General features: G+C 75.3%; 46 protein-coding genes and 3 riboswitches (1 of these 49 cut by a window edge). Of the genes, 11 read left to right on the top strand and 35 right to left on the bottom strand.

The genetic code is table 11. The annotated features are described in order from the left end of the window. Positions 1-88: 88 nt before the first annotated feature. The 4 genes from ACWFNE_RS07550 to ACWFNE_RS07535 all read right to left on the bottom strand — a co-directional run bounded on the left by ACWFNE_RS07550 (position 89) and on the right by ACWFNE_RS07535 (position 5,634). The gene (locus tag ACWFNE_RS07550) at positions 89-1,726 is read right to left on the bottom strand and encodes an ABC transporter substrate-binding protein (protein ID WP_452121812.1); all 1,638 of its coding nucleotides are present in this window, start codon (positions 1,724-1,726) and stop codon (positions 89-91) included. Between the two features lie 85 nt (positions 1,727-1,811). Next, positions 1,812-3,575, bottom strand: coding sequence for a dipeptide ABC transporter ATP-binding protein (locus ACWFNE_RS07545; RefSeq protein ID WP_452121811.1), 1,764 nt, complete (start codon positions 3,573-3,575; stop codon positions 1,812-1,814). Beyond that, positions 3,572-4,627, bottom strand: a complete 1,056-nt coding sequence (locus ACWFNE_RS07540) for an ABC transporter permease (RefSeq protein WP_452121810.1) — start codon at positions 4,625-4,627, stop codon at positions 3,572-3,574. Before ACWFNE_RS07540 ends, ACWFNE_RS07545 begins: the two co-directional genes overlap by 4 nt. A gap of 5 nt (positions 4,628-4,632) precedes the next feature. Beyond that, complete coding sequence (locus ACWFNE_RS07535; RefSeq protein ID WP_452121809.1) at positions 4,633-5,634, bottom strand: ABC transporter permease; 1,002 nt, start codon at positions 5,632-5,634, stop codon at positions 4,633-4,635. Positions 5,635-5,885: 251 nt separating this feature from the next. Then, positions 5,886-5,995: riboswitch (SAM riboswitch) on the bottom strand. A gap of 183 nt (positions 5,996-6,178) precedes the next feature. Then, positions 6,179-6,291: riboswitch (SAM riboswitch) on the top strand. A 75-nt stretch (positions 6,292-6,366) separates the two neighbouring features. On the opposite strand from ACWFNE_RS07535, the gene ACWFNE_RS07530 reads away from it, so the two are divergent. Further along, a complete protein-coding gene (locus ACWFNE_RS07530; protein ID WP_452121808.1) occupies positions 6,367-6,909 on the top strand; it encodes a flavin reductase family protein in 543 nt (180 codons plus the stop codon). Between the two features lie 153 nt (positions 6,910-7,062). On the opposite strand, the gene ACWFNE_RS07525 is transcribed toward ACWFNE_RS07530, so the two are convergent. The 17 genes from ACWFNE_RS07525 to ACWFNE_RS07445 form a co-directional block, all read right to left on the bottom strand. Beyond that, positions 7,063-8,184, bottom strand: coding sequence for an LLM class flavin-dependent oxidoreductase (locus ACWFNE_RS07525; protein WP_452121807.1), 1,122 nt, complete (start codon positions 8,182-8,184; stop codon positions 7,063-7,065). A gap of 24 nt (positions 8,185-8,208) precedes the next feature. After that, positions 8,209-9,396: an LLM class flavin-dependent oxidoreductase gene (locus ACWFNE_RS07520; protein ID WP_452121806.1), complete on the bottom strand. Its 1,188-nt coding sequence runs from the start codon at positions 9,394-9,396 to the stop codon at positions 8,209-8,211. Between the two features lie 60 nt (positions 9,397-9,456). Then, entirely contained in the window at positions 9,457-10,707 is a 1,251-nt protein-coding gene (locus tag ACWFNE_RS07515) for an LLM class flavin-dependent oxidoreductase (protein ID WP_452121805.1), read from the bottom strand. A 106-nt stretch (positions 10,708-10,813) separates the two neighbouring features. Further along, positions 10,814-12,004, bottom strand: coding sequence for an FAD-dependent oxidoreductase (locus tag ACWFNE_RS07510; RefSeq protein WP_452121804.1), 1,191 nt, complete (start codon positions 12,002-12,004; stop codon positions 10,814-10,816). Between the two features lie 88 nt (positions 12,005-12,092). After that, positions 12,093-13,097, bottom strand: coding sequence for an ABC transporter substrate-binding protein (locus ACWFNE_RS07505; protein ID WP_452121803.1), 1,005 nt, complete (start codon positions 13,095-13,097; stop codon positions 12,093-12,095). Positions 13,098-13,179: 82 nt separating this feature from the next. Beyond that, a complete protein-coding gene (locus ACWFNE_RS07500; protein ID WP_452121802.1) occupies positions 13,180-14,019 on the bottom strand; it encodes an amino acid ABC transporter ATP-binding protein in 840 nt (279 codons plus the stop codon). After that, positions 14,016-15,173, bottom strand: a complete 1,158-nt coding sequence (locus ACWFNE_RS07495) for an amino acid ABC transporter permease (protein ID WP_452121801.1) — start codon at positions 15,171-15,173, stop codon at positions 14,016-14,018. Before ACWFNE_RS07495 ends, ACWFNE_RS07500 begins: the two co-directional genes overlap by 4 nt. Continuing rightward, entirely contained in the window at positions 15,170-15,820 is a 651-nt protein-coding gene (locus tag ACWFNE_RS07490; protein WP_452121800.1) for a GNAT family N-acetyltransferase, read from the bottom strand. The genes ACWFNE_RS07495 and ACWFNE_RS07490 overlap by 4 nt, the downstream gene beginning before the upstream one ends. Beyond that, a complete protein-coding gene (locus ACWFNE_RS07485; RefSeq protein WP_452121799.1) occupies positions 15,817-16,752 on the bottom strand; it encodes a DUF1684 domain-containing protein in 936 nt (311 codons plus the stop codon). Before ACWFNE_RS07485 ends, ACWFNE_RS07490 begins: the two co-directional genes overlap by 4 nt. A 28-nt stretch (positions 16,753-16,780) precedes the next feature. Beyond that, positions 16,781-18,163, bottom strand: a complete 1,383-nt coding sequence (locus tag ACWFNE_RS07480) for an NtaA/DmoA family FMN-dependent monooxygenase (protein WP_452121798.1) — start codon at positions 18,161-18,163, stop codon at positions 16,781-16,783. A 5-nt stretch (positions 18,164-18,168) separates the two neighbouring features. Continuing rightward, positions 18,169-19,332, bottom strand: coding sequence for an LLM class flavin-dependent oxidoreductase (locus tag ACWFNE_RS07475; protein WP_452121797.1), 1,164 nt, complete (start codon positions 19,330-19,332; stop codon positions 18,169-18,171). Between the two features lie 346 nt (positions 19,333-19,678). Continuing rightward, a riboswitch (SAM riboswitch) is annotated at positions 19,679-19,792 on the bottom strand. Between the two features lie 200 nt (positions 19,793-19,992). Then, a complete protein-coding gene (locus tag ACWFNE_RS07470) occupies positions 19,993-20,901 on the bottom strand; it encodes a hypothetical protein (protein WP_452121796.1) in 909 nt (302 codons plus the stop codon). A gap of 186 nt (positions 20,902-21,087) precedes the next feature. Beyond that, a complete protein-coding gene (locus ACWFNE_RS07465) occupies positions 21,088-21,873 on the bottom strand; it encodes a hypothetical protein (RefSeq protein ID WP_452121795.1) in 786 nt (261 codons plus the stop codon). Then, complete coding sequence (locus ACWFNE_RS07460; RefSeq protein ID WP_452121794.1) at positions 21,870-22,508, bottom strand: RNA polymerase sigma factor; 639 nt, start codon at positions 22,506-22,508, stop codon at positions 21,870-21,872. Before ACWFNE_RS07460 ends, ACWFNE_RS07465 begins: the two co-directional genes overlap by 4 nt. After that, a complete protein-coding gene (locus tag ACWFNE_RS07455) occupies positions 22,505-23,644 on the bottom strand; it encodes an amidoligase family protein (RefSeq protein ID WP_452121793.1) in 1,140 nt (379 codons plus the stop codon). The genes ACWFNE_RS07460 and ACWFNE_RS07455 overlap by 4 nt, the downstream gene beginning before the upstream one ends. A gap of 2 nt (positions 23,645-23,646) precedes the next feature. After that, positions 23,647-24,267, bottom strand: coding sequence for a hypothetical protein (locus tag ACWFNE_RS07450; RefSeq protein WP_452121792.1), 621 nt, complete (start codon positions 24,265-24,267; stop codon positions 23,647-23,649). A 148-nt stretch (positions 24,268-24,415) separates the two neighbouring features. Further along, positions 24,416-25,426, bottom strand: a complete 1,011-nt coding sequence (locus ACWFNE_RS07445) for an LLM class flavin-dependent oxidoreductase (protein ID WP_452121791.1) — start codon at positions 25,424-25,426, stop codon at positions 24,416-24,418. Positions 25,427-25,575: 149 nt separating this feature from the next. On the opposite strand from ACWFNE_RS07445, the gene ACWFNE_RS07440 reads away from it, so the two are divergent. Continuing rightward, positions 25,576-26,373, top strand: coding sequence for a transglutaminase-like domain-containing protein (locus ACWFNE_RS07440; RefSeq protein WP_452121790.1), 798 nt, complete (start codon positions 25,576-25,578; stop codon positions 26,371-26,373). 31 nt (positions 26,374-26,404) lie between these two features. Here ACWFNE_RS07440 and dnaG read toward each other — a convergent pair whose 3' ends face one another. The 6 genes from dnaG to ACWFNE_RS07410 form a co-directional block, all read right to left on the bottom strand. Next, a complete protein-coding gene (dnaG, locus tag ACWFNE_RS07435) occupies positions 26,405-28,723 on the bottom strand; it encodes a DNA primase (RefSeq protein ID WP_452121789.1) in 2,319 nt (772 codons plus the stop codon). Between the two features lie 142 nt (positions 28,724-28,865). Further along, positions 28,866-30,140, bottom strand: coding sequence for a deoxyguanosinetriphosphate triphosphohydrolase (locus tag ACWFNE_RS07430; RefSeq protein ID WP_452121788.1), 1,275 nt, complete (start codon positions 30,138-30,140; stop codon positions 28,866-28,868). Between the two features lie 32 nt (positions 30,141-30,172). Continuing rightward, positions 30,173-30,322: a hypothetical protein gene (locus ACWFNE_RS07425; protein ID WP_452121787.1), complete on the bottom strand. Its 150-nt coding sequence runs from the start codon at positions 30,320-30,322 to the stop codon at positions 30,173-30,175. Positions 30,323-30,324: 2 nt separating this feature from the next. Beyond that, positions 30,325-31,206 (bottom strand): sugar ABC transporter permease, encoded by an 882-nt coding sequence (locus ACWFNE_RS07420; RefSeq protein WP_452121786.1) that lies wholly within the window; start codon positions 31,204-31,206, stop codon positions 30,325-30,327. Further along, positions 31,206-32,825, bottom strand: a complete 1,620-nt coding sequence (locus tag ACWFNE_RS07415; protein ID WP_452121785.1) for an ABC transporter permease subunit — start codon at positions 32,823-32,825, stop codon at positions 31,206-31,208. Before ACWFNE_RS07415 ends, ACWFNE_RS07420 begins: the two co-directional genes overlap by 1 nt. A 142-nt stretch (positions 32,826-32,967) precedes the next feature. Continuing rightward, complete coding sequence (locus ACWFNE_RS07410; RefSeq protein WP_452121784.1) at positions 32,968-34,200, bottom strand: sugar ABC transporter substrate-binding protein; 1,233 nt, start codon at positions 34,198-34,200, stop codon at positions 32,968-32,970. A gap of 224 nt (positions 34,201-34,424) precedes the next feature. On the opposite strand from ACWFNE_RS07410, the gene ACWFNE_RS07405 reads away from it, so the two are divergent. Both ACWFNE_RS07405 and ACWFNE_RS07400 read left to right on the top strand, forming a co-directional pair. Further along, entirely contained in the window at positions 34,425-35,441 is a 1,017-nt protein-coding gene (locus ACWFNE_RS07405) for a LacI family DNA-binding transcriptional regulator (RefSeq protein WP_452121783.1), read from the top strand. Positions 35,442-35,567: 126 nt separating this feature from the next. Beyond that, positions 35,568-37,310, top strand: coding sequence for a glycoside hydrolase family 13 protein (locus ACWFNE_RS07400; protein ID WP_452121782.1), 1,743 nt, complete (start codon positions 35,568-35,570; stop codon positions 37,308-37,310). 70 nt (positions 37,311-37,380) lie between these two features. Here the strand turns inward: ACWFNE_RS07400 and ACWFNE_RS07395 are convergent, their stop codons facing one another. Together ACWFNE_RS07395 and dusB are read right to left on the bottom strand one after the other, a co-directional pair. Then, positions 37,381-38,895, bottom strand: coding sequence for an alpha-amylase (locus ACWFNE_RS07395; RefSeq protein ID WP_452121781.1), 1,515 nt, complete (start codon positions 38,893-38,895; stop codon positions 37,381-37,383). Between the two features lie 154 nt (positions 38,896-39,049). Continuing rightward, complete coding sequence (gene dusB, locus ACWFNE_RS07390; protein ID WP_452121780.1) at positions 39,050-40,279, bottom strand: tRNA dihydrouridine synthase DusB; 1,230 nt, start codon at positions 40,277-40,279, stop codon at positions 39,050-39,052. An 84-nt stretch (positions 40,280-40,363) separates the two neighbouring features. On the opposite strand from dusB, the gene ACWFNE_RS07385 reads away from it, so the two are divergent. The 3 genes from ACWFNE_RS07385 to ACWFNE_RS07375 all read left to right on the top strand — a co-directional run bounded on the left by ACWFNE_RS07385 (position 40,364) and on the right by ACWFNE_RS07375 (position 43,910). Beyond that, positions 40,364-41,038, top strand: a complete 675-nt coding sequence (locus ACWFNE_RS07385) for a SigE family RNA polymerase sigma factor (protein WP_452121779.1) — start codon at positions 40,364-40,366, stop codon at positions 41,036-41,038. Further along, on the top strand, positions 41,035-42,510 hold the full coding sequence (locus ACWFNE_RS07380) for a hypothetical protein (protein ID WP_452121778.1): 1,476 nt from the start codon (positions 41,035-41,037) through the stop codon (positions 42,508-42,510). The genes ACWFNE_RS07385 and ACWFNE_RS07380 overlap by 4 nt, the downstream gene beginning before the upstream one ends. A 77-nt stretch (positions 42,511-42,587) precedes the next feature. Next, positions 42,588-43,910: a YibE/F family protein gene (locus ACWFNE_RS07375; RefSeq protein ID WP_452121777.1), complete on the top strand. Its 1,323-nt coding sequence runs from the start codon at positions 42,588-42,590 to the stop codon at positions 43,908-43,910. Here the strand turns inward: ACWFNE_RS07375 and ACWFNE_RS07370 are convergent. Together ACWFNE_RS07370 and ACWFNE_RS07365 are read right to left on the bottom strand one after the other, a co-directional pair. After that, the gene (locus ACWFNE_RS07370) at positions 43,840-45,282 is read right to left on the bottom strand and encodes a YibE/F family protein (protein ID WP_452121776.1); all 1,443 of its coding nucleotides are present in this window, start codon (positions 45,280-45,282) and stop codon (positions 43,840-43,842) included. The two genes, ACWFNE_RS07375 and ACWFNE_RS07370, sit on opposite strands and share 71 nt — an antisense overlap. Positions 45,283-45,311: 29 nt before the next feature. Next, positions 45,312-46,697 carry a glycine--tRNA ligase gene (locus tag ACWFNE_RS07365; protein ID WP_452121775.1) on the bottom strand — a complete coding sequence of 462 codons (1,386 nt, stop codon included), beginning with the start codon at positions 46,695-46,697 and terminating at the stop codon, positions 45,312-45,314. Between the two features lie 148 nt (positions 46,698-46,845). Here ACWFNE_RS07365 and ACWFNE_RS07360 point away from each other — a divergent pair, with 148 nt between their 5' ends. The 4 genes from ACWFNE_RS07360 to ACWFNE_RS07345 are packed head-to-tail and all read left to right on the top strand — an operon-like array spanning position 46,846 to position 50,189. Beyond that, complete coding sequence (locus ACWFNE_RS07360; protein WP_452121774.1) at positions 46,846-47,847, top strand: metal ABC transporter substrate-binding protein; 1,002 nt, start codon at positions 46,846-46,848, stop codon at positions 47,845-47,847. Continuing rightward, a complete protein-coding gene (locus tag ACWFNE_RS07355; RefSeq protein ID WP_452121773.1) occupies positions 47,844-48,620 on the top strand; it encodes a metal ABC transporter ATP-binding protein in 777 nt (258 codons plus the stop codon). The genes ACWFNE_RS07360 and ACWFNE_RS07355 overlap by 4 nt, the downstream gene beginning before the upstream one ends. Continuing rightward, positions 48,617-49,561 (top strand): metal ABC transporter permease, encoded by a 945-nt coding sequence (locus ACWFNE_RS07350; RefSeq protein ID WP_452121772.1) that lies wholly within the window; start codon positions 48,617-48,619, stop codon positions 49,559-49,561. The genes ACWFNE_RS07355 and ACWFNE_RS07350 overlap by 4 nt, the downstream gene beginning before the upstream one ends. Before the next feature lie 46 nt (positions 49,562-49,607). After that, a complete protein-coding gene (locus tag ACWFNE_RS07345; protein WP_452121771.1) occupies positions 49,608-50,189 on the top strand; it encodes a DedA family protein in 582 nt (193 codons plus the stop codon). A gap of 157 nt (positions 50,190-50,346) precedes the next feature. Here ACWFNE_RS07345 and ACWFNE_RS07340 read toward each other — a convergent pair whose 3' ends face one another. The 4 genes from ACWFNE_RS07340 to leuA form a co-directional block, all read right to left on the bottom strand. Continuing rightward, positions 50,347-50,703: a VOC family protein gene (locus ACWFNE_RS07340; RefSeq protein WP_452121770.1), complete on the bottom strand. Its 357-nt coding sequence runs from the start codon at positions 50,701-50,703 to the stop codon at positions 50,347-50,349. Positions 50,704-50,771: 68 nt separating this feature from the next. Further along, positions 50,772-51,569: an isoprenyl transferase gene (locus ACWFNE_RS07335; RefSeq protein WP_452121769.1), complete on the bottom strand. Its 798-nt coding sequence runs from the start codon at positions 51,567-51,569 to the stop codon at positions 50,772-50,774. Then, entirely contained in the window at positions 51,569-52,300 is a 732-nt protein-coding gene (gene recO / locus ACWFNE_RS07330; protein WP_452121768.1) for a DNA repair protein RecO, read from the bottom strand. The genes ACWFNE_RS07335 and recO overlap by 1 nt, the downstream gene beginning before the upstream one ends. A gap of 175 nt (positions 52,301-52,475) precedes the next feature. Then, positions 52,476-53,799 carry the 3' portion of a 2-isopropylmalate synthase gene (gene leuA / locus ACWFNE_RS07325; RefSeq protein WP_452121767.1) on the bottom strand. The gene runs 419 nt beyond the window's last position, so 1,324 of the gene's 1,743 nt are visible here — the last part of the coding sequence; its start codon lies off the right edge, out of view; it ends in the stop codon at positions 52,476-52,478.

Genomic DNA, 53,799 nt, shown 5'->3' with positions numbered 1-53,799 from the left:
GGAGGTGCACCCACCCCCGGAACCGAACCGGCGCCTGTTTGTTCGTCCCCGGGGCGGCCCCGGGTGCGCGCACCCGGGCCCGGTCGCCTCAGCGGTCGAGCCAGGCCGACGTGAGCTGGTCGAGCCGGGAGTCCGCGCCGAGCTCCACGCCGTGCACGTCGGTGAGCGTCCCGACGATCGTCGTGAGCTCGTGGACCGGCACCTGCGCGCGGGTCTCGAGCAGCCGCTCCTGGACCTCGCGGACGACCTCCGTGCGGGCCTCGGGGTCGGGCACGGTGAGCTGCTCCTGCAGGAGCGCCTCGAGCTCCGGGTCCGCGACGCGGTAGTAGTTCGTCGCCGCCGACGAGTACTGCGTGCGCAGGACGTCGCCGTCGGCGCGGCTGAGGTTGCCCCAGGCGGCGTCGAACTGCCCTGCCTTGAGCCGCTCGGTGAACTCGGGGACCGTCCCGCTCCACAGGTTCACGCCGATGCCGACGTCCTTGAGCTGCTGCTGGATGAGCTCGAGCGACGTCTGGTTGGGCCCGAAGTTCGAGATCCAGACGACCTCCAGCTCGAGCGGCGCCCCGTCCTTGGCGAACAGCCCGTCGCCCTCGCGCACCCAGCCGGCGTCCTCGAGCACCTCGGCGGCCGCGTCCGCGTCCGTGGTGATGTCCGCGCTCAGGTCCGCCGCACCGGGCGTGGTGTGCGAGAGCGCGCTGCTCGCGACGGCGAAGTCCTCGGTGAGCGCGGTGTCGCGCACGACGTCGCGGTCGATCGCGAGCGAGACCGCCTCGCGCACCGCCGGGTCGGCGCCGAGCGCGCTCGCACCGTTGAACGACAGGCCGAAGACGATGCCCGGGTTGGCGCGGGTCACGAGCCCGAGCCCGGCGTCGCGCACGCCCGGGACGTCGGACGGGGCGATGCCGCCCGCGACGTCGACCTGCTCCGACGTCAGGCTGCCCGTGCGGACGCCGGCCTCGGGCAGGACCTGGAACGTCACGCCGTCGAGGTGCGCCGCCCCCGTGTTCTCCCGGCCGTCCGGACCCCACGCGTAGTCCGCGCGCGCGGTCAGCACGGTCTCGACGTCCTTGGTGTAGTGGTCGAGCACGAACGGCCCCGACGCGACGACCGCCTCGCCCGACGCGCGGTCGGCGAACGGCACCGCGAACGTCGACTCGCCCAGGATGCCGAGCGTGACGGACGACGCGGCCTGCGGGAACGCCGCGTTGGGGCGGCTGAACCTCACCTCGACGGTGTGCTCGTCGACGACGACCGACTCCTCGTAGCCGGCGAGCAGCGGAGCGGCCTGGCTCAGCGCCCCGGCGGCGACCGCGTCGTCGAACGTGCGCTTGACGCTCTGCGCGGTCAGCGGGGTGCCGTCGGAGAACGTCACGTCGTCGCGCAGCGTGAACGTGAACGAGGTCGCGTCGGCGTTCGCGGTCCACCCCGTCGCGAGCCACGGGCGCAGCGTGCCGTCCGCCGGGTCCTGCCAGAGCAGCGAGTCGACGAGCTGGCGCGTGACGTACCAGGTGTCGTTGCCCGAGCCGGTGCCGGACGGGTTGAGCGAAATCGGGTCGTTGCCGATCGCGAAGGTCAGCGACCCGCCCGCGACGGGCTCGCCGGACGTGCTCGGGGCCGCCGCCGGCTCGGCGGCCTGCGAGCCGCACGCCGCGAGCGCGAGGACGAGCGCCGGGACGGCCAGGGCGGCGAGCACCCGGGGGCGGGCGGGGAAGGACGGTGCGTGCATCAGGGGTCTCCAACGGTGCGAGGGGTGGGGGTTCGGGGGTGGGGTCGGCGGCCCGGCGCGCTCGGCGCCGCGCCGCACGGACACGTCACGAGGCGGTCCCGCGTGCGGCGGAGGCGGCGAGCGCGCGCCGGCCGGGGATCGCGCCGAGCAGCTCGGCGGTGTACGGGTGCTCGGGCGAGGCCAGGACCCGCTCGACCGGCCCCTGCTCGACGGCGACCCCGCGGCGCATGACGACGACGTCGTGGGCGACCTGCCGCACCACCGCGAGATCGTGCGAGATGAACAGGTAGCTCACCCCGAGCCGCGCCTGGAGGTCGGCCAGCAGGTCGAGCACCTGCGCCTGCACCGAGACGTCGAGCGCCGAGACGGGCTCGTCGAGCACCACCGCGGCGGGCTCGAGCGCGAGCGCCCGGGCGATCGCGACGCGCTGGCGCTGCCCGCCCGAAAGCTCGGCGGCACGGCGCCCGAGGGCCGACCCCGGCAGCGCGACGAGGTCGAGCAGCTCGGCCGCACGCTCCCGCCGGGTGCGCCGTGTGCCGACAGCCGCCACGCGCAGCGGGTCGGCGACGATCTGCTCGACCGACCAGCTCGGGTTCAGCGACGCGTACGGGTTCTGGTACACGACCTGGACCCGGCGCCGGGCCTCGCGCAGCGCGCGCCCCCGGGCGTGCGTCACGTCGACCCCGTCCACGAGCACCTGCCCGGACGTCGGCTCCGCGAGCCGGACCGCGAGGCGCGCGGTCGTCGACTTGCCCGACCCCGACTCGCCGACGAGCGCGACGGTCCGGCCCGGGAGCACCCGGAAACCCAGGCCGTCGACCGCGCGCAGCGTGCCGCCGCCCGCGGCCCGCGAGAGCGCGAAGTCCTTGACGAGGTCGCGGACCTCGAGGACCGGGACGGCGGGGGACGCGGCGGTGTGCGGCAGCAGCACGTCCGCAGGCAGCGCCTCGGCAGGTGCGCCGTCCGCTGCGGTGCGGGGCAGGGTGCGCGCGCGTGACGTCCGCAGGCTCGGCGCCGCAGCGAGCAGCGCCTGCGTGTACGCGTGTCGTGGCCGGCCCAGCACCTCGTCCGGCGTCCCGGCCTCGACGACGACGCCCTGCGACATCACGACGATCTGCTGCGCGCGGTCGGCCGCGACGCCGAGGTCGTGCGTGACGAGCAGCGCGCCCGTCCCGGTCCCCGTCGTGACCCGTTCGAGGTGGTCGAGGATCTGGCGCTGCACCGTGACGTCGAGCGCGCTCGTGGGCTCGTCGGCGACCAGCAGACCCGGCCCCGCGACCATGGCGACCGCGATGAGCACGCGCTGCCGCATCCCGCCCGAGAGCTCGTGCGGGTACTGCTGCGCGCGCACCTCGGGGTCGGGCAGGCCCGCCCGGCGCAGTGCCTCGACGGCCTCGACGCGCGCGGTGCGGCGGTCCGCGAGCCCGTGCACGCGCAGCACCTCGGCGACCTGCTCGCCGACGCGCACCACGGGGTTGAGCGAGACGGTCGGGTCCTGCGGGACGAAGCCGACCCGCAGCCCTCGCAGCGCGCGCAGCTCACGGCGCGGGGCCGCGAGCAGGTCCCGGCCGTCGAGCTCGACGCGGCCCGCGGTGACGTGCGCGGCGGGCGCGAGCAGCCCGACGACCGCGTGCGCGGTCGTCGACTTCCCCGAACCGGACTCCCCGACGAGCGCGACTGTCTGGCCCGCCTGCACCGTGAGCGAGACGCCGCGCACGGCGTGCACGGGCCCGCGGCGTGTCCGGTACTCGACCGCGAGGTCGACGACCCGCAGCAGCGGCGCGCTCTCCGGGGCGCCCGGTGCGCCGCCGGCGGGCGGGCCCGGGCGTGCGCTCGCCTGCGCGCTCACCGGTGCGCCCCGAACCGGGCGTCGAGCGCGCGCGAGAGCGTGTTCGCGGACAGGACGGTGCACGCGATCGTCAGCCCGGGCAGGGTCGTGAGCCACCACGCGGTCCGCAGGTAGTCGCGCCCGCCGGCGACGAGCGCACCCCACTCCGGCGCGGGCGGCGGCTCGCCGAAGCCGAGGAAGCTCAGCGCGGAGATCGCGAGCACCGCTCCCCCGAGCTCGAGCGCCGCGAGCGCCGCCACCGGCCCCGACGCGTTCGGCAGCACGTGCCGCAGCAGCACCCCGGCGGGGCGGGCGCCGTAGGAGTACGCCGCCTCGACGTACGCCGAGCCGCGCACCCGCAGCACCTCGGAGCGCATGACCCGGGCGATCGACGCGACGCTCGCGAGCCCGACGGCGACCGCGACGTTGACCGTCCCGAACCCGAGCGCCGCGACCACCGAGAGCGACAGCAGCAGGCTCGGGATCGCGAGCAGGACGTCGACGCCGCGCATGAGCAGGTCGTCGACGACGCGCCCGGCGGTCCCCGCGACGAGCCCGAGCACCGAGCCCAGCACGAGCGCGAGCGCCACGGCGACGACCGCCCCGCGCAGCGTCAGCCCGGTACCGTGCACGACGCGCGTGAGCAGGTCGCGGCCGACCTGGTCGGTGCCGAACCAGTGCGCCGCGGACGGTCCGGTGAGCTTCTCGGCCGGGACGCCGTCGAGCGGGTCCCCGGGTGCGAGCACCGCGGGGGCGAACGCGGCGACCACGAGGACGACGAGCCAGAGCACCGCGAGCGCGAGGCCCGGACGGCGCACGGGTGCGAGCGCGGCGGCGCGGACGGACGCGACGAGGGTGCGCGATGGTCGGCGGGCCGGCGTGGCCTCGACGCCGTCGGCCCCGGTGGTCGCGGGCGCCGCCGGGCCGGGCGCCGTCGGGCCGGGCGCCGCCGGGTCGGGCGCCGTCGGGCCCTGCGCCGTCGAGTCGCGCGGGTCCGGGTCCGCCGCGCGCGCGGCGGCCGTCGGGTCCACGGCGGCGGTCGCCCCCGCCGGTCGAGTCTCGGTCCAGGTCATGTCGGTCACGCTCCTGCGGGTGCGGCGGAGAGGAGCTCGGCCGGTCGGTCGGGGGCCGGCACCCGGGCCCCGCGGCGGGCGGTCGTGCGCAGCCGGGGGTCGAGGACGGGGTGCACGAGGTCGACGGCGAGGTTGACGGCGACGAACACCACCGCGGCGAGCAGCACGACACCCTGCACGACGGGCAGGTCCTGCGCACCGACGGACGTCGCGGTGAGCCTGCCGAGCCCGGCGCGGGAGAACACGGTCTCGGTCACCACGGCGCCCGAGAGCAGCCCGCCGACGACGAGACCGGTCATGGTGAGCGCCGGCAGCGCGGCGTTGCGCAGCACGTGGCCGAGGTGCACGCGCGCCGGTCCGGCGCCCTTGGCCCACGCGGTGTCGACGAACGGCTCGCGCAGCGTCCGCCGCAGGCTCGCGGACAGGACCTGCGCGACGACGGCGCCGGTCGGGAGCGCGAGCGTCAGTGCCGGCAGCACGAGCGAGGCGGGGCCCTTCTGCCCCACGGCCGGGAAGAGCGGGAACGTGAACGAGAAGACCTGGACGAGCGCGAGCCCGAACCAGAACGACGGCACCGCGACGCCGAGCGGCGGGAGCGAGAGCAGCAGGCCGGAGAGCGCGCGGTGGCGGGTCGCGTGCGCGGCGAGCGCCAGCCCGCCGCCCAGGACGAGGGCGACGAGGAGCCCCGCGGCGGCGATCTGGACGGTCGGCCCGACGGCCTCGCCGAGCAGCTCGGTGACGGGGCGGCCGGTCGCGACCGAGCGCCCGAGGTCGCCGGTCAGCACCTGACCGAGACGCTGCACGTACTGCGCGGGCAGCGGGCGGTCGAACCCGTACTCGGCGCGCACCGCGTCGAGCTGCTCGGGCGTGACGTCGGAGCTGTCGCCGCCGACGAGTGCCGAGACGGGGTCGCCCGGCAGCGCGAAGAGCACGAGGAACGACACGGTGTAGGCGGCCCAGAGCACGCCCAGCGCCTGCGCGACGCGCGCGGCGAGGTACCGCGTCACCGTGTGACGCCGGGTGCGCGGGCACCCGAGGCGGGGCGCGGGTGGGCAGGACGCGAGGACATGGGGAGCTCCCTGGGGGTGCAGGAGGGGACGGCCGGGCCGGGGTGCGCACGGGCTGCGCGGGGCGCGCGGGTCGCGCGCCGACGTCAGGACGTCAGCGACAACAGGCGGTAGGGCGGACGGCGGGGCGACGCGTCGCGTCGTGCAGCACCTGCATGCCACGCCTCCCGCTCGTGCCCGGCCGAGGCCGAGGACCGTGCTTGCGCCGGAGGGACCGGCGCCGGGTCGTCACCTGGAGCACCCCGCCGCACGGAGGGTTGCTGTCCGGCAAGCCAGGGCTCGTGAACCGGATCTCATGACCGGGGAGAGGAGTACCAGGCCGTGCGCCTCAGGCCACCACTTCGACGGGATCTTCTCGCACTGTGAGATGAGTGACGGACCGGATCGCGCGTTGCGTCGGCGCGCCGTCCGGCTCGTCTCACGAAGTGAGAAGTTCGGCACGATGCGCTGGCCTTCGCAGCACGGGTTGCTATACCTCCGCCGAGGTCACGAGCACCAGCACGCAGGCCCGGCTCGCTGGTCGGCAACCCCCAGTCACGGCGGGGTGCCCCGGGACAGACCTGGCTCTCCCCCGCGGGAGGAGAGCAAGCGTGATCCACCGACCGAGGAGCTCCCGATGTGCCCGACTTCCCCGACCCCACCGGCCGACCGCGCACACGTGGCGGTCGCCCCGTGACCGCGCGGTCGCTCGACCAGCTCGAGCGCCTGCTCGTGCAGCAGGACGAGCCGCAGCTCTCGCCCGAGCAGTACAAGGCCGTGTTCCGCCGGCACCCCGCCGGCGTCGCGGTCATCGCCTTCCAGGGCCCCGCCGGCCCCGTGGGCTTCACTGCCACGTCGGTGATCTCGGTGTCCGCGGCACCGCCCCTGCTCGCGTTCTCCCTCGCGTCGACGTCGTCGTCGTGGCCCGCCCTGCGCGACGCGACGACCGTCGCCGTGAGCTTCCTCTCGGACGCGCAGGACCACGTGTCCGCGCGGTTCGCGACGAGCGGCGTCGACCGGTTCGCCGGCGACGGCTGGCGTGCGCTCGCGACCGGCGAGCCGGTGATCGACGGTGCGGTCTCCTGGGTCCGCGGCCGTGTGCTCCAGCGCACCCCGGTCGGCGACAGCTACCTCGTCGCGCTGCGGGCGCTCGAGCACGGGACGGACGCCGGCGCGTCGGCGCTCGTCTACCACGACCGCGCCTACCACCGGCTCGGGGACCACACCGCCATCTGACCCGCGCACCGCCCCGCCACCGTCCCGGTCCGGGACCGTGGTGGGGCCGATGCGCGGCCGCGCGGGACGAACCGGCCCTCGCGCAGAGGTCATGGCGACGCCGGGTGCGGCCTGCGCACGGCACCCGGCGTCGTCGACGTGCCGGTCGCCGGCTCAGGCGGCCCCGACAGGCGTGCGGGTCACGGCGGTGAACCCCGCCGCGCGCCGGTCGTCGCGCTCGGTCCACAGGTCGCTCGACACCTCGGCCTGCACGACCGGGACCACCTCCTCGGCGAACCGCCGCAGCACGTCCTCCTGGTGGTGCGGCTCCAGGAGGTGGTTGATCGACACCGACTGCAGGTCGTGCCGGAAGCTCGCGTGGTAGTCGAGGATCTTCTCGACGACGCGCTCGGGGGACCCGACGAGGGCCGGTCCCCGCTCGACGGCCTCCTCGATCGTGCGGAAGCTCGTGACCTTCCCGACGGCCCCCGGCTCGTGCCGGCGCAGGTCGGCGCGCGCGACCATGCCCTCGTAGATCGGGCGGAACTGCTCGATCGCCTGCTCGGTCGTGTCCGCGAGGAACAGCCCGCCCGAGCCCGACCCGACGTACGCGTGGGCCGGGTCGTGCCCGTGCGCCTCGTACTGCGCGCGGTACCGGTCGATGAGCACGCCGTAGTTCTCGCGTGGCTGGAGGGCGTTCGCGCTCACGACCGGGTCGCCCCACCGTGCCGCGAGGTCGACCGCGAACTGCGACGTCGCCGAGCCGTGCCAGATCCGGAACGGCCCCGCGAACGGCCGGGGCAGCGTCGTGGCGCGCTCGAGGTCAGGCCGGTGGCGCCCCGACCAGCTGACCTCCTCCTGGCTCAGCAGCAGGCGCAGGAGCTCGTAGTTCTCCTCGAGGTACTCGTACTGCTTCGTGATGTCGAGGCCGAGCAGCGGGTACTGGAGCGTCTCGTTGCCCTTGCCGATGACGATCTCGAGCCGCCCCCGGCTCAGCTGGTCGACCGTCGCGAGATCTTCCGCGACGCGAACGGGGTCGAGGAGCGAGAGCACGGTGACGCCGGTGCTCAGCAGGATCCGCGACGTCCGGGCGGCGATCGCGCCGAGGATCACGGTCGGCGCCGAGGAGAGCACGTCGCCGGCGTGCCGTTCGCCCACGGCGAACGAGTCGAGCCCGACCTCCTCGGCGAGCACCGCGGTCTCGACGACGCGCGCCAGGCGGTCCGCGGGCGGCACCGCCTCGCCGGTCACGGGGTGCGGAGGGTTGAAGACGATGTCGAGCAGCTGGAAGCGCACGGGGGTTCCTTCGCGGTGGCCGGGTCAGCGGGTCGCCGACGCGAGCACGCCGTCGTCGGACGCGTCGGTGCGGCCGGCGGGGTCGCCGTCCTCGGGCGCCCGCGCGTCCGGGGAGGTCGCGGCGGCGGCGTCCCGGGCGGCGACCCCCTCCCGCACGAGCGGGATGACGTGCCTGCCGAAGTCGGCGGCGTCGTCCAGCAGGTCGTAGCCGCGGGCCGAGATCACGCGCACGCCCAGGTCGTAGTAGGCGAGCAGCGCCTGCGCGACCGTCTCGGGTGTCCCGACGAGAGCGTTGGAGTTGCCCGCACCCCCGGTGACCCGCGCGGTCGCCGTCCACAGGGCGGTGTCGAACCGGTCGCCCTGCGCGGCGATCTCGAGGAGCCGCTGCGACCCGGCGTTCTCGGGCGCGGCGCCGGGGGTCCGCCGGCCGGGCAGACCGCCGCTGCCGAGGCGCGCCTCGATGCGGCCGAGGATCTGCTCGGCCTTCTCCCACGCCCGCTCCTCGGTCGGTGCGATGATCGGCCGGAAGGCCGCGTGGATGCGCGGCGGCGTCGCGCGGCCCGCGGCGGCGGCCTCGCGGTGGATGCGCTCGATCTGCTCGGCGGTGCGGTCGAGCGGCTCGCCCCAGACCGCGAAGATGTCCGCCTCCGCGGCACCGACCCGGTAGGCCGCGTCGGACGAGCCGCCGAACGAGACCGTGGGCGTGCGGCCCTCGAACGGGGTGACGTCGAGCGTGAAGTCGCGGAACGCGTAGAACTCGCCGTCGTGGTCGAACGGCTCGCGGCTCGCCCACGCCCGCTTCACGACCTGGATGTACTCGCGGGTGCGGGCGTACCGCTCGTCCTTCGTGAGCGTGTCGCCCTCGCGCTGCTGCTCGTGGTCCGAGCCGCCGGTGATGAAGTGCACCGAGAACCGGCCGCGCGAGAGCTGGTCGAGCGTCGCGAAGGACTTGGCGGCGTACGTCGGGTAGGAGACGTTCGGGCGGTGCGCGAGCAGCAGCTCGATCGACTCGGTGCGCGCCGCGACGTACGCGGCGAGCGCGGCAGGCTCCGGACCGCTCGACCCGTAGGCGAACAGCACCCGGGTCCAGCCGTTGTCCTCGTGCGCGCGCACGAGGCGCTCGAGGTAGCCGGTGTCGAACGGTGCGGTCGTGCGCGCGGCGGCCTCGGAGGCGTCGCTGGTCGTGGCGATGCCGAGGAACTCGACGGGCATGGGGGTCTCCTGAGGGGTCGGGACGGGTCGGGGTGAACGGGTGTGCGACGTGGTCCGGGGTCAGCGCGCGAGCGCGTCCGCGACCGCGGGCGCGCCGGCCGAGAGGCCCCACGCGCCGGCCAGTAGCTCGAACGAGCGCACGGTGTCGCGCTTGTCGTGCGTGACCGTCGTGACGAGCAGCTCGTCGGCGCCCGTGACCCGCTGGAGCGTCTCGAGGCGCTCGACGACGGTGTCGGGGTCGCCGACGACGCGCGTCTCGACCCGGTCCCGCACGAGCTCGCGCGTCGCGTCGTCGAGCTCGTGCCACGGCGTCGTCGAACCCGGTCGCGGGTAGGCGACCGCACCGGAGCCGCTCGTCCGGATCGAGCGCACCCACGCGGGGAACGGCGCGGCAAGGCGCTGCGCGTGCGCGTCGTCGGCCGCGACGAGCACGTCCGCCGAGACCAGGACGTACGGCGCGGCGAGCACGCCGGGCCGGAACGCGGCGCGGTACGCAGCGACCGTCTCGAGCGTCGCCGACGGGCTCACGTGGTAGTTCGCGGCGAGCGGCAGCCCCAGCTCGCCGGCGACGCGTGCGCTCTCGCCGGGGCTCGACGCGAGCACCCACAGGTCGAACGCGGCGCCCTCGGCGGGTGGGCTCACGTACGCCGCACCGTCCGCGTCGCGGTACGTGCCCGCACGCAGCCCCAGGACGAGCTCGAGCTCGTCGCGCAGCGACGCCGGGGTCCGGCTCGCGCCGATCACGCGCTTCTGCGCGAGGAGCCGCTCGCGGAACGCCGAGTCGTTCAGGTCGATCGGCGGCGGTGCGGGGACGGGCAGGCCGTCGACGACCCGCGGCTCGGCCCGGGGACGCGGCGGCGGGGGCGGTGCGCCGCCGTCCGTGGGCGGCGGGCTGAACGCGCGGCCGACGCCGAGGTCGACGCGGCCGGGGTGCAGCGCGGCGACCGAGCCGAACTGCTCGGCCGCGACGAGCGGGCTCGTCGTGCTGAGCAGGACCGCCCCGGAGCCGACGCGCAGCCGCGACGTGCGGTCCGCGGCCAGTGCGGCGAGGACCGCGGGTGCGGCGGACGCGACGCCCGGCGCGAGGTGGTGCTCGGCGAACCACAGCCGGTGGTAGCCGAGCGCGTCCGCGGCGACGGCGAGGTCGATGCTCGCGCGGATCGCGTGCTGGCCGGTCGACCCCTCGCTGACGGTCGCGAGGTCGAGCACGGACAGCGGGACCCGGCGGGCGCCGGAGGTCGTGGCGCGGCCTGTCGCGTCGGGGGCGGGCGCGTCGAGGTGAGCCGTGGGGGTGGCGGTCGTGCTGGTCATGGGTGATCCTGTCGTCGCTGGTGCAGGGGTGCGGACGCGGTCGGCCGCCGGCGCCGGACGCCGCGGGGCGCGTCCCGGGGTGCGTCGCGGGTGCCCGGCCGGCGGGTCACGTGCGCACCGCGGCCGGAGGCCGCGCGGCCGAGTCGCGGGCGGTCGGAGCAGGCGCCGCGGCGAGCCGCCCGAGGGCGAAGCGTGCCGGCGCAGCGCCCGCCGCCGAGCCGGGGTCCGCGAGGTCGGCGAGCACGCGGCCGATCGCGGGCGCGAACTTGAACCCGTGCCCCGAGAACCCCGCCGCGACCACGACGCGCCCGCGGCGGTCGAGCACGAAGTCGTGGTCGGGGGTCGTGGTGTACGTGCAGGAGATCGGGTCGAGCCGGTCGGCGTCGGCGCCGGGCACCCAGCGCCGCACGTACTCCTGCAGCTGCGCGAGCTGCTGCGGTTCGGGGGCGAACGTCCGGCGGTCGGGGTCGGTCACCGGGCCGACGCCGTGGAAGCCGACCTTGACCCCGTCCTCCGGGCTCACCAGCCCGTACGTGCCGCTCGGCCACGCGTGCGGGAGGGCGGGCTGGTGTGTGAACACCGGCCACGTGGCGGCGTCGGGCGCGTCGGGGCGGAGGGCGAAGTGCGCGGGCTGCTCCTGCGTGACGACGAGCGGCGGCAGCCCGCCCGCCACCACCCCGGGCGCGAGCGCGGACGTCCACGCGCCCGCCGCGAGGACCACGGACCGCGCCCGCAGCACCCCGTCGGCCGTGTGCACGTCGACGCCGTCCGGCCGTTCCTCGACACGGTGCACCGGGGTGCGGTGGCGGACCACCGCACCCCGGGCCGTCGCCGCACCGAGGAACGAGGCGACGGCCCGGTCGGCGTGCAGCCGCCCGGCGGTCGCGGGCTCGTGCAGCACGTCGCCCTCGAACGCCAGGCCCGGCCAGCGCTCGGCCGCCTCGGACGCGGCGACCCACGCGTGCGGCACGCCCCGGGCGGCGAACGCGTCGGCCACTGCCCGCAGCTCCGGCCCGCCCTGGCTCACGCCGCCCGTGAGCGCCAGCACCTCGCCGGGCACGCCCGCCTCGTCCTCGAGCTCGCGCCAGAGGCCGAACGCCTCACGCGCGAGGTCGAGGTACTCGGGCGCGGCGTACGTCGTGCGGTAGATCCTCGACGTGCCGTGCGAGGCACCGCGCGCGTGCCCCGGCTCGAAGCGTTCGACGAGCACGACCTCGCGACCGCGCCGCGCGAGCTGCCACGCGGCTGCGGCGCCCATCACTCCCCCGCCGACGACCACGTGGTCGACGCGCGTCACCGCGCCACCCGCCGGTCGACGCGGGCGCCGGTGCCGGCGACCACGGCAGGAGCCGCCGCGCTGCGCCGCGAGGTCGTGCCCGCCCTCGTCATGACGTCTTCGGCAGGCCGGCCGGGTTGGTCTCCGAGGTCGAGATCGCCTCGCCCTCGAGACCCCAGCGCTCGAGGACCTCGGTGTAGGTGCCGTCCTCGATCGCGTGGTTGAGCGCCGCCGTGAACGCGGGCGCCAGGTCGTTGCCCTTGAGCGTCGCGGCGGCGATCTGCGCGGTCGCGGGCCAGCCGCCGTTGAGCGTGCCGACCACGGTGAAGTCCTGCGGCGAGACCTTCGCCTTGTACGCCGCGGTCGCGTTCGGGCCGAACGACACGTCGATCCGGCCGCTCTGCAGCGCCAGGATCGTGTCGCCGTCGTTCTCGAAGTACTCGATCGTCGCCGGGTCGAGGCCCGCCGCCTGGTTCTCCTCGTCCCACGCGAGCAGGATCTTCTCCTGGTTCGTGCCCGAGCCGACGGCGACCGTGAGACCGGCGACGTCCGCCGGCTCGTCGATCTCGGTGATGTCCTCGTTGCCCGCCTTGACGAGCCAGCCGAGCTCGTCGGTGCGGTAGGACGAGAAGTCGTACAGCTCCTTGCGCTCCTCGGTCACCGTCACGTTGGAGATCACCGCGTCGACGTCGCCCGACTGGAGCGCGAGCGGCCAGTCGGCCCACGCCTTGACCTCGAGCTCGAGGTCCTTGCCGAGCGCGTCGGCGATGAGCTGGGCGATGTCGGTCTCGTTGCCGATCGGCGTCTTCTCGTCGTCGGCGAGGAACGCCAGCGGCGCGACGTACGCGCTCACCGCGACCGTGAGCGTGTCGGTGTCGCGGTACGCCTCGGGCAGCAGCGCGACCGCCTCGGCGGACTCGGTCGTGTGGATGCGGTCCTGCTCGGGGCTCGTGTCGACCTCGAGGCCCGCCGCCTCCGCCGCGGCCTCGAGGTCGCTGCCCGCCTCCGCGTCGGCCTCGGCGCCCGACGCGCACGCCGCGAGCAGGGCGACGAGCGGGAGCGTGAGCGCGGCGGCGGCGAGCCGGGTGCGGCGGGCCGGGGTGGTGCGGGTCATGGCGGTGCCTTCCGTGGGGGTGGGGTGACGCAGGGGGTGCGTCGGTGGAGCGGAGCGGAGCGGTGCGGAGCGGTCCGCGCGGTCAGAGGACCTTGTCGAGGAACGCGCGCGTGCGCGGGTGCACCGGGGCGTCGAGGACCTGCGCGGGCGGGCCCTGCTCGACGACGCGGCCGGCGTCCATGAACACGACGTGGTCGGCGATCCCGCGCGCGAAGCCGATCTCGTGCGTGACGACGAGCATCGTCGTGCCGGTGCGGGCGAGGTCCGCGATGACGTCGAGGACCTCGCCGACGAGCTCGGGGTCCAGCGCGGAGGTCGGCTCGTCGAACAGCAGCACGCGGGGCCGGGTCGCGAGCGCCCGGGCGATCGCCACGCGCTGCTGCTGGCCGCCCGAGAGCTGCCGCGGGCGCGCGTCCGCCTTGTCGGCCAGGCCGACGCGGGCGAGCAGCGCACGGGCCTCGACCTCGACCTCGGCGCGCGGGCGGCCCTGCGCGGACACCGGTGCCTCGACGAGGTTCTCGAGCACCGTGAGGTGCGGGAAGAGGTTGAACGACTGGAACACGAAGCCGATGCCCGTGCGCTGACGCAGGACGTCCTTCTCCTTCAGCTCGCGCAGCGCGTCGCCGCGACGCCGGTAGCCGATGATGTCGCCGTCGATCGCCACGAAGCCGCGGTCGACGCGCTCGAGGTGGTTGAGGACGCGCAGGAGCGTCGACTTGCCCGAGCCCGACGGGCCGAGCACCACGGTCACGGTGCCCGGGGCCAGGTCGAGGTCGATGCCCGCGAGCACCTCGAGCGTCCCGTAGCTCTTGTGCACGTCGTGGACCTCGATGCGCCCGACTCCGGTGCGCACGGCGGGGGCGTCAGGCGCCGGAGCGGTCGCCGGTGTGCGGGTGGTGGTCGGCGCGAGGGTCGTGGTCACGAGCGGTCTCCCGGGGTCGTCGAGGTCGGGGCGGTGCGGGTGAGGTGGCCGCGCGGGGCGGCCCCGCGGGCGAACCCGGGCGGGACGTCCGCCGGCACCGGGCGCCCGGTCGCACGGGCCGCGAGCACCGCGACCGTCCAGCGCACGCGCTGCAGGGGGGTCGGGGGCAGGGTCCGCAGCGCGCCCCGTGCGTAGTACCGCTCGAGGTAGAACTGCGCGACGGTCAGCACGGTCGTGAGCACGAGGTACCAGATGGCCGCGACGAGCAGCAGCGGGACGACGCGCTGGTTGCGGCCGTAGATGACCCCGACCGTGTAGAAGAGCTCGCCGTACGCGAGCACGTAGACCACCGAGGTGCCCTTGACCAGGCCGATGATCTCGTTGATCGACGTCGGCACGACGGTCCGCATGGCCTGCGGCAGCACGATGCGCCACTGCTGGCGGGCGCGCGGGATGCCGAGCGACGCGGCTGCTTCGTGCTGGCCCTGGTCGACGCCGAGGATGCCGGCGCGGACGATCTCGGCCGAGTACGCGGCCTGCGAGAGCCCGAGGCCGAGCACCGCCGCACCGAACTTGTCGACGACGTCGAGCGTGCCGACCTCGGCGAACGCCGGCCCGAAGGGGATGCCGAAGGACAGCGTCGGGTACAGGTAGGCGAGGTTGTACCAGAGCAGGAGCTGCAGGATCAGCGGCACGGAGCGGAACACCCAGATGTACGCCCACGCGACCGACTGCAGCAGCGGCGACCTCGAGAGCCGCATGAGGGCGAGCACCGTGCCCAGGCCGAACCCGACGACCGCCGCGGCGGCGGTCAGGCGCACGGTCCCCCACAGCCCGCCGAGCACGGACGGCCACGTGAGGTACTGCGCGACGACGTCCCACTCCCAGTGCTCGTTCGTCACGAGCGAGCTCACGACCATCGCGAGCAGGACGGCGACGCCGGCGGTCGCGACCCACCGGGCCGGGTGCCGGGCGGGCACCACGCGCAGGCCCGCGAACGACGTCGCCCCGGGCGAGGACCCCGCGCCCGGCGCGCCGGGCAGCCCGCCGCCCCCCGGGTCCCCGTCCCCGTCCTGCGGCGGCCCGTCCGGGCGCAGCGGCGGCGGCGCGACGAGCTGGCGCGACTCGTCCTGGGGCAGCGACACGGTGCTCATGAGGTCTCTCCCAGCCACTTCTCGAAGGGCAGCGGCCCCGACGGCTGCACCGCCGGGTCGAACAGCGGCGTGTAGCCCGTGCGCAGGTACAGGGCGGCGGCCTCGGGCTGCCGCGGACCGGTCGTGAGGTAGACCCGCACGTACCCGGCGCGCGCGGCACGCTCCTCGAGCTCAGCGAGGACGACGCGGGCGAGGCCCCGGCGGCGGTGCGTGCTCGCGGTCCAGATGCGCTTGAGCTCGGCGGTCGCGACGGCGGGCGTGCCGTCCGCGGCGCGCGCGTCGCTCCGCGCGAGCAGCCCGGCGTGCCCGAGCTCGGGCTCGAGGCGCCGGCGGAACGCTCCGCCGGCGACCGGGGCCCCGTCCTCGAGCAGCAGCACGAGGTCGCCGTCGGGTGCCGCGAACTCGTGCGCGGGGTAGCGGGCCATCTCGGCGCGCAGCGCGTCGACGCCGAAGTGCTCGGCGTACCGCGTCGCGTACTCGTGCGCGAGCTCGTCGAGCAGCGGGCGAACCAGCGGGTCGTCGAGGTGCACGGACCGCACCTCGCGCACCGCGCCCGTGCCGGCGGTCGGCGTCCGCTCGGCGATCGGCGTCCGCTCGTCCACGGGCCCGGCCCCGACGTCGGCCGGTCGGGCCGTGGTCGTCGTCATCGCCCGGCCCCGGTGCCCGCGAACGCCGTCGCCGCGCCGGCGCTGTGCGGCGCGCGCTCGCCCGCCTCGACCGCGAACGGCACGTGGTTGCCGGCGACGGGCGCCGGGCAGGTGCCGTGGTCGCTGAACGCGAACGGGAGGTTGAGCAGGCGGTTCAGGTCGAGGCGCACGGTCGCCGCGGCACCGGCCGGGCGCTCGACGTGCAGCACGCGCCACGGTGCCGTGCCGGGAGCCTCGTCGGTGAGCAGCAGCGTCGCGTCCGTGCCGCCGGGCGCGCCCGTGAGGCGCAGCGTCGTCACGGTGCCGCCGTGCACGAGGTCGACCTCGCCGACGAGGGTCACGTGGTGGACGAGCCGCGGCTGGGCGGCGCCGACGGTCACGGGCTGCGGCTCGTCGTACCAGCGGACCGGGGCGTCGAGGACCCAGGAGGGGTCGTAGGCGAACGTCGCGACGCCGTCGAAGCCGAGCCGCTCGGGCGCCCAGGCGTCCCGGAGCCGCAGCGCGTCCCGGCCCGTCCGGCGCACGAGCTCGACCGCCACGTCGGCGGGCTCGCCACGCGGGTCGTCCGCCGGACGCCCGGCCGGCCGGAAGCGGGCCACGACCTGCGACCCGCCCTCGGGGACCGCGAAGTCGGCAGTGCCGTCGAGGGGCTCGTCCGCGCCGGTGAGCACGAGCCCGTCCGCGCGCTCGGCGACGAGGTGCACGTGGCCGGCCGGGTCCGTCCACCACGTGCCGGGGACGCCCTCGACGGGCGAGGGCCGCGAGGCGAGCCAGCGCAGGGCGACCGGGGTGAGCCAGCCGTGCGGCTCCGTCAGGGCACGCTCGCGCTCGGCGCGCCAGCGCGTCCACGCGAGCGGGGCTGCGGCCGACGGGTCGTGCGCAGCGGGCGCTGTGCTGGCCGAGGTGCCGGGTCGGGTCGTGGTGCTCGTCATGAGTGGTCCTCTCGGGGTGCGGTGGTGGTCAGCCGACGAGCGCCGCAGCGGCGCGGTCCCCGTCGGTCACGGCGGGACGGGCGAGGCCGAGGTGGTCGCGCAGCGTCGGGCCGCCGTACTCGGTGCGGAACGAGCCGCGCTCCTGCAGCAGCGGCACGACCTCGTCGAGGACGTCGTCGAGGCCGCCGGGGGTCAGGTGCGGCACGAGGATGAAGCCGTCGCTCGCGTCGGCCTGCACGTAGCGGTCGATCTCGTCGGCCACGTGCTGCGCGGTCCCGACGAACGACCCGCGCGAGGTGACCTCGATGACGAGCTCGCGGATCGACCAGCCGTGCGCCGCGGCACGGGCGCGCCACTCGGCCACGACGGGACGCGGGTCCTTGACGTGCCGCACCCGTCCCCGGGTGACGCCGTCGGCCTGCACGTCCGGCTCGACGTCCGGGAGCGGGCCCTCCGGGTCGTACGCGGTGAGGTCGGTGCCCCACACCTGCTCGAGGAAGGCGATCGCCGTCGGGCCCGGGACCTGCTGCAGCCGGATCTCGCGCGCCCGCTCCTGCGCCTCGGCGTCGGTGCCGCCGAGCACGACCGTCGTCGCGGGCAGGATCTTGAGCGAGCCCGCGGGCCGTCCGGCGTCCGCGAGCCGTGCGGCGACGTCGCGGTAGAACGCCTGACCGGCGTCGAACGTCGAGTGCATCGAGAAGATGACGTCCGCCGTACGGGCCGCGAAGTCCCGGCCCTCCGCGGAGTCGCCCGCCTGGAACAGCACCGGGTGGCCCTGCGGGCCGCGCGGCGTCGTGAACTCCCCGCGCACGTCGAAGTGCCGGCCGTGGTGCTCGACGGGCCGCACAGCGCCGGGCCGCAGGAACACCCCCGCCTCGGCGTCCGCGACCACGGCGTCGTCGTCCCACGAGTCCCACAGGGCGCGCGCGACCTCGACGAGCTCCGCCGCGCGCTCGTAGCGCTCGGCGTACGGGAGGAAGCCCCCGCGCCGGAAGTTCGCGCCCGTGAACGCGTCCGGAGAGGTCACGAGGTTCCACGCCGCACGCCCGCCCGAGAGGACGTCGAGCGTCGCGAACTGCCGCGCGATCTCCCAGGGCTCGTTGAACGTCGTGCTGATCGTCCCGGCGAGCCCGAGCCGCTCCGTGACCGCCGCGAGCGCCGCGAGGACCGGCAGCGTGTCGGGCCGCCCGACGACGTCGAGGTCGTGGATCAGCCCCTTGTGCTCGCGCAGGCGCAGGCCCTCGGCGAGGAAGAAGAAGTCGAGCTTCGCCGCCTCGGCGCGGCGCGCGAGGTGCTCGAACGACGCGAAGTCGATCTGGCTGCCCGAGCGCGGGTCGGTCCAGACGGTCGTGCTGTTGACGCCCGGGAAGTGGACGCCGAGGTGGATCTGCTTGCGCGGCCGGTTCGTCATCGCGGTCACGCGATCGCGGCGGAGTAGCGGCTGGCGGGCCGGCGCAGGTTGAGCGTGTCGCGGAACGTCGCACCCGGGTACGCGGAGCGGAACAGCCCGCCGGCGCGCAGCCGCGGCACGACCTCGTCGACGATCTGCGCGACGTCGGTGTGCAGCGACGCGGGGCGCAGCGTGAACCCGTCGGCGGCGCCCGTCTCGGTCCAGTCCTGGACGAGCTGGGCGAGCCCGCGCGCCGTGCCGACGTGCGCGAACGATCCGGTCTCCCAGCGCGTGCCCTCGAGCGACTGGAGCAGGTCGAGGCGTGCCTGGGCGCTCGCCTCGTCGGGGCCGAGGACCACGAGCGCGTCGACCAGCACGCGCAGCGACCCGGGGTCGCGCCCGGCGTCGGCGGCGGCCGCACGGACCTCGGCCCGGCGGGCTGCCGCGTCGGACTGGCTCGTGGCGCGGATGCGCACGACGTCCGCGTGCCGGGCAGCGAGCGCGAGCGACGCGGTCGACTGTGCACGCACCACCACCGGCGGCTGACCCTGCGGCGAGCGCGGCGTGATCGACGGGCCCTTGACGGCGAAGTGGATGCCGTCGTGGTCGACGTAGTGCAGCTTCGCGCGGTCCACGAACCGGTGGGTCGCGACGTCCCGGATCTCGGCGTCGTCCTCCCAGCTGTCCCAGAGCCGGCGCACGACCTCGACGGCCTCGTCGGCCTCCGCGACGGCGTCGGGCTCGCTCTGCGCGGGCTTGCGGCCGAACGCGGCGGCGACCTCGTCGGTCGTGGACCAGCCGACCTGCCACCCGGCGCGGCCGTGGCTGGCGTGGTCGACCGTCTGGATCGCCTTCGAGACGTGGAACGGCTCGGTGTGCGTCGTGTCGACCGCCGCGACGAGCCCGATCCCCCGCGAGCGGGGCGCCAGCCGGGCGGCGACGAGGACCGCGTCGAGCCGTCCGCGCAGGGTCGTCTCCCGGCTCGGCTGGAGCGCGAAGGAGTCGTCGAGCAGGACGAAGTCGAGCGCTCCGCGCTGCGCCGTCTCGACGAGCTCGACGAGCCGCTCGGCGTCGAACAGGCGGCGGGCCTCGGAGCCGACGGTCCGCCAGGCGGCGGGGTGCGCTCCGGCGTCGGACAGGTCGAGCCCCAGGTGCACGGGCGGGTTCGCGGTCGGGTCGGGGCGGGTCATGGGCGTTCCGTTCTGCGGGTACGGGTGCGCCGGGCGGTGCGCCGTGGTGGCGCGCGGGAGCCCGTGGCGTGCGGGTCGACCGCTGAGCACGCGCGGGGCGCGCGGCGGCACGTCGCGACGGGCAGCGAGGTGCCCCGGGACGTGTCAGCGGGAAGGGTGCGGGCGGTCAGTGCCGCCCGGTCACGAGGAGGTCGTGCTCAGGCGAGCGCGCTGCGACAGCAGGTGAGCGCGCGGCTGCCACCCGGCGGACAACAGGACGTGCGCGGTCGCGCGTCCGGTCCGGCGGCGGTGGGTCGCCCGCTCATCTCGTCGTCTCCTTCATCCGGTCGGCCCGTGCCGACCCGGTGGCGCATCGTTGTCGAGAGCGCTGCCGCCCGCGACCAGGTCCTCACCCGGGGCACCCCGCCGTGCGGAGGGTTGCCGTCCAGCCAGCCGGGGCTACGCGCTGGAGCTCGTGACCTACCCCGGCCCAGGGACCGTGGTGCGGGGAACCTAGCACCATCACGTGAGCGGTCAACGGTTTCGCGGAAATGCTCAGATGCTGGACGTCGTGTCCACGGCCGGCGGCCCCGGGTCGTCGGCACGACGGAGTGACCCCGGGCGCGGCGTCGCGCCCGGGGTCGGGAGGAGGTGCACGGCGGGACCGGCCGCCCGGCGGGGTCAGCCCTGGAGGTCGGCCCGGAGCTCGGGCAGGAGCGGGCTGCGCACGGAGGCGGCCCCCGTGGACGTGACCGGGAACGAGCCGTACACGGCCGTCACGTCGACCAGGAGGTGCACGGTGGTCGTCGCGAAGAGGCGGACCGTGGGACGGCCCTGGAACAGGCCGACGGCCGTGACGGCGAAGTTGGCGACGTCCTGGTTCGCGCCGTAGTTGATCGACGACGTCCCGGGCCGGTCGACGCCGTACGGCCACATGATGACGTGGCCCGGTGCGGCGCCCTGGGTCACGGTCAGGTTGAGGAACACGCTCGCGACGTCGAGGTCGCCCGTGGCGGTGTGCAGCGCGAGGTCGATCGTCGAGCCCCCGACGATGCGGCCCGCGGCGTCGAGCGCGCCCGGCGTGCGCCCGACGATCGACGCGCGCCCCTCCGCCGAGCGGGTGTCCAGCACGCGCGTCGGCGCGGGCGCGTAGATCATCGGCAGGTACGAGACGAGGTCCTGCAGGTCGAGGTTCGTCACGAGGTAGCCCCGCTCGACGCCCGTGCCGTCGCGGTCCAGCCCGATGAGCGGACCCGCGGCGGTGTTCTTGATCTCGCCGACCTGCGGTGTCCACCCGGCCGGGTCGGACGGCTCGAGCCGGAGCTGCGCGCCCGTCGGGTTGGCGAGCGACAGGGCCGGTGCCGTGCTCGTCGCGGTCAGGCGCGTCCCCGCCGTGCCGGCGTCGGTCGCCCGCCCGGCGAGCAGCGGGTCCCCCGCAGCGGCGGACGCGGAGGTCGAGCCGATCGCGGTCGCAGCGGCGGCCCCGGCGACGGCCATGCCGCCCATCCGGAGCAGCCGACGGCGCGAGACCTCCGGCGGGGTGACGTCGTGCGCCGCCGTGCCCTGCGCGGTGGTGTCGTCGGTGCTCATCTGCGTCCCTCTCTCCGGGCGAGCCGGCACGCCCGCGCACCCCCGTGCGCCACGCGCGTCGCCGTCCGGTCAGGACCGGCGGGATCGCGGGTGGTCGGCGTTCACCGTCACGCTGCTCACCCCTTCATCGGCGCGTGCGGGTGAATCTTGAGCCGTCCGCGGGTCCGACTCCGGGGACGGCGCGCCTCACCGGTCGCCGGGCACCGACTCCCCCGGCGCGACGGGCACGGGCTCGCCGTCGAGGATCATGCGGCCCGCGCGCGCCTTGGTCTCGAGCGACTCGCTCCGCCACAGCGCGTTGAGCGCCTCCACGTCCTCGGGCGTGTAGCCGGCGTCCCAGAACGCCGCCCGCGCCCGGTCCTCCTCCGACGCCGCGGGGTCGAGCGGCTCGCTCTCCGGGTCCGGGTCCGGGTCCGCGGTCCGGGTGCCCTCGGGGACCGGGGGGACGAGGCCGTCGAGGAGCATCTGCCCCGCGCGCGCCTTGGTCTCCGTGGCGTCGGTGCTCCACAGCCCGGCGAGCGCCTCGACGTCCTCCGGCGTGTAGCCCGCGCCCCAGAACGCGTCGTACTGCTCGCGCGTGTACCCCGCCGGCATGGCCGACCACTCGAGGCCGACGGCCTGCGCGACATTCTCGACCGCGCGCGCGACGTCCGAGTAGGGGTCCGCGGCGGCTGCCGCACCCGCGCCGGCGACCGCGAGCGCGGACGTGACGACCCCCGCGACGACGACGCGACCGCCGCGCCGCCGGAACTCGGTGAGCGACGTCGGCTCGCCAGCCCCGGCGCGGTCGGCCGTGGCGAGCGCGGCCTCGAGGCGCGCGGCCACGACGGCCGGGTCGGGTGCGCCGGACGCCCGCGCGGCGAGGGCCCGGGCCAGGCGTGCGGTGAGCTCGTCGTCGGTCGGGGGGCGCCCGGGGTCACCGGGCGGACGGCCCCGGCCGGGGTCGTCGGTGGCTCGGACGTGCTCGCTCATCGCGTCTCCGGTCGGGTCGTGGGTTCGGTGCGGCGCAGGGTCGCCAGGGCGCGCGAGGCGTGCGAGCGGACGGTCGCCCCGGACGTGCCGAGGACCCCCGCGATCTCGAGGTCGTCGAGACCCTCGTAGTAGCGCAGCACGAGCACCGTGCGCTGGCGCGGGGGCAGGGCCTCGAGCCGGCGCCACATCGCGTCGTCCTCGACGACGTGGTGCGCGTGGTCGCCCTCGGGGTCGAGGTGCGCGGCGAGAACCTCGTCGGCCGCCGGCCGGATCGTCCGCACGTGCCAGCGCCGCCGCCAGGACAGGTGCTCGTTCGTGACCATGCGCCGGAGGTACAGGTCGGGACGCTCCATGAGGGCGATCCGCGTCCAGCGGACGTGCGCGCGCAGGAGCACCTCCTGGACGAGGTCCGCGGCGGTGTGCCCGTCGCCCGTGAGGACCGTCGCGTACCGGAGCAGGCCCGGCAGGTGGGCGCGCACGACGTCGTCGAGCGCGCTCGCGGGACGCGCGGGTCCGAGGTCGGGGCGCGCCGGGTGGGCGGGACCGGCCGGAGGTGCGGGCCGCGTCCCCGGTCCGGGCGCGACGGTGGGCACGGCGCCGCTGTCGGGTGCGACGACCCGGAGCCACGTGCTCATCGGTGGACCCCCAGGAGGTCGTCGAGCGCCGCGGCCGGGTCGTCCACGGCCCGCTCCCCCGGCCGGGGCAGCGGGCGGTCGTCGAGGCACCGGGCCAGCAGGGCCTCGACGAGCGCCGCGCGCCGGGCGATCGCGCGGCCGTCGAGCTCGCCGGGCAGGAGGCGGACCTCCAGGGTGTCGCGCTGCGGGCGGTCGGTCACGAGCTGGGTGAGGTTGACGTCCGCGAACTTGGTGAGCCCCAGCGGGCGCGCCGCCGCCTGCAGGCGCGCCCAGCCGGTCGCGCCGTCGGCGTCGGGCCACGGCTGCTCGACGAGCGCGAGGAGGGCGTCCGGGAGCGCGCCGAGCCGGCGGCACGCCGGGTTGGTGCCGAGCGCCGACCACAGCACGTCGCGCCACGACCCGAAGAGGCGCACGACGTTCGCGAAGGCCTCGACCCGGCGGAACGGGCCGCCGTCGACGTGCACGTGCACCGCCGCCTCGTGCGGGACGGTGAACCCGAGCGCGCGCGCCGGTCCGAGCAGCCGCTCGAGGGCCGCCGCGTGGTCGTGCTCGAGCGGCGGCGTGACGACCTCGCACGGTCGCTCGCGTCCCGGTGGGAGCGGCATCGCGACCGCGACGGTCGTCCCGGTCGCGTCGTTGACGCGCGTGGCCGCGGGGTACACGTCCGCCGCGACGCCGAAGAGGTCGGCGACGCCGTCGAGCACAGTCGCGAGCGGGGCGTCCGGGTCGGCGTGGCGCTCGACGAGCCGCAGCAGGCGCGCGTCGTCGCACAGCACCCGGTACCAGCCCCGGTGCCCGGCCGTCCGCGCCCCCGCGCGGCCCACCGCCAGGTCCGCCTCGATGGTCGTGTCGTCGACGAGCCGCGCGACGGGGAGCCCGTGCGCGTCCTCGACGTCGAACGCGGGCGACAGGTGCCGGAACACCCCGACGCCCGGCACCGCCGACGGCTCGCTGTCGGTGTGGAACGACCGCCGGACGCGCCCGGCGCAGCGCGCGGCGAGCTCGTCCGCGAGCGCCTGCCGGTCGGACCCGGCGGGCGCGAGCAGCTCGATCTCGAACCCGGTGCGCCAGGTCGGCTCGTGCACGTCGATGGTCGTCTCCTCGCCTGGCGGGTCGTCGGTGGTGCCGGGCCGCACGGTCAGGACGCGGCAGGGGCGGTGCTGCCCGGGGCCACCGGGACGGCCTGCCCGTCGAGGATCATCTGCCCCGCGCGGGCCTTGGTCTCGATCGACTCGCTGCTCCACAGGTCGTTGAGCGCCGCGAGGTCCTCCACGGTGTAGCCCGCGTCCCAGAACGCCGCGAGCTGCTCCTCGGTGTACTCGACCGTGCCGATCGTCCCACCGCCGCTGCCGGTGCCGGACCCGTCCTCGACGACGGGGCTCGGCGCGATCGGCAGCTCCTGGCCGTCGAGGACCATCTGGCCCGCGCGGGCCTTCGTCTCGGTCGTGCCGGTGCTCCACAGCGCGCCGAGCGTGTCGACGTCCTGGGGCGTGTAGCCCGCACCCCAGAACGCCTCGTACTGCGCCTGCGTGTACCCCTCCGGCATGAAGGACCAGTCGACGCCCGCGTCGTGCAGCGCGCCCGCGACGGCCTGCGAGACCGCCGAGGTCGGGGCCACGGCCATCGCCGCCCCGGCGCCCGCGACGGACAGCCCGGCGGCGACGACCCCCGCGGCGACGATGCGGCGGCCGCGCGGGTGGGCGGTGGGGGCGGTGCTCGGGCGGGCGGCGGCGGTCGGGCGTGCGGTGGTCGGTTCCATCGGGTTCCTCCAGCGGGCGGTGCGGATGTGCTTGCCCCCTTAGAACGCGGCTCGACGCCGGGATGTGGAGCGCCTCCGAGAACCGGTCGCGCGCGCCAGACCTGCGGTCGCTCGCGAGGGCCGCGGGCGTCGCCGCACCGCCCTCGCGTCAGAGCACCGCCGCGAGCGCGTCGAGCGCGGCGAACGGGTCCTCGCCCACCGGGATCAGGACCATCGACGCGACGCCCGCGTCGTGCAGCGCGGCGATCCGGGCCCGGGCCTGCGCCGGCGTCCCCGTCACGGCGAGCTGGTCGACCCACGCGTCGGGCATCCGCTGCGCGAGGTCCGCGCCGCTCGCGCACGCGTCCCGCAGCTCCGCGAAGTCGGCCGCGAACGGCAGCGGCGCGAGGTGCGGCGCCCAGTCGGCCCCGCCGATCGCGGCGAGCCCCGGGCGCACGGCTGCGCGCGCCGCAGCGCCGTCGGCGTCGACCGCCGCGACCGCGTAGCCGACGATCCGGTGCTCGCCCGTCGCGCCGATGTGCCGGCGCGCCTCCGCGACGTACTCGGGGGTGACCGGCTCGGCGAGGACCGTGCCGTCGGCGACCCGGCCGGCGAGTGCCAGCGAGCGCGGGCCGCGCACGCCGGCGAGCAGGCGGGGGACGACCCGCGGCGGGGAGGACAGGCGCACGCCGGTGACGTCGACGTGGCGCCCGTGCGCGTCGAGCCGCTCCCCGCCCAGCAGCGCCCGCAGCGCCGTCAGGTGCTCGTCGAGCAGCGTGAGCGGGCTCGTGGGCCACGCGCCTGCCTGGCGCATCCACCCGGGCATCCCGTGCCCCACGCCGACGTCGAGACGCCCGGGGAAGAGCTCGGCGAGCGTCCCGACCTCCATCGCCGCGAAGGCGACGTTGCGCGCCGCCGCCGGCAGGATCCCGACGCCCACGCGGATCCGCTCGGTGACCGCGAGCGCGACCGCGGCCTGCGCGACCCCGCCGCGGAACTCGAGGTCCTCGACGACCCAGAGCTCGTCGAAGCCGAGCGCCTCGGCACGCCGCGCGAACCGCGTGAAGCCCTCCGCGGGGAGGTCGCGCGGGAGCATCACGCCGACCGCGCGGCGGTCGTCCCGGACGCTCGCCGGGGTGGTCGTCGGGGTGTCGCCGGCTGTCGCGTCGGAGGTGGTCACCCGGCTGATCCTGGCACGTCGCACGCCCCCTCCGAGGACGCCCGGGAGGGCGCTGGCGCAAACGTCCGTGCGGCCTCACACTTCACGTGCACCGCCCCCCGATCCCCGCTCGGCACACCCCCCGAGACCCCCCGAGAGGACCCACGTCCGTGCTGCGCACCGTCACCTCGCACCTGTCCCTCGACGTGCGCGGGCCCGCCGAGCTCTACCTCGCCGTCGCCGTCGCCGACGGCGCCTACGACCGCACCGAGCACCTCACCGTGACGCACGAGGACGGCCCGCTCGACGCGCTCGAGATCAAGACGCACCAGGGCGCGCGGCTGCACCGCGTGCACGCCCCCGTGGGCCGGGTCGTCATCGACTACCGGGCGACGGTCGCGGGGCAGGCGGAGCCGCCGGCGGTCGTCGACGCGGACCTCGTCGAGTACGTGCGGCCCAGCCGGTACGCCGAGTCCGACCGCCTGCTCGCGTTCTCCCGTGACCAGTTCCGGGGCCTGGACGGCGCGGAGCTGCTCGACGCCGTCGTCACCTGGGTGCGCGGGAACCTCTCGTACGTCTCCGGGTCGAGCTCCCCGACGGACGGCGCGACCGACACCCTGCTCAAGCGGCGCGGCGTGTGCCGGGACTTCGCGCACGTGACGGCGGCCCTGCTGCGCGCCAACGACGTCCCGGCCCGGCTCGCGTCGGTGTACGCCCCGGGGCTCCGGCCGATGGACTTCCACGCGGTCGTCGAGGCGTACGTCGACGGGGCGTGGCAGCTCGTCGACGCGACGGGCCTGGCCCCGCGCTCGACGATGCTGCGGATCGCGACCGGGCGCGACGCGACCGACACCGCGTTCCTGTCGAACTACCACGGCGCGGTGAACCTGCGGGCGCTCACCGTGACCGCGACGTCGCAGGGCGACCTCCCGACGGACGACGGGCACGCGCTCACCGTCCTGCGCTGAGCGTCAGGCGCTCACCGTCCTGCGCTGAGCGTCAGGCGCTCTCGCGCAGCATCCGCCGGCGGCTCTCGAGCGCGATGAGCTCGGCGAACACCTGCTGGTAGCCCGCGGGGTCGCTCGCGGCGTCCATGCGCTGGAGCCGGCCCTTGAGGTCGGCGATCGCGCGCGTCACGCCCAGCTCGACGACCTTGCCGACGACGTCGCGGACGTACGACGCGAGCGCGTCGGGCCGGTCCTCGGGCAGCGGCGCGACGGCGAGCTCGGTGACGAGCGGGACGACCATCGACGACGCCTGCTCGCTCACCGCCTCGACCCACGCCCCGGACGAGCCGCTCGCGCTCGCGGCGACGAGCTCGCGCGCGGACACCATGCCGCCCGCGGCGCGCACCGCCTCGTGCACCGCCCGGTAGGCGGGCACGCTGAACGCGTCGGCGCCGAGGTCGTCGAAGTCCGGCGGGACGAGGTGCGGGTACTGGAGCACGACCTCGAGCGCGGTCCGCTCGGTGCGGACGACGGGATCCCGGGGGTCGGGGCGCGAGAGGCGCGGTGCCGGGGCCGGTGCGTCGGTGGCGCCACCGTGCGCGCCGCCGTCGTCCCACGGCTCTGCCGGGCCCGGGTCGTCGCGGTACGGGTCGTCGCCGTAGGACGCGTCGCGGTACGGCTCGCCCGAGAACCGGTCGCCGCGCCCGCCGGAGCGCCCACCGCGTTCCCCGCCGGGTCGACGCGGGCCGTCGGAGCGCCCGGACCAGCCGCCACGCTCGTCGCGCGCTCCCCCGCCGGGACGTGCGCCGTCGCGCCGTGCGCCGCCACCCTGGCCGGCCTGCCACCGGGGGCCGTCACCGTTCCCGGCCCACCGGGGCCCTCCGGGGCCGCCCGCGTCACCCGGGCGCCCGCCACCGCGTGCGGACCCTCGCTCGTCGCCGCGTCCCCCACGCTGCTCGCCGTCACGCCGGGGTGCACCACCGCTCCCGCCCGGACGCGCCGCGGGCCCGGACCGCACGGCACCGCCGACCGCGTGGCGCACCGTGTCCTCGTCCATCCCGAGCCAGCCCGCGAGCAGGCGCGCGTACTCGAGGCGCAGCCCGCGGTCGCGGATCCCGGCGACGACCGGGACGGCGGCGCGCAGCGCGTTGACCCGCCCCTCGGCGCGCTCGAGGTCGAACGAGCGCAGCGTCGTGCGGATGACGAACTCGAACAGCGGCTGGCGCGCCTCGACGAGCCCGCGCACGGCGTCGGGGCCCTGCGCCTGGCGCAGCTCGCACGGGTCCATGCCGCTCGGCTCGACCGCGACGAACGTCTGCGCGGAGAACGTCTGGTCCTCCCCGAACGCGCGCATCGCGGCCTTCTGACCCGCGGCGTCGCCGTCGAACGTGAAGATGATCTCGCCGCCGACCGACGCCCCGGAGGCGAGCTGGACGCCGCCGCTGGCCCCCGTGTCTCCGACGAGCCGTCGCACGATGCGGGCGTGGTCGCTGCCGAACGCGGTGCCGCACGTCGCGACCGCGGTCCCCTCGCCGGACAGGTGCATCGCCATGACGTCGGTGTAGCCCTCGACGACCACGACCCGCTTGCTGCGGGCGATCTCCCGCTTCGCGAGGTCGATCCCGTAGAGCACCTGGGACTTCTTGTAGAGCGCGGTCTCGGGGGTGTTGAGGTACTTGGGGCCCTGGTCGTCCTCGTAGAGCTTGCGCGCGCCGAAGCCGACGGTGTCGCCCGTGACCTCGCGGATCGGCCACACGAGCCGCCCGCGGAACCGGTCGTAGAGCCCCCGGTTGCCCTCGCTCATGAGGCCCGTGGCCTTGAGCTCGGCCTCCGTGAACCCGCGCCCGCGCAGGTGGCGCAGCAGCGCGTCCCAGCCCTGCGGCGCGTACCCGACGCCGAACTGCTCGGCGGCGGCCCGGTCGAACCCGCGCTCGGCGAGGAACGTGCGCGCGGCGGCGGCGCCCGGCGTCGCGAGCTGCTCGGCGAAGTACGTCGCGGCGACGCGGTGGGCCTCGAGCAGCCGCTGCCGGCGCCCGGGCTCCTCGCCGGGTCGCGGTGCGCCGCCGTCCTCGTAGCGCAGCTGGATCCCGACGCGCCCCGCGAGGTACTCGACGGCCTCCGCGAACGGCAGGCCGTCGATCTTCTGCACGAACGAGATGACGTCGCCGCCCTCGGAGCACCCGAAGCAGTGCCAGAGGCCGACCTGGGGGCGGACGTGGAACGACGGCGAGCGCTCGTCGTGGAACGGGCACAGGCCCTTCATCGAGCCGACGCCCGCGGACTTCAGCGTGACGTGCTCGCCGACGACGTCCTCGATCCGGGCACGCTCGCGGACGGCCTGCACGTCCTCCCGCTTGATGCGTCCCGCCACGGGGCAATCCTAGGTCCGGCGCCGACCCCGACCGGCCCGCGCGTGGGACGTCACCCGGGGCCCGCCTGGTGCCTGCCCGGTGCCTGCCCGGTGCCCGCTCAGCGCGCGCCGGGCGCCCGCCCGGTGCCTGTCCGGTGCCCGCTCAGTGCCGGGGCGGGTGCACGAGGCGCGCGTGCACCTCGGCGGCCGAGACGTCGGTCAGCGAGGCGACCTGGTCGATCACGACGCGCAGGCGCGCGGCGTCGTCGGCCGCGGCGGCCCAGTCGGCGGCGAAGGGCGGCTCGAGCGCGAGCGGCGCGCGGTCGGAGAGCACGCGCACGAGGTCCACGAGGATCTCCCGCTGACGGTGGTAGAGCGGCTCGAGCTCGCGCGGGGCCATGACGTACGCGACCGCGAGGCCCTTGAGCACGAGGATCTCCGCCTGGGTCTCGACGGGGACGACGAGGTCGGCGGCGTAGCGGGTCAGCGGCCCGGGTCCGTACTGCGCGCGCGTCGCGGCGTGGGCCGCGCCGGCGAACCGCCCGATGAGCTGGCTCGTGGCGTCCTTGAGGTGCGCGAGCGCGCCGCGCGACCCGTCGAAGCCCTGCGCCCACAGGTCCGCCTCGTTGAGCCGGTCCATCGCGGCGGCGAGCTCGTCGGGCCCGATCGCGTCGCCGTACCAGGCGTCGACGGCCTGCAGGACGCGGGCCCGCTCGTCGTCGTCGGTCAGCACCCGGAGGTCGAGGCGGCCGCCCACGACGGCGTCCTCGACGTCGTGCACCGAGTAGGAGATGTCGTCCGCGAGGTCCATGACCTGCGCCTCGAGGCACTTGCGGCCCGCCGGGGCGTCGGCGCGCAGCCACGCGAACACCGGCAGGTCGTCCTGGTAGACCCCGAACTTGTGCGTCGGGCGCCCGTCGCTCAGCAGCGGACCCTCGCCGAACGCCCACGGGTACTTCACCGACGCGTCGAGGCTCGCGCGCGTGAGGTTGAGGCCGACCGCGGTGCCGTCCGGCCCGACGACCTTGGGCTCGAGCCGGGTCAGCAGGCGCAGCGTCTGCGCGTTGCCCTCGAAGCCACCGATGTCCCGGGCGAGCTCCGCGAGCGCGCGCTCGCCGTTGTGCCCGAACGGCGGGTGCCCCAGGTCGTGGGCGAGGCACGCGGTGTCGACGACGTCGGGGTCGCAGCCGAGCGCCTTGCCGATCTCCCGACCGACCTGCGCGACCTCGAGCGTGTGCGTCAGGCGCGTGCGGACGAAGTCGTCGGACGCCGGGCCGAGCACCTGGGTCTTGGCACCGAGCCGGCGCAGCGCCGAGGAGTGCACGAGCCGGGCCCGGTCGCGCTCGAACGGGGTCCGGGCGCGCGACTTCGGCGCCTCGGTGACCCAGCGGGCGCGGTCGACCTCGGTGTAGCCGTCGGTCAGGGTCTGCGCGCTCACGCGCACACCCTAGTTCGCTGCTCGGGGGCAGGTCAGGCGAGCCTCCACACCGGGAACCCGAGGCCGTCGCCGGGCAGCCGGAGCGCGTCGGAGGTCACGTCGAGGGACGCGCCGCCGTCCAGGTTCTCGGCGTCGTCGCCGGGGCGCGAGCAGGTGGCGCACGCGGGCTGTGGGGGTGCCACGGTCACCCCTTCACCGAGCCGGCGGTCAGGCCCGAGACGATGTAGCGCTGCAGGAACTGGAAGAGCAGCAGCACCGGGATCGCCGCGAGCACGGCCGCGGCCGCGAACAGGCCCCACGGCGCGTTGCGCTCGTCGGACGCCCACACGTACAGCCCGACGGCGAGCGTGTAGTTCTCGACGCGGCTCAGCACGATCTTCGCGAGGATGAACTCGCCGAACGCCGAGACGAACGACAGCAGGCCGACGACCGCGAGGATCGGCGAGACGAGGCGCAGGATGATCGTGAAGAAGATCTGCGCGTGGCTCGCGCCGTCGATCTTCGCGGCCTCGTCGAGCTCGCGCGGGATCGTGTTGAAGAACCCGTACATGAGGAACGCGTTCACGCCGAGCGCGCCGCCGAGGTACACCGCGACGAGCGCGAGCCGGCTGTTGAGGCCGAGCGCGGGGAACACGTCGCCGAGCGTGAGCAGCAGCAGGAAGATCGCGACGAACGCGAGCATCTGCGGGAACATCTGCACCAGCAGCAGCGAGGTCAGCGAGGCGCGGCGGCCCTGGAACCGGAAGCGGGAGAACGCGTACGCCGCCGCGGCGCCCATGAGCACGGTGCCGAGCGCCGTGGCGGTGCACACCACGAGCGAGTTGACGGCCCACAGCGGGAAGTCCGTGCGCGCGAGCTCGGCGTAGTTTGCGCCGCTGACGTCGCTGAAGAGGTCGTTCGAGCCCGTGAGGGTGCCGCCGGCGTTGAGCGACGCGGACACGACGTAGAGCAGCGGGGTCACGCACACGACGACCATCACCAGGCCGACGACGTGGCGCCAGCCGACCTCGCGCCACCACCGGGCGCCCGTCACGGGCGCGTGCAGTTCGAGAGACGCGCGGGCCATCACAGCTCCTCGAGGGTCTTGGTGCGTCGGAAGGCGGCGTAGGAGATCGCGCCGACGATGACGAAGATCAGGATCGACACGGCGCTCGCGAGGCCGTACTGCTTGACCCCGCTCTCGAAGGCCACGGCGTAGACCATCGAGATGAGGATGTCGGTGTGCCCGACGAGGACCGGCGAGCTCTCGAAGTTCGGCCCGCCGCCCGTGAGCATGTAGATCAGCGTGAAGTTGTTGAAGTTGAACGCGAAGCTCGAGATGAGCAGCGGGGCGACCGAGATCATCAGCAGCGGCAGCGTCATGGACCGGAACACGCGCAGCGCGCCGGCACCGTCCATCCGGGCCGACTCGATCACGTCGGACGGGATCGCCTGGAGCGCGCCGGTGCAGACGAGGAACATGTACGGGAAGCCGAGCCAGAGGTTCACGAGGAGCACCGAGACCTTCGCGAGCCACGGGTCCGTGAGCCACGGCACCTCGGCGCCGCCGAGCAGCACCTCGTTGACGAAACCGAACCGCGGGTTGAGCATCCCGCGCCACACGAGCGCCGCGAGGAAGCCCGGGAACGCGTACGGGAGGATCAGCAGCGAGCGGTAGAGCCTGCGCCCGCGCACGCGCGGGTCGTTGAACACGATCGCGAGGAACAGCCCGAGCCCGAAGGTCGTGACGACCGAGAGGATCGCGAACGCGAACGTCCAGGCCAGGATCGAGAAGAACGGCCCGGACAGGCGAGCGTCGCTGAACATCGCGGTGTAGTTCTCGAACCCGACCCCGACGCGCCACCCGGGCGTCAGTGTGGAGCCGTCCTCCGCGGTGAACGTGCCGTAGCGCGACGGGGTGTACACGGTCCCGGTCTCGAGGTCCGTGAACGTGTCGGCCGCCTCGTCGTACGCGACGCTCGGCGTGTAGACGTACCCCGTCGAGCCGTCCTGCGTGCGCAGGCTGCCGTCGGACGCGTCGTCGGACACGGGCACGCGCAGCTCGGTGATCTCGCCCTGCCGCTGCGCGATCTGGGCGAGGCCGAGGACCTCGAAGCCCTCGACGGACGTGATGCGGTCACCGTCGGCCTGCGCGCCGTCGACGGTCTCGAGCGGCTGGTCCGGGGTGCCGACGCGGACGTCGCCGTCCTCGTCGACGATCCCGAGCCCCAGCTCCTCACCGCGCGAGAGCACCGTGACGGGGTAGGTCGGCGAGCCCTCGACGCGGCGCTCGGTCTGCACCTGGATCGCGCTGATCGCGTCGGCCTTGGTCGAGTTGTGGCCGTCGCCGTAGTTCGTGAACGACACGTAGCCCGTGTAGGCCATGACGAACAGCTGGTACACGAGCAGGAACAGCAGTCCCGGCACGAGGTACTTGCCGGGGAGCATGCGCCGCGAGAAGTACACCCAGTTGACCGCGACGAGCGCGAGCACGAGGAACGCGACGATCCCCCACGACTGGACGGCGGCCGCGGCCAGGACGCCGTAGAGCCCGAGGGCGTCGACGAGGGCGACCAGCACGAGCTTGACGACGAAGCCGGGCTTGATGTCGCGGGCGTGCGAGGTGACCGACCTGCGGCGGGGCTCGGGGGCCGGGGTGCCGGGCCCGGGCCTGGCCTGGGTGGGCTCCGTCTGCTGGGTGCTCATGCGTCCTCCAACGCGCGATCGTGCGCGCCCCCGGACCGAGCGTGCGGTCGGGTGCGGGGGTGGTCCTGGGCCGAGGGGGTCCCGGCGTGCGCCGCCGGAACCCCCTCGGGTGTGCTGACCTCGGGTCTGTGCGCCCGCGAGGTCAGCCGTCGATCGCGCCCTGGATGTTGGTGACCATCGCGGTCCAGGCGCCGGCCGGGTCGGTCGCCTGGCCGCCGATGAGCTGGACCTCGGTCGTGCCCCAGAAGCTCCAGACGGAGCCCATCTCGGGCAGCGACGGCATCGGGGCGCCGGTCGCGCCGGCCTCGTTGAAGCCCGCGAGGACCTCGTCGTCGATCTTGTCGGCGGACGCGGTCAGCGCCGGGACGCGGCCGCCCGTCGAGTAGAGCTCGTCCTGGATCTCCTCGGTCGTGAGGTAGTTCGTGACGAAGTCGTTCGCGAGGACCGAGTTCTCGGTCTTGGCGCTGACGAACGCGCCCTGGACGCCGACGAACGGCTGGGCCTCCTCGCCGCCCGCGCTGGGGACGGGGAGCACGGTGATGTCCATGCCGGCCTCGACGAACGCCTCGGCGTACCAGGGGCCCGTCACGATGTACGGGGTCTGGCCGTCGAGGAACGCCTGCTTGGCCTTGTCGCCGTCGATGGCGGGGTCGAGGACCTTCTCCGTGCCGAGCTTCGCGAGGTACGCGGCGAAGGCGTTGCCGGCCTCGCCGCCGAGCGCGAGCTCGGGGGTGTAGGAGCCGTCGGCCGCCTGCGCGAAGACGGGGGCGCCGAACGACGTCTGCAGCGGGTACAGGTGGTACGCGTCGCCCTGGTCGCCCTGCTGGATGACGACGGGGAACGGCGTGCCGGCCGCCTTGCCCTGCGCGACGAGCTCGTCGAAGGTCCCGGGCGTCTCGGTGAGGAGCGCGTCGTTGCGCACGAGCGCGATGTTCTCGATCGCGTAGGGCACGCCGTACTGCTTGCCGTCGTAGGCGAACGCGGTGATCGCGGACTCCGCGAAGTCGCCGGCCTTGTCGCCCAGCTCGACGGGGGCGACGACGCCGTTGTTGACGAACTCGCCGGTCCAGTCGTGCGCGCCGATGACGACGTCGGGGCCCTCGCCGGTGGGGACCTGGGTCACGAAGTCGGTGCGGATGTCGCCCGAGGCCTTCTGCACGAGGTCGAGCTGGACGCCCGTCTCCTCCTGGTAGGACTCGGCGACCGGCTTGAACGAGTCGATGCGGGTCTCGTCGACCCAGACCGTGAGGGAACCGGTGAGCTCGGGGGCCGCCGAGCTCGCGTCGCCGCTGGGCTCGTCCGACGAGCCGCTGCAGGCCGAGAGCGTGAGCGTCACGCCGAGGGCCACCGCAACGAGGGGGATGCTCCGTCGCATCTTCGTGTCTCCAAGGATCTGTGGGGCTGCCTCCGTCGGGGTGTCCCACCGACGCCGGCCTGGTGTGACGGACGCTAACCCGCTTGTCTTCGTTCTTGCAACTCGTTACGGTAACTTTCAGGCAACGCTTTCACAGCGCCGTTCCCTCAGGGCCCCAGCACCGGACTGCGCCCACGTGCCCCACATCCGGACGAGGAGGTCCCGTGTCCTTTACGCTGCCCCACGTGCGCACGCGACTGATGGACCTGGCCGAGCAGGCAGGCGTCAGCACCGCCACGGTCTCGCGCGTGCTCAACGGCAAGCAGGGCGTCTCGGCGCAGACCCGCCAGGCCGTGCTCGCCGCGCTCGACGTGCTCGGCTACGAGCGCCCCGAGAAGCTGCGCACCCGCTCGGCGGGTCTCGTCGGGCTCGTGGTCCCCGAGCTCTCCAACCCGGTGTTCCCCGCGTTCGCCCAGGTCATCGAGTCGATGCTCTCCGAGCGCGGCTACACCCCGCTGCTGTGCACGCAGTCCCCCGGCGGCACCACCGAGGACCAGTACGTCGAGATGCTCCTCGAGCACGAGGTCGACGGGATCCTCTTCGTCTCCGGCCTGCACGCCGACACCACGGCCAGCAAGGAGCGCTACCACCGACTGCGCAGCCGCGGCGTGCCGATCGTGCTCGTCAACGGCCACGCCGAGGGCGTCGACGCACCCTCGATCTCCAACGACGACCCCACGTCGATGGAGCTCTCCGTGCGGCACCTCGTCTCGCTCGGGCACCGGCGCATCGGCCTCGCGATCGGACCCGACCGGTTCGTGCCCGCGCAGCGCAAGGTCGTCTCGTTCGCCGAGCAGCTCCGCCGCCAGCTCGGCGAGGAGGACGCCGCCTCGCACGTCGTGACCACACTGTTCACCGTCGAGGGCGGCCAGGCCGCCGCCGGCGAGCTCATCGAGTCGGGCCACACCGCGATCATCTGCGGCTCCGACCTCATGGCCCTCGGCGCGATCCGGGCCGCCCGCCAGCGCGGCCTCGACGTCCCCACCGACGTGTCCGTCGTCGGCTACGACGACTCCCCGCTGATCGCGTTCACCGACCCGCCGCTCACGACCGTGCGCCAGCCCGTGCAGGCCATGGGGCACGCGGCGGTCAGCGCACTGGTCGCCGAGATCAGCGGCACCAAGGCCCCCCGCAGCGAGCTCCTGTTCCACCCGGAGCTCATCGTGCGGGCATCGACGGGCGCAGCGCCCGCCGTACGCTGACCCACAGCAGCACGACCCCGCGCCGCCGGTAGCGACCGGCGACGGCGCACCCGCCACGGGTGCGACCCCGCGCACCTGCACCCGGGCGCAGCAGCCCATCCCCACCCCGAATCGAGGCACAGCCCTGTGACGACCACCGACCCCCGCACCCGCACGCTCGGCACGACGCTCGTGCACGCCGAAGGCTCCGCCACCGAGGAGTGGTGGCGCCACGCCGTCATCTACCAGGTCTACCCGCGCTCGTTCGCGGACGGCTCGGGCGACGGCATCGGCGACCTGCCCGGCATCACCTCGCGGCTCGACCACCTCGCGGCCCTCGGGGTCGACGCCGTGTGGCTCTCGCCGTTCTACCGCTCCCCGCAGGCCGACGCGGGCTACGACGTGGCCGACTACCGCGACGTGGACCCGCTGTTCGGCACGCTCGCCGACTTCGACGTGCTGCTCGAGCGCGCGCACGGGCTCGGCATGCGCGTGATCGTCGACCTGGTCCCGAACCACACGTCCGACGAGCACGTCTGGTTCCAGGCCGCCCTGGTCGCGGGCCCGGGCAGCGCCGAGCGCGAGCGCTACCTGTTCCGTGAGGGCCGCGGTGCCGACGGCTCCGAGCCGCCGAACAACTGGCGGTCCATCTTCGGAGGGCCCGCGTGGACCCGGACGACCGACGCCGACGGCACGCCCGGCCAGTGGTACCTGCACATGTTCGACACCCGCCAGCCCGACCTGAACTGGGAGCACCCCGAGGTCCGCAGCGAGTTCGAGGACGTCCTGCGGTTCTGGCTCGACCGCGGCGTCGACGGCTTCCGCATCGACGTCGCGCACGGCATGGTCAAGGCCCCGGGCCTGCCCGACTGGGACGGCGAGGTCACGATGGTCGACGGCGCGAGCCCGGCCGACGACGGCTCGACGGGCGCCGGCAACCAGGGCCCGATGTTCGACCAGGAGGGCGTCCACGACATCTACCGCGCGTGGCACCGCGTCCTCGCCGGGTACGACGGGGACCGTGCGCTCGTCGCCGAGGCGTGGGTCGAGCCGCTGACCCGCCTCGCGCGCTACGTCCGCCCCGACGAGATGCACCAGGCGTTCAACTTCTCGTTCCTGACGACCCCGTGGGACGCCGCGGCGCTCCGCTCGGTCGTCACGGCCTCGCTCGTCGCGAGCGACGGCGTGGGTGCGCCCACGACCTGGGTGCTGTCCAACCACGACGTCGTGCGCCACGCGTCGCGCCTCGGCCTGGGCACGCCCGGCGCCCGGCCCAACGGCATCGGCGTCGGCGACGAGCAGCCCGACGAGGAGCTCGGCCTGCGCCGCGCCCGCGCCGCGTCGCTGCTCATGCTCGGCCTGCCCGGCTCGGCGTACCTGTACCAGGGCGAGGAGCTCGGGCTGCCCGAGCACACCTCGCTCGACGACGACCTGCGCCAGGACCCGGCCTGGTGGCGCTCGGGTCACACCGAGCGTGGCCGCGACGGCTGCCGCGTGCCGCTCCCCTGGTCCGCCGGCGCCCCCGGGCTCGGCTTCTCGCCGACCGGCGCGACGTGGCTCCCCCAGCCGGGGTCCTGGAGCCGCTTCGCGCTCGACGCGCAGCAGGGAGTCGAGGGCTCGACGTACGAGACGTACCGGGCCGCGCTGCGCGTGCGCCGCGAGCAGGGCCTCGGCTCGGGGTCGCTCGCGTGGGTCGACGCGCCGGAGCTCGCCGGCGGCGAGGCGCTCGCGTTCGTCAACCGCGAGGTGCTCGTCCTGACGGTGTTCGGCGGCGCGCCGGTCACGCTGCCCGAGGGCGCCGTGGTGCTGCTCGCGAGCGGGGACATCGCGGTCGAGGACGGGCGCGTCGCCGTCCCGGCCGACACGACCGTGTGGGCGCGCCTGGCCTGACGGCTCCGCGACGCGACGGCGCCGGCCCCGGGGAGCTCCTCGGACCGGCGCCGTCCGCACGTGCGGGAGGTCAGCGCTCCGCGCGCGCCCCGACGTGCAGCGCGGCCGCGTCCCCCGCGGGCACGCGCACGTCGACCGCGCCGCCCGCCACGCGCAGCGGCTCGCCCGTGCACCGCGGACCGTCCGCGCCGGCCGGCGCCGCAGGCCCCGCGAGCACGTCGCAGTACTCCCCGTCCGGCAGGGTCGTCGGCACGCTCGCCTCGAGGGTCGCGTCGCCGCCGTTGACGACCACGGTCCCCCGCTCCCCGCGGCTGAGCGCGATCGCGTCGCCGTCCTCCCACCGCGCCACGACCGGGTCGTCGCCCACCGCGGACCGCCACCCGACCATGCCCTCGATCGCGCGCCACCGGTGCTGGCACACCCACGCGCCGTCGGCGTACGCCCGGTCGGCGCCCGCGTCGGCGGGGCACGCGGCGTCGAGCACCGCTCCGTCGCCGTCCTGCTCGGGCCCGGCGTCGCGGTCGCTGAACGCGTACCCCGAGTACACGACCGGGCGGCCGTAGCCCGTCGCGAGCATCAGCACGTTCGCGAGCACGTACGGCGTGCCGTCCGCGTACCCGAGCGTGCTGCCGCCCCGCTCGGTGTCGTGGTTCTCGACGAAGATCCACGCCTTCTCGGAGGGCAGGTACGACGACCCGGTGCCGAGCTCCGTCACCAGGCGCAGCGACCCGCCGCGGATCATCCCGGCCGCGTCGCGGCCCCAGGCGAACTCGAGGACGTCGCCGGACCCGGTGTACTGCTCGGGCACGACGGCCTCGCCGCCGCCGCGGATCACCTCGGACACGATGCGGGTGCCTGCCGGGAGCCGCTCGACGATCGCCGCGACGTCCTCGGCCGGGACGTGCTTCGCGGCGTCGATGCGGAAGCCGTCGACGCCGAGGCTCAGCACGTCCTCCAGGTAGGCGACGAGCCGGTCCTGCACCGCGGGGCGCCCGGTCGCGAGGTCGGCGAGGTTCACGAGCTCGCAGCTCTGCACCTCGTAGGCGTCGCGGTAGTCGGCGACGTCGTCCGCCGGCGGGACCCCGCAGTGGTGGAAGTCCCCGGCGGCGTCGGACCACGTGCCCGGGTAGTCGTGGTGCGAGTACGCCGAGCCGGCCCAGCCGGTGCCGGGCTCGTCCTGACCGGTCATGTGGTTGACGACCGCGTCGACCACGACGTCGACACCCGCCGCGTGGCAGGTCTCGACCATCGCAGCGAGCTCCGCGCGGGTCCCGAGCCGCGACTCGAGGCGGTACGAGACGGGCTGGTACGCGGTCCACCACGCGTCGCCGCGGACGTGCTCCTGCGGCGGCGACGTGAGCACCCAGCCGTACCCGGCGGGCCCGAGCCGGTCGGTGCACTCACGCGCGATCGCGTCCCACGTCCACTGGAAGAGCTGCACGCCGACGTCGCGTGCGCCGGCGGGCTCTGGGGCATCGTCGCCGGCGGGTGTGCACGCGCCGAGCCCGGCGGCGAGCCCCAGGGCGAGGAGCGCGGCGGCCGTGCTCCGGCGCAGGGCGGGGGTGGGTCGTGTGCTGCTCTGCACGGGGCTCCTGCCGTCGTCGGGACCGCTGCAAGCGTACAGAAACTTGCAACGCCCCAGCCGCTCTCACGGCCGACGCGAGCCGCGAGCCGACGGAGCCACCCGGGACGACCAGGGTCCGGCCCGACGGGCGGTCAGCCGCGGGACCGGCCCGCGCTCAGCCGCCCGAGACGCTCAGCTCGGCCTCGTGCAGCGCACGCCGGAAGTCGTCGCTCAGCTCGCGCGAGGAGAGCCAGCCCTCGGGCAGCGTCGGGCGCTTGGGGGAACCGGCGCGCCCCCGCTGGCCCTCGGCCGCCTCACCGGGGTACGGCTGGTCGAGGTCCAGTGCCCCGAGCCGCTCGTCGAGCTCCGCGAGGGTCGACACCAGCCCCAGCTTCGCGCGGAGCTCGCCGCCCACCACGTACCCCTTGAGGTACCACGCCATGTGCTTGCGCATCTCGCGCAGCGCCTTCGACTCGTCCCCGAAGTGCTCGATCATGAGCTCCGCGTGCCGGCGCACCACGGCGGCGACCTCCCCGAGCCCCGGACGCCGGCGCTCGTCCGACCCGGCGAACGCCGCCGCGAGGTCCGCGAACAGCCACGGCCGCCCCTGGCAGCCCCGCCCGACGACCACGCCGTCGCACCCCGTCTGCGCGACCATCGCGAGCGCGTCCTCGGCCGACCAGATGTCGCCGTTGCCGAGCACCGGGATGTCCGTCACCGCCTCCTTGAGCCGCGCGATCGACTCCCAGTCGGCCGTGCCCGAGTAGTAGTCCGCCGCCGTCCGGGCGTGCAGCGCGACCGCCGCGACGCCGACCTCCTGCGCGACGAGGCCCGCCTCGAGGTACGTCAGGTGGTCGTCGTCGATCCCCTTGCGCATCTTGACGGTCACGGGCACGCCGTACGGGCTCGCGGCGTCGACCGCGGCGCTGATGATGGAGCGGAAGAGGTCCCGCTTCCAGGGCAGCACCGCTCCCCCGCCGCGCCGCGTGACCTTCGGCACCGGGCAGCCGAAGTTCAGGTCCACGTGGTCCGCGCGGTCCTCGGACGCGATGAGGCGCACCGCCGCCCCGACGGTCGCGGGGTCGACGCCGTAGACCTGGACGGAGCGCGGCTTCTCGTCGGGCTCGTGCGAGATGATCCGCATCGACTCCTCGCCCCGCTCGACGAGCGCCCGTGACGTGACCATCTCGGCGACGTAGAGCCCGGCGCCCGACTCGCGGCAGAGCCGCCGGAAGGCCGCGTTCGTCACGCCCGCCATCGGCGCGAGCACGACGGGCGTGTCGATCGTGAGCGGCCCGATGCGCAGCGGCGGCAGCACGCGCGTTCCGGTTCCGGGCGCGGTGTCGGCCGGGGCGCCACCCGGCGGCGGGGCGGGCACGGTGGGGGTCACGGTCGCTGGCGTCACCCCTCGATTGTCCCTCACGCCACCCGGGTGACGTCCGGACTCAACCTTCGGGGCGGGTCGTGCGTCTTCTACGGTGTGACCACCATGACGAGCGGCACCCTCGCCTTCCCCGGTGACCCCCCGGGCCTTCCCCCCGAGGAGGTCGTCCTCGTCGAGCGCGTCGCACGCCGGGGTGCCGCGCAGCGCGCTCAGACCCGCGAGGTCGACGCCGCGAGCCGCGACGCCGAGTTCGCCGCGTTCATGTCCGAGCACGGCGACGACCTGCTGCGCACCGCGTGGCTGCTGTGCGGCGACGCCCACCGCGCCGAGGAGCTCACCCAGCAGGCGCTCGTGCGGACGTACGCCGCGTGGTCCCGCGTCCGCACCGGCGACCCGCTCGCCTACACCCGCCGTGTGCTCGCGAACCTGCGGATCGACTCGTGGCGGCGACGGCGCCGCGAGGTGCTCACCGCGCCCGAGGACCTGCCCGACGCCTCCGCGTCGCGCACCGGCTCCGTCCCGGCGGCGGGCCGCGACCACCAGGTCGCCGCAGCCGACCGCGACCTGCTCGCACGCGCCCTGGCGACCCTGTCCCCCCGCCAGCGCCGCATCGTCGTCCTGCGCCACCTCGTCGGGATGCCCGAGGCCGAGGTGGCCGCCGACCTCGGTGTGAGCGTCGGCACCGTGAAGTCCACGGCGTCCCGCGCGCTGGCCTCGCTGCGCGGCGTGCTCGCGGCCGACCCCTCCGCCCCCATCGCCCGTGCGAGGAGCCCCCGATGACCCGCACCCCGCCCCCGACCCGGCTCCTCGACCCCCGTGAGGACGAGGTCGTGGCCCGCCTGCACCGCTACGCGACCGCCGGCGCACCGCCCATGCAGCTCGCCGCGGACGACGTGATCCGCGCGGCGCACCGCCGCACCGCCGCACGCCGCGTCCGTGGTGCCGCCGTGAGCGCGTTCACCGTGGTCGCCCTCGCGCTCGGCGGCACGTACGTCGCAGGCCTCGAGCACACGGCCGACGACACCCCCGCGGTCGCGGGCGACGTGCGCGTCGTGACCGTCGCCAAGGGGGTGACGGCCGCGTCCTTCCCGGCCCGCGTGCGCGGCGAGGTCGACGCCGTCGACCTCGGTCTCGGCTTCCCGGACGTCCCCGTGGGCGACGCGATCACGCTCAGCGAGGACGGCGGGAGGCTGTACGTCGACCTGCCGCTCGACCCCGCGGCGAACGCGACCGGCGCGAGCGTGCACACCGTGCGGCTCGACCCGTGGACCGACGAGGACGCCACCACGGGCACGACGTACCGGACGGTCGCCAGCACCGACGGCCGGGAGATGCTGGTCCTCGGGACCGTGCCGCGGTGGGTCGACGACCCGGTGGTCGAGCTCGTCGGCGAGGACCTGCCCGGGTTCGTGCCCGTCGGCGGCGGCACCGCGGTCGACCGGGTCGAGGTCCCGACGTTCGACGCGCCGGGCGACGGCACCGGCCGCTTCTACGCCGTGCGGATCGCGGCCGACTCCGCCGCGTCGCTGTCGTGGCTGCGCATCGACGCCCTGCGGCTCGTGCCCGTCGTCTCCGGCGCCGACGGGGCCGACGTGCTCGGCGGGGCGTGCCGCGGCGAGGACCCGTCGTGCGTGCTGGACACCGTCCAGGGGCTCGTGGAGGACGTCGACGCTGCGACCGTCGAGGTCGCGGCGGGGATCGCCGCGACGTCGCGGCTGGGGGTCGACCCGGAGCGGGACGAGCGCACAGGGGGCGCGCTCCCGGCGCTGGACCTCGGCCTCGACGTGCCCGGCGCGGCGGGACCGGGCCGGCTCTCGGTCGTGGCCGACCCGGGCGCGCTGCCCCCGGCCTCGGCGAGCGTCCCGGCGTCGATCGGCGTCGACGGCGCCGGCCCCCTGCGCGCCGGCGCCTGGCGCACCGCGCTCGGCGGCTCGCGCCAGGACGCGCCGGTCGATGCCGTCAGCACCGTGACCGCGTACGCGGCGCAGGGCGACGCCTGGGTCCTGACCGGGACGGTCCCGGGCTCGGTGGCTCCGGACGCCCTCGCCCGGATCGAGCTCGCCGCCCCCGTCGAGCGCGCGGACGGCACCCGCGGGACGACGATCGACGTGCCGACGTTCGACCCGATGTCGGGGGACGGCAGGCGCGCGTACGTCGTCGTCGTCGGGCCGGACGCCGGCCTCCCGGACCCGGCGAGCGGCCGGTCCCCGCTCGCGTCGGCGCCGACCACGTTCGTGGACCCGGCCCGCTGACGTCACCCCGCACTCCGGGCCCGCGCGTCCCGGGGCGGCCGAGGGCGTCGTCGGGCGCGGTGCTGCACAATCGCACCGTGCCCGACTCCCCTGACCTCGCCACGGCGCCCGCGCAGGGGGCCTCCGCCGCGCCGGGCGCGCCGGACCGACCCGCGGACCACCTCCCGGCCCGGCGCACCGCGGCGAGCCGCACCCGGGTGCTGCTCGTCGCCGTGCTCGTCCCGCTCGGGCTGGCGGCGCTGCTCGGCATGGTGCTCACGTGGCCAGGCGAACCGCAGCCGACCAACGGCGAGCTCGTCGACGTCGAGGTGCAGTACCCGACGGCCCGCGTGACGGGCACGTCGGTCGAGTCGTGCGAGGGCACCAGCGAGGACCGGCTCGCCGACGGCTCCGTGCCCGCGCAGGTCGAGTGCCTGCGGGTCTTCGCGACCGTGACGAGCGGCTCCGAGAAGGGCCGCGACATCACGCTCTGGGCGACGGCGACCCTCCAGCCCGACGACGTCCGCGAGGGCGCGGGTCTCGTGGTCCAGCGCTACCCGGCCACCGCGACGGACGGCGAGCTGTGGGCGTGGCACGACTTCGAGCGGACGGTGCCGCTCGGGACGCTGACGCTCGTGTTCGCGGTCGTCACCGTGCTCGTGGCGGGGATGCGCGGACTGCGCGCGCTGATCGGACTGGTCCTCGCGTTCGCCGTCATCGGCACGTACATCCTGCCCGGACTCGTCGCGGGCGAGAACCCGCTGCTCGTCGGCCTGTGCGGCTCGACCGTCATCATGATCGCGGTCCTGTACCTCGCGCACGGGTTCTCCGAGCGCACCTCGACCGCGCTCCTCGGCACGCTGGCCGGGCTCGGGCTGACGGCGGCGCTCGGCGTGCTCGCGGCGCGTGCGGCGCACCTCTCGGGGGTGACGTCCGAGGACTCCTACCGGCTCGCGGGGCTGCTGGGCGACCAGGGTGCGACCGCGCTGCGCGGGCTGTTCCTGTGCGGCGTCGTGCTCGCCGGCCTCGGCGTGCTCAACGACGTGACGATCACCCAGGCGTCGGCCGTGTGGGAGCTGCGCGCGACGTCGCCCGACGCGGACCGCGGCGAGCTGTTCAGCCACGCGATGCGCATCGGCCGCGACCACATCGCCTCGACCGTCTACACGATCGCCTTCGCGTACACCGGCGCGGCCCTCCCGGTGCTGCTGCTGCTCGAGATCTACGGGCTGCCGCTCGGGCAGACGCTCACGAGCGGGGCGTTCGCGGAGGAGATCGTGCGCACGCTCGTCGGGTCGATCGCGCTCGTGCTCGCGATCCCGCTCACGACGGCGCTCGCCGTGCTGGTCGTCACAGCGTCCCCGCCGCCGCGTCACGCCCTCGAGGGTCACCGGGGCCACCCGCACGTCCACGCGCACTGAGGGCGCCGAGCGTCCGCACCGCAGGGGCGCCGCCCTCCGGCCCACGTGCTTCCGGCTCGTCGGCGTCCGGCTCGTCGGCGTCCGGCTCGTCGGCGTCCGGCTCGTCGGCGTCCGGCTCGTCGGTGCCCGGCGCGTCGCCGTCCGGCCCGTCCGCGTCCCGCCCGTCGTCCTCCGGCCCGTCCGCGTCCCGCCCGTCGTCCTCCGGCCCGCCGTCGTCCAGCCCGTCGCGACCCGCGCGCAGCGGGCCCCCGACGACGAGCGCCGCGACCGCCGTCGTCATCGGGATCGCCAGGACCAGGCCCACGGAGCCGACGAGCGTCCGGACGACCTCCTCGGCGATCTCCCCGCTCGTGAGCGCGCCGAGCAGCGCGCGGTCCGAGAGGCTCACGAGCAGCACGAGCGGCAGCGCGGCGCCGACGTAGGCGAAGGCCACCGTGTAGACCGTCGAGGCGATGTGGTCGCGCCCGATGCGCATCCCGCGGGCGTACAGCTCACGCCGGCTCGCGTGCGGGGCGCTCGCCCGCAGCTCCCAGACCGCCGACGCCTGCGTGATCGTCACGTCGTTGAGCACCCCGAGCCCTGCGACGACGATGCCGCACAGCAGGACCCCGCTCAGGCTCACGTCCGGGGCGTACTGGCGCAGGTCGAGCGCGTTCTCGTCGACGAGCCCGGTGAGGTGCGCCGCGCCGCTCGCCCAGCCCGCGAGCAGGGCCGTCGCCGCGAGGCCGCCGAACGTCCCGAGCAGCGCCGTCGTGGTGCGGGCCGTGACGCCGTGCGCCAGGTAGAGCAGCACGAACATGAGCGCCGACGCGGTGACGAGCGCGACCGGCACCGCGGGCCGCCCCTCGAGCAGCGCGGGCAGCGTGAACCACGCGATCCCCGCGAACGACACGACGAGGCCGGCCAGCGCCGCGAGCCCCCGCCACCGCGCGACGACGAGCACGAGCACCGCGAAGACGCCCGCGAGCAGCCCGACCGGGGCGTCGCGCACGAAGTCCACGAACACGTACGGGCTGCCCTCGCCCGCCGCCTCCGGGAGCCGGAGCACCGTCAGGACGTCACCGGGCTCGACCTCGGGGACGTACTCGGGCGGGACGAGCACACCGGTGCTGCTGCCGTCGGCGAGCTCGCCGACCACCTGGGTCTCCGGGGGCGCGTCCGCCGCGGGGTCGACCGACGTCACGAGGACGCGCTCGAAGGACGTGCCCGGGGCGGTGGTCGCCAGCACCGGGAGCGCGTCCCGGTCGGGCCACAGCCACCACGCACCGAGCACCGTCGCGAGCAGGGCCGGCACGACGAGCGCGGCGAGCACGAGCCGCACCCGCCGGCTCGCGCGCGGCTCGGGTCCGCCCCCGTGGACGTGCCCGATCACGGGCCCGCCCACGGCGGCGTGGGGCGCGCTCAGGCGCCGACGAGCCGGGTCGCGAGGTACGCCGTGACCTGGTCGAGCGCGACCCGCTGCTGCGACATGTCGTCGCGATGGCGGATCGTGACGGCCTGGTCGTCGAGCGTGTCGAAGTCGACCGTGATGCAGAACGGCGTGCCGATCTCGTCCTGGCGGCGGTAGCGGCGCCCGATCGCGCCCGCGTCGTCGAACTCGACGTTCCACGACCGGCGCAGCTCGGCCGCGAGGTCGCGCGCCTTGGGCGAGAGCTGCTCGTTGCGGCTGAGCGGGAGCACCGCGGCCTTGACGGGTGCGAGGCGCGGGTCGAGCCGCAGGACCGTCCGCTTGTCGACGCCGCCCTTCGTGTTGGGCGCCTCGTCCTCGACGTAGGCCTCGACGAGGAACGCCATCAGCGAGCGGGTGAGGCCGGCGGCCGGCTCGATGACGTACGGCACGAAGCGCTCGTTCTTCGCCTGGTCGAAGTACGACAGGTCCTGGCCCGAGTGCTCGCTGTGCGTCGTCAGGTCGAAGTCGGTGCGGTTCGCGATGCCCTCGAGCTCGCCCCACTCGGAGCCCTGGAAGCCGAAGCGGTACTCGATGTCGACGGTGCGCTTCGAGTAGTGCGACAGCTTCTCCTTCGGGTGCTCGAAGTGGCGGAGGTTGTCGCGGCTGATGCCCAGGTCGGTGTACCAGTCGGTGCGCGTGTCGATCCAGTACTGGTGCCACGTCTCGTCGGTCCCGGGCTCGACGAAGAACTCCATCTCCATCTGCTCGAACTCGCGCGTGCGGAAGATGAAGTTGCCCGGCGTGATCTCGTTACGGAACGACTTGCCGATCTGGCCGATGCCGAACGGCGGCTTCTTGCGGCTCGTGGTCACGACGTTCGCGAAGTTCACGAAGATGCCCTGCGCGGTCTCGGGGCGCAGGTAGTGCAGCCCCGACTCGTCCTCGATCGGGCCGACGTACGTCTTGAGCATCATGTTGAAGTCGCGGGGCTCGGTCCACTGCCCGCGCGTGCCGCAGTTGGGGCAGGCGATGTCGGCGAGGCCGTTCTCGGGCGCGCGGCCCTTCTTCTCCTCGAACTCCTCGAGCATGTGGTCCTCGCGGAACCGCTTGTGGCAGCTGAGGCACTCGGTGAGCGGGTCGGTGAAGACGCCGACGTGGCCCGAGGCGACCCAGACCTGGCGCGGCAGGATGACGGACGAGTCGAGCCCGACGATGTCCTCGCGCGCGGTGACCATGGTCCGCCACCACTGCTTCTTGATGTTCTCCTTGAGCTCGACCCCGAGCGGGCCGTAGTCCCAGGCCGAGCGCGTGCCTCCGTAGATCTCACCGCTCGGGAACACGAAGCCCCGGCGCTTGGCGAGGGAGACGACGTTGTCGAGGCGGGACGGTGCAGCCACTGCGATCACTCCAGGGGACGAGGGCCCGCGACTGGGTGGCGCGGGGGATGACAGCACAGGCTACCGGGGTGGCACCGCGGTGCACGGGGCTGCCGCGCCCGGGTGAGGCGTTTTGACAACGGTTTTCATCCTCGTGAGAATCGTCCTCATGAATCTCCCCCGGATCCTGGCGCGCCCGGAGCACCGACGTCGGGTCCGCAGCGCCCGCGCCGGCGTCGTCCTGGCCGCGGCGGCGTCGCTCGCCCTCAGCGGGTGCGCGAGCACGCCGGCCGACGACGGGCGCCTGTCCGTGCTCGCCTCGTTCTACCCCCTGCAGGTCGTCGCGGCGGGCGTGGGCGGCGACCGGGTGAGCGTCGACTCCCTGACGCCGCCGGGCGCCGAGCCGCACGACCTCGAGCTCTCCCCCGCGCAGGTGGCCCGGCTCGGCGCCGCGGACCTCGTCGTGTACCTCGGGGACTTCCAGGCCGCGGTCGACGACGCCGTCGCGTCGAGCCCACCCGAGCGCGCGCTCGACGCCGCGGACGTCGTCGACCTCCTCGCCGCCGGGTCGCAGGACGGCACGGCGCACGACGACGCGGCGCACGCGGACGCGGCGCACGAGGGCGAGACCACGGAGGAGCACGCCGAGCACGGCGACCACGACCCGCACTTCTGGCTCGACCCGAGCCGCATGCCCGCCCTCGTCGACGCGGTCGCCGACGAGCTCAGCGAGCTCGACCCCGAGGGCGCCGACGAGTACGCCGCGAACGCCGCCGCGCTCGGCGCACGCTTCACCGCACTGGACGCGGCCTACGAGACGGGCCTCGCGACGTGCGCCAGCCGCGTGCTCGTCACGTCGCACGCCGCGTTCGGCTACCTCGCGGACCGCTACGACCTCGAGCAGGTCGCGGTCGCGGGCATCGACCCCGAGGGCGAGCCGTCACCGGCCCGCCTCGCCGAGATCGGCGAGGTCATCCGCAGCGAGGGCGTCACCACCGTGTTCTTCGAGACCCTCGTCAGCCCGAAGGTCGCGGAGACGCTCGCCGCCGACGCCGGCGTGACGACCGCCGTGCTCGACCCGCTCGAGGGCCTCGCCGACGACGCGCAGGACTACTTCAGCATCGCCGAGGCCAACCTCGACGCGCTGAAGGTGGCATTGTCCTGCTCGTGAGCTCCCCCGTGATCGACGCCCGCGGCGTCGACGTGACCCTCGGCGGCCACCCCATCCTGCGCGGCGTCGACCTGACCGTGCACACCGGGGAGGTCGTCGCGCTGCTCGGCGCCAACGGCTCCGGGAAGTCCACGCTCGTGCGCGCGCTCCTCGGCATCGTGCCCGTGAGCGCCGGCGAGGTGCGGCTCTTCGGCGGGCCGCCCGGGTCCCGTGGTGCGCACGACCGTGTCGGCTACGTCCCGCAGCGGCTGCCCGCGGGCGCCGGGGTCCCCGCGAGCGCCGTCGAGGTCGTCCTGTCCGGGATGCTGCACGGCCGCCGCCTGCGACCCCCGCGCGGCTCCCACGCCCGGGCGCTCGCCGCGCTCGGCGAGGTCGGTCTCGCGGACCGGGCACGTCGCCCGGTGCACGAGCTCTCGGGCGGGCAGCAGCAGCGCGTCCTGATCGCCCGCGCGCTCGTGCGCGACCCCGACCTGCTGGTGCTCGACGAGCCGACGTCCGGGATCGACGTGCCGACGCAGCAGACGTTCGTCGACACGGTCGAGCGCCTGCGCGGCGGCGGCGCGACCGTCGTGGTGATCCTGCACGAGCTCGGCGCGTTCGCCCCGCTCATCGGGCGCGCGGTGGTCCTGCGGCACGGGCGCGTGGTGCACGACGGCGCGCCGCCCCGGCCCCGCGACGAGCACGCCGGCGCGCACCACGAGCACCTGCACGCCCACCCGGACCCGGAGCCGCCCGGCACCGGTCCCTCGCTCTCCGTGGAGGTGACCCCGTGAGCGCGTGGGACCAGCTCGTCGCGATGGTGCAGTCCCCGCTCATGCTCCGGGCGCTGCTCGCGGCGGTCGTCGTCGGCGCCTCCGCGCCGGTGGTCGGCACGTTCCTCGTGCAGCGCCGGCTCGCGCTCATGGGCGACGGGATCGGGCACGTCGCCCTGACCGGCGTCGCGCTCGGCTGGCTCGTCGGCAACGCGGCGTCGGTCGTGCCGCAGGACTCCCTCGCGCTGCCCGGCGCCGTCGTCACCGCCGTCGTCGGGGCCGTCGCGATCGAGCTCGTGCGCGAGCGCGGCCGCACGAGCGGCGACCTCGCGCTCGCGCTCATGTTCTACGGCGGCATCGCCGGCGGCGTGCTGCTGATCAAGGTCGCGGGCGGCACCAACGCCAACCTCATCAGCTACCTGTTCGGGTCGATCTCGACCGTCTCGAACGCCGACCTCGGGTGGACCGTGGGCCTCGCGGTCGTGGTGCTCGTGATCGGCCTCGGGCTGCGTGCCGCACTGTTCTCGGTGAGCCACGACGAGGAGTTCGCGCGCGCGAGCGGGCTGCCGGTGCGCGTGCTCAACATCCTCGTCGCGACGATCGCCGCGCTGACCGTGACCGTCGCGATGCGCGTCGTCGGCCTGCTGCTCGTGAGCGCGCTGATGATCGTCCCCGTCGCCATCGCTCAGCTCTTCGCCCGGTCGTTCGGGCGCACGATGGCCGTCGCGTCGGCGACGGGAGTCGCCGTGAGCGTCGTCGGGCTGTCCTTCACGTACTGGCAGGACTACCCGCCCGGCGCGACGATCGTCGTGCTCGCCGTCCTGGTGTACGCGGCCGCTGCGGTCACGCGGCCGCTGCTGCGCCGCAGCACCCCGGTGCACGACCCGCACCCGGACGTACTCGACGACCTCGAGCTCGCCGGCCCCGACGGCGGGACGGCGCGCGCCCCGGAGTCGTGCTGACACACCGTCGGTAAGGCTCACCTCACCTCGCCGATAGACTCGGGTGGTGCTCGAGCAGACCGACGTCGCGGAGGCCTACGGGCTCGGCGGCAAGCCCTTCTGGCTCGTCGTCGTGCTGCTCGTCGTCATCGTGGCCGCGCGGTCGCACGGCACGTACTGGCTCGCGCGCGGCGTCGCGCACGGCGCGAGCGGGCTGGGCGCCCGGCGCGCGTCGGACCGACCCTCCCGACTCGCGTCGGCCCACGAGCGGCTCCTGACCTGGGGCACGAGCCCGTCGGGTCGCCGCGCGGCCGAGGCGCTGCGCCGCGCCGGTCCGTTCGCGGTGAGCCTCGCGTACCTCACGGTCGGCGCGCAGACCGCCGTCTTCGCCGCCGCCGGGCTCGCGCGGATGAGCTACCCGCGGTTCGTGCTCGCCTCGGTCCCGGGGTGCATCGCGTGGGCGTTCGTGTGGGCGACCGTCGGGCTCGGGGCGCTGTGGGGAGCGGTCGCGCTCGCCGCACGCTCGCCGTGGCTGCTCGTGGGCGCGGCTGCCGCGCTCACCACCGCCGTCGTCGTCGTGCGGCACCGGCGCGCGCGGCGGCGGCAGCCCGACGCCGCGGTGGCGGAGCCCGCCGACGACCTGCACTGAGGCTTGCCTCGACCGGGCCCGCCGCCACGCTCCGCCGCTCCGGTCCGGGCGTCCACCTGCTCGGCCCGCCCGAACCCCCGGTCCGCCCGGGCCCCCGGCGGCACGTTCCGGCGCCCGTGTGCTTCCGCGCCCCGGCGACGCGGGCGGGCCGGTGCCGTCAGGCGCCGTCGCCCACGCAGAACTGGTTGCCGTCGGGGTCGGCCAGGACGACCCATGCGTAGCCGTCGTGCTCGTGGCGGCCGACGAGCGTCGCGCCGGCGGCGAGCAGCCGTTCCGCCTCCGCCTCCCGTCCGGCCGACGCGCCGAAGTCGATGTGCACGCGGTTCTTCCCCGGCGTCGGGTCCTCGACCTTCTGGAAGCCCAGCACGGGACCGCCCATCGGCCCGGGCGTGACCATGACGAACCAGCCGTCGGCGATGTCCTTCACCTCGCCGCCCGTCTGCTCCGCCCACCAGGCGCTCAGCGCCCGGGCGTCGAGCGTGTCGAACGTGACCATCGCGGGTGTGAGCGTCATGCCCCGCACGCTAGGGCCGGGCACCCACACGGCGGAGCGGTCCGGTGCGTGCGCCCGCCCCGGACGCGTCAGGCGCCGGACCCGCCCGCGGTGCTCGTCGTCGGACGGTCGACCGCCCCGCCGTAGCGGCGGTCGCGCTGCGCGTACGTCTCGACGGCGCGCCACAGGTGCCGGCGGTCCACGTCGGGCCACGGCTCGTCGAGGAACACGAGCTCGGCGTACGCGGCCTGCCAGATCATGAAGTTCGACGTGCGCTGCTCACCGCTCGAGCGCAGGAACAGGTCGACGTCGGGCAGGTCGGGCTCGTCGAGGTACCGCGCGATCAGCTTCTCGTCGACCTTGTCGGGCTTGATCCGCCCGGCGGCGACCTCGTGCGCGATCGCCTTCGCGGCGTCGGCGACCTCCGCCCGGCCGCCGTAGTTGACGCACATCGTCAGGGTCACGGTGTCGTTGCCCCGCGTGAGCTCCTCGGCGATCTCGAGCTCCTTGATGACCGAGCGCCACAGCCGCGGCCGGCGGCCGGCCCACCGGACGCGCACGCCCCACGAGTTCATCAGGTCGCGGCGCCGGCGGAGGACGTCGCGGTTGAAGCCCATGAGGAAGCGCACCTCCTCGGGCGAGCGCGACCAGTTCTCGGTCGAGAACGCGTACGCCGAGACGTGCGTGACGCCGATCTCGATGGCCCCCGCCACGACGTCGAGCAGCGAGGCCTCCCCCGCGGCGTGCCCGGCGGTCCGGGGCAGACCTCGGGCGTTGGCCCACCGGCCGTTGCCGTCCATGACGACGGCCACGTGCTTCGGCACGAACTCGAGCGGGATCGCGGGCGGGCGGGCACCGCTCGGGTGCGGCGGCGGCGGGACGGGCATCAGATCCTCTCGACCATGGGCAGCGAGCGCAGCGTGCGCTCGAGGTGGAACTGGCAGTACGCGGCGACGACGCCGTTGCCCTCGCGCCGGTGGCGTTCGGCGCTGGCCTCGACGGTCGCCCAGTCCCCCGCGAGGAGCGACGCGAGCAGCTCGAACGTCTCGGGCGCGGGCGACGTCGCACCGGGCGGGCGGCACGCGCGGCACACCGCCCCGCCCTGCGCGACGGCGAACGACGTGTGAGGCCCCGGCGCGCCGCAGCGCGCGCAGTCGGTGAAGCTCGGCGCCCAGCCGGCGATCGCGAGCGCGCGCAGCAGGTAGGAGTCGAGCACCAGCCCGGGGGCGTGCTCGCGCGACGCGAGCGAGCGGACCGCACCGACGAGCAGCCAGTACTGCTGCAGCGCCGGCTCGTGCTCGGCCTCGACGAGCCGCTCGGCGGTCTCGAGCATGACCGTGCCGGCGGTGTAGAGCGCGTAGTCCTCGCACACCGGACGGCCGTAGGCGCCGAGGGTCTCGACCTGCGTGACGATGTCGAGGTTGCGGCCCGTGCTCAGCTGCAGGTCGACGTGCATGAACGGCTCGAGGCGCGACCCGAAGCGCGACGTCGTGCGCCGCACGCCCTTGCCGACCGCGCGCACCTTGCCGTGCTGGCGGGTCAGCAGCGTGACGATGCGGTCGGCCTCGCCCAGCTTGTGGGTGCGCAGGACGATGCCCTCGTCGCGGTAGAGGCTCACGTGCCCATCCTCCCCCGCGCCACCCACGCCGGGGGCACGCGACGGGCCGCGGTCACGCGATCGGCACGCGCCCGCCACGCGACCGGCACCGGACCCGCGCCGGTCAGGCCGCGACCGGGCGTGCCGGTGCCCCCGCACCCGTGCGGGGACACCGGCACGAGGAGCTCCCCGGTGCTCAGCGCTGCCGTCGGTTGACGGCCGAGACGATGGCCTTGAGCGACGCCGTCGTGATGGACGGGTCGATCCCGACGCCCCACAGCGTCTCCCCGTCGACCGCGCACTCGACGTACGCGGCCGCGGTCGCGTCGCCGCCGCTGCTCAGCGCGTGCTCCGCGTAGTCCCGCACGGACACGTCGACCCCGACCGAGCGCAGCGCCGCGACGAACGCCGCGATCGGGCCGTTGCCCGAGCCCTCGAGCGTGCGCACCTGGCCCCGGTCCGCGACGTCGACCGACAGCGTGTCGGGCCCGTCGCCCCCACCGACCGTCCGGATCCCGCGCAGCGCGAACCGGCCCCACGGCGCGAGCTCCGCGCCGGGCTCGACCGGCAGGTACTCGTCGTTGAAGATGCGCCACAGCTCGTCGGCCGTGACCTCGGAGCCGTGCTCGTCGGTGTACGCCTGCACGACGTGCGAGAACTCGATCTGCAGCCGGCGCGGCAGGTCCAGGTCGCGCTCGGACTTCATCAGGTAGGAGATGCCGCCCTTCCCGGACTGGGAGTTGACGCGGATGATCGCGTCGTACGAGCGGCCCACGTCCTTCGGGTCGATCGGCAGGTAGGGCACCGCCCACACGAGGTCGTCGACCCCGCGGCCCTCGCGCTCGGCGGTGACCGCCATCGCGTCCAGGCCCTTCTTGATCGCGTCCTGGTGCGAGCCGGAGAACGCGGTGAACACCAGGTCGCCGCCGTACGGGTGCCGCTCGGCGACGGGCAGCTGGTTGCAGTGCTCGACGGTGCGGCGCACGTGGTCGATGTCCGACAGGTCGATCTCGGGGTCGATCCCCTGGCTGAACAGGTTCAGGCCGAGCGTGACCAGGCAGACGTTGCCGGTGCGCTCGCCGTTGCCGAACAGGCAGCCCTCGATGCGGTCGGCGCCGGCCAGGTAGCCGAGCTCGGCGGCCGCGACACCGGTACCCCGGTCGTTGTGCGGGTGCAGGGACAGCACCACGTTCTCGCGGTGGCGCAGGTGCCGACCCATCCACTCGATCGAGTCGGCGTAGACGTTCGGGGTCGCCATCTCGACGGTCGCGGGCAGGTTGATGATCACCTTGCGCTCGGGCGTCGGCTCGAACACGTCGAGCACCGCGTTGCAGATCCGTACCGCGAACTCGAGCTCGGTCCCGGTGTACGACTCGGGGCTGTACTCGTAGAACACCTCGGTGTCGGGCACGAGCTCCTCGTACTTCTTGCACAGCCGCGCGCCCGAGACGGCGATGTCGACGATGCCGTCCTCGTCGGAGCGGAACACGACCTCGCGCTGCAGCACGGACGTCGAGTTG

The organism is Cellulomonas sp. NPDC055163 (assembly GCF_053607065.1).
Note: the sequence above shows the minus strand (reverse complement) of the source record. Positions and strands in the feature narration are given on the sequence as shown.

Bases quoted from the DNA above. Each gene is read 5' to 3' on its own strand.
- ACWFNE_RS07550 (WP_452121812.1), bottom strand. From the start codon at position 1,726: ATGCACGCACCGTCCTTCCCCGCCCGCCCCCGGGTGCTCGCCGCCCTG.
- ACWFNE_RS07540 (WP_452121810.1), bottom strand. From the start codon at position 4,627: ATGACCTGGACCGAGACTCGACCGGCGGGGGCGACCGCCGCCGTGGAC.
- ACWFNE_RS07520 (WP_452121806.1), bottom strand. From the start codon at position 9,396: ATGCCCGTCGAGTTCCTCGGCATCGCCACGACCAGCGACGCCTCCGAG.
- ACWFNE_RS07515 (WP_452121805.1), bottom strand. From the start codon at position 10,707: ATGACCAGCACGACCGCCACCCCCACGGCTCACCTCGACGCGCCCGCC.
- ACWFNE_RS07505 (WP_452121803.1), bottom strand. From the start codon at position 13,097: ATGACCCGCACCACCCCGGCCCGCCGCACCCGGCTCGCCGCCGCCGCG.
- ACWFNE_RS07495 (WP_452121801.1), bottom strand. From the start codon at position 15,173: ATGAGCACCGTGTCGCTGCCCCAGGACGAGTCGCGCCAGCTCGTCGCG.
- ACWFNE_RS07490 (WP_452121800.1), bottom strand. From the start codon at position 15,820: ATGACGACGACCACGGCCCGACCGGCCGACGTCGGGGCCGGGCCCGTG.
- ACWFNE_RS07485 (WP_452121799.1), bottom strand. From the start codon at position 16,752: ATGACGAGCACCACGACCCGACCCGGCACCTCGGCCAGCACAGCGCCC.
- ACWFNE_RS07480 (WP_452121798.1), bottom strand. From the start codon at position 18,163: ATGACGAACCGGCCGCGCAAGCAGATCCACCTCGGCGTCCACTTCCCG.
- ACWFNE_RS07475 (WP_452121797.1), bottom strand. From the start codon at position 19,332: ATGACCCGCCCCGACCCGACCGCGAACCCGCCCGTGCACCTGGGGCTC.
- ACWFNE_RS07470 (WP_452121796.1), bottom strand. From the start codon at position 20,901: ATGAGCACCGACGACACCACCGCGCAGGGCACGGCGGCGCACGACGTC.
- ACWFNE_RS07465 (WP_452121795.1), bottom strand. From the start codon at position 21,873: ATGAGCGAGCACGTCCGAGCCACCGACGACCCCGGCCGGGGCCGTCCG.
- ACWFNE_RS07460 (WP_452121794.1), bottom strand. From the start codon at position 22,508: ATGAGCACGTGGCTCCGGGTCGTCGCACCCGACAGCGGCGCCGTGCCC.
- ACWFNE_RS07450 (WP_452121792.1), bottom strand. From the start codon at position 24,267: ATGGAACCGACCACCGCACGCCCGACCGCCGCCGCCCGCCCGAGCACC.
- ACWFNE_RS07420 (WP_452121786.1), bottom strand. From the start codon at position 31,206: ATGGCCCGCGCGTCTCTCGAACTGCACGCGCCCGTGACGGGCGCCCGG.
- ACWFNE_RS07415 (WP_452121785.1), bottom strand. From the start codon at position 32,825: ATGAGCACCCAGCAGACGGAGCCCACCCAGGCCAGGCCCGGGCCCGGC.
- ACWFNE_RS07410 (WP_452121784.1), bottom strand. From the start codon at position 34,200: ATGCGACGGAGCATCCCCCTCGTTGCGGTGGCCCTCGGCGTGACGCTC.
- ACWFNE_RS07385 (WP_452121779.1), top strand. From the start codon at position 40,364: ATGACGAGCGGCACCCTCGCCTTCCCCGGTGACCCCCCGGGCCTTCCC.
- ACWFNE_RS07380 (WP_452121778.1), top strand. From the start codon at position 41,035: ATGACCCGCACCCCGCCCCCGACCCGGCTCCTCGACCCCCGTGAGGAC.
- ACWFNE_RS07360 (WP_452121774.1), top strand. From the start codon at position 46,846: ATGAATCTCCCCCGGATCCTGGCGCGCCCGGAGCACCGACGTCGGGTC.
- ACWFNE_RS07340 (WP_452121770.1), bottom strand. From the start codon at position 50,703: ATGACGCTCACACCCGCGATGGTCACGTTCGACACGCTCGACGCCCGG.
- ACWFNE_RS07335 (WP_452121769.1), bottom strand. From the start codon at position 51,569: ATGCCCGTCCCGCCGCCGCCGCACCCGAGCGGTGCCCGCCCGCCCGCG.